The organism is Ferruginibacter profundus, assembly GCF_054783275.1.
Genome location: NZ_BAAGQW010000001.1, coordinates 804,599 through 862,269, shown reverse-complemented (window position 1 = coordinate 862,269; position 57,671 = coordinate 804,599). Strand labels below are relative to the sequence as shown.

The 57,671-nt window shown below is 39.9% G+C and carries 57 protein-coding genes (1 of these 57 cut by a window edge); 40 read left to right on the top strand and 17 right to left on the bottom strand.

The window, feature by feature from the left end; translation table 11 throughout:
- From ACYVM0_RS03480 to ACYVM0_RS03470, 3 genes are all read left to right on the top strand, one after another.
- Nucleotides 1-366 carry the 3' portion of a hypothetical protein gene (locus ACYVM0_RS03480; protein ID WP_460552522.1) on the top strand. It extends 27 nt beyond the left edge of the window, so the window shows 366 of its 393 coding nt (coding positions 28-393); the start codon falls outside the window, past its left edge; the stop codon is at nucleotides 364-366.
- Nucleotides 367-386: 20 nt separating this feature from the next.
- Nucleotides 387-887: a hypothetical protein gene (locus ACYVM0_RS03475; RefSeq protein WP_460552519.1), complete on the top strand. Its 501-nt coding sequence runs from the start codon at nucleotides 387-389 to the stop codon at nucleotides 885-887.
- A gap of 190 nt (nucleotides 888-1,077) precedes the next feature.
- Nucleotides 1,078-1,416 carry a hypothetical protein gene (locus ACYVM0_RS03470; protein WP_460552516.1) on the top strand — a complete coding sequence of 113 codons (339 nt, stop codon included), beginning with the start codon at nucleotides 1,078-1,080 and terminating at the stop codon, nucleotides 1,414-1,416.
- Nucleotides 1,417-1,508: 92 nt separating this feature from the next.
- On the opposite strand, the gene ACYVM0_RS03465 is transcribed toward ACYVM0_RS03470, so the two are convergent.
- Entirely contained in the window at nucleotides 1,509-2,864 is a 1,356-nt protein-coding gene (locus ACYVM0_RS03465) for an MATE family efflux transporter (RefSeq protein WP_460552513.1), read from the bottom strand.
- A 44-nt stretch (nucleotides 2,865-2,908) separates the two neighbouring features.
- Between ACYVM0_RS03465 and ACYVM0_RS03460 the strand changes: the two genes are divergently transcribed.
- The 11 genes from ACYVM0_RS03460 (at nucleotide 2,909) to ACYVM0_RS03410 (ending at nucleotide 11,620) form a co-directional block, all read left to right on the top strand.
- Nucleotides 2,909-3,739: a DUF3822 family protein gene (locus ACYVM0_RS03460; protein ID WP_460552510.1), complete on the top strand. Its 831-nt coding sequence runs from the start codon at nucleotides 2,909-2,911 to the stop codon at nucleotides 3,737-3,739.
- The gene (locus ACYVM0_RS03455; protein ID WP_460552507.1) at nucleotides 3,727-4,266 is read left to right on the top strand and encodes an RsmD family RNA methyltransferase; all 540 of its coding nucleotides are present in this window, start codon (nucleotides 3,727-3,729) and stop codon (nucleotides 4,264-4,266) included. Before ACYVM0_RS03460 ends, ACYVM0_RS03455 begins: the two co-directional genes overlap by 13 nt.
- Before the next feature lie 53 nt (nucleotides 4,267-4,319).
- On the top strand, nucleotides 4,320-5,372 hold the full coding sequence (gene lpxK, locus ACYVM0_RS03450) for a tetraacyldisaccharide 4'-kinase (protein WP_460552504.1): 1,053 nt from the start codon (nucleotides 4,320-4,322) through the stop codon (nucleotides 5,370-5,372).
- A 397-nt stretch (nucleotides 5,373-5,769) separates the two neighbouring features.
- On the top strand, nucleotides 5,770-6,333 hold the full coding sequence (locus ACYVM0_RS03445) for an RNA polymerase sigma factor (protein ID WP_460552501.1): 564 nt from the start codon (nucleotides 5,770-5,772) through the stop codon (nucleotides 6,331-6,333).
- Between the two features lie 83 nt (nucleotides 6,334-6,416).
- Nucleotides 6,417-6,752, top strand: a complete 336-nt coding sequence (locus ACYVM0_RS03440) for a hypothetical protein (protein ID WP_460552498.1) — start codon at nucleotides 6,417-6,419, stop codon at nucleotides 6,750-6,752.
- A gap of 11 nt (nucleotides 6,753-6,763) precedes the next feature.
- A complete protein-coding gene (locus ACYVM0_RS03435) occupies nucleotides 6,764-7,348 on the top strand; it encodes a Spy/CpxP family protein refolding chaperone (RefSeq protein ID WP_460552495.1) in 585 nt (194 codons plus the stop codon).
- Between the two features lie 55 nt (nucleotides 7,349-7,403).
- Nucleotides 7,404-8,165, top strand: a complete 762-nt coding sequence (locus ACYVM0_RS03430) for a YHYH protein (protein ID WP_460552492.1) — start codon at nucleotides 7,404-7,406, stop codon at nucleotides 8,163-8,165.
- Between the two features lie 22 nt (nucleotides 8,166-8,187).
- Nucleotides 8,188-8,727 carry a toxin-antitoxin system YwqK family antitoxin gene (locus ACYVM0_RS03425; protein WP_460552489.1) on the top strand — a complete coding sequence of 180 codons (540 nt, stop codon included), beginning with the start codon at nucleotides 8,188-8,190 and terminating at the stop codon, nucleotides 8,725-8,727.
- A complete protein-coding gene (locus ACYVM0_RS03420; protein WP_460552486.1) occupies nucleotides 8,702-9,346 on the top strand; it encodes an SCO family protein in 645 nt (214 codons plus the stop codon). The genes ACYVM0_RS03425 and ACYVM0_RS03420 overlap by 26 nt, the downstream gene beginning before the upstream one ends.
- Before the next feature lie 178 nt (nucleotides 9,347-9,524).
- Nucleotides 9,525-10,586, top strand: a complete 1,062-nt coding sequence (locus tag ACYVM0_RS03415) for a cytochrome-c peroxidase (RefSeq protein WP_460552483.1) — start codon at nucleotides 9,525-9,527, stop codon at nucleotides 10,584-10,586.
- Between the two features lie 359 nt (nucleotides 10,587-10,945).
- A complete protein-coding gene (locus ACYVM0_RS03410) occupies nucleotides 10,946-11,620 on the top strand; it encodes a suppressor of fused domain protein (protein ID WP_460552480.1) in 675 nt (224 codons plus the stop codon).
- 113 nt (nucleotides 11,621-11,733) lie between these two features.
- Here the strand turns inward: ACYVM0_RS03410 and ACYVM0_RS03405 are convergent, their stop codons facing one another.
- Nucleotides 11,734-13,059: a DEAD/DEAH box helicase gene (locus ACYVM0_RS03405; RefSeq protein ID WP_460552477.1), complete on the bottom strand. Its 1,326-nt coding sequence runs from the start codon at nucleotides 13,057-13,059 to the stop codon at nucleotides 11,734-11,736.
- A 94-nt stretch (nucleotides 13,060-13,153) separates the two neighbouring features.
- On the opposite strand from ACYVM0_RS03405, the gene ACYVM0_RS03400 reads away from it, so the two are divergent.
- A complete protein-coding gene (locus ACYVM0_RS03400; protein WP_460552474.1) occupies nucleotides 13,154-13,756 on the top strand; it encodes a Crp/Fnr family transcriptional regulator in 603 nt (200 codons plus the stop codon).
- Nucleotides 13,757-14,011: 255 nt separating this feature from the next.
- The gene (locus tag ACYVM0_RS03395; RefSeq protein WP_460552471.1) at nucleotides 14,012-14,767 is read left to right on the top strand and encodes an SDR family oxidoreductase; all 756 of its coding nucleotides are present in this window, start codon (nucleotides 14,012-14,014) and stop codon (nucleotides 14,765-14,767) included.
- Between the two features lie 222 nt (nucleotides 14,768-14,989).
- Here the strand turns inward: ACYVM0_RS03395 and ACYVM0_RS03390 are convergent, their stop codons facing one another.
- On the bottom strand, nucleotides 14,990-15,418 hold the full coding sequence (locus ACYVM0_RS03390) for a helix-turn-helix domain-containing protein (RefSeq protein WP_460552468.1): 429 nt from the start codon (nucleotides 15,416-15,418) through the stop codon (nucleotides 14,990-14,992).
- Nucleotides 15,419-15,857: 439 nt separating this feature from the next.
- On the opposite strand from ACYVM0_RS03390, the gene ACYVM0_RS03385 reads away from it, so the two are divergent.
- The 3 genes from ACYVM0_RS03385 (at nucleotide 15,858) to ACYVM0_RS03375 (ending at nucleotide 17,172) form a co-directional block, all read left to right on the top strand.
- Nucleotides 15,858-16,142: a hypothetical protein gene (locus ACYVM0_RS03385; RefSeq protein WP_460552465.1), complete on the top strand. Its 285-nt coding sequence runs from the start codon at nucleotides 15,858-15,860 to the stop codon at nucleotides 16,140-16,142.
- 378 nt (nucleotides 16,143-16,520) lie between these two features.
- On the top strand, nucleotides 16,521-17,021 hold the full coding sequence (locus tag ACYVM0_RS03380) for a hypothetical protein (protein ID WP_460552462.1): 501 nt from the start codon (nucleotides 16,521-16,523) through the stop codon (nucleotides 17,019-17,021).
- Nucleotides 17,014-17,172 (top strand): hypothetical protein, encoded by a 159-nt coding sequence (locus ACYVM0_RS03375; protein WP_460552459.1) that lies wholly within the window; start codon nucleotides 17,014-17,016, stop codon nucleotides 17,170-17,172. Before ACYVM0_RS03380 ends, ACYVM0_RS03375 begins: the two co-directional genes overlap by 8 nt.
- Nucleotides 17,173-17,727: 555 nt before the next feature.
- Here ACYVM0_RS03375 and ACYVM0_RS03370 read toward each other — a convergent pair.
- Nucleotides 17,728-18,219, bottom strand: coding sequence for a hypothetical protein (locus tag ACYVM0_RS03370; RefSeq protein WP_460552456.1), 492 nt, complete (start codon nucleotides 18,217-18,219; stop codon nucleotides 17,728-17,730).
- A 94-nt stretch (nucleotides 18,220-18,313) separates the two neighbouring features.
- Here ACYVM0_RS03370 and ACYVM0_RS03365 point away from each other — a divergent pair, with 94 nt between their 5' ends.
- The 3 genes from ACYVM0_RS03365 to ACYVM0_RS03355 all read left to right on the top strand — a co-directional run bounded on the left by ACYVM0_RS03365 (nucleotide 18,314) and on the right by ACYVM0_RS03355 (nucleotide 21,821).
- Nucleotides 18,314-19,174 carry a S1 family peptidase gene (locus ACYVM0_RS03365; protein ID WP_460552453.1) on the top strand — a complete coding sequence of 287 codons (861 nt, stop codon included), beginning with the start codon at nucleotides 18,314-18,316 and terminating at the stop codon, nucleotides 19,172-19,174.
- A gap of 1,474 nt (nucleotides 19,175-20,648) precedes the next feature.
- Nucleotides 20,649-20,879 (top strand): hypothetical protein, encoded by a 231-nt coding sequence (locus tag ACYVM0_RS03360; RefSeq protein WP_460552450.1) that lies wholly within the window; start codon nucleotides 20,649-20,651, stop codon nucleotides 20,877-20,879.
- 690 nt (nucleotides 20,880-21,569) lie between these two features.
- The gene (locus ACYVM0_RS03355; protein ID WP_460552447.1) at nucleotides 21,570-21,821 is read left to right on the top strand and encodes a hypothetical protein; all 252 of its coding nucleotides are present in this window, start codon (nucleotides 21,570-21,572) and stop codon (nucleotides 21,819-21,821) included.
- 22 nt (nucleotides 21,822-21,843) lie between these two features.
- On the opposite strand, the gene ACYVM0_RS03350 is transcribed toward ACYVM0_RS03355, so the two are convergent.
- On the bottom strand, nucleotides 21,844-23,121 hold the full coding sequence (locus ACYVM0_RS03350) for a hypothetical protein (RefSeq protein ID WP_460552444.1): 1,278 nt from the start codon (nucleotides 23,119-23,121) through the stop codon (nucleotides 21,844-21,846).
- Entirely contained in the window at nucleotides 23,122-25,752 is a 2,631-nt protein-coding gene (gyrA, locus tag ACYVM0_RS03345) for a DNA gyrase subunit A (protein ID WP_460552441.1), read from the bottom strand. It lies immediately after the preceding gene.
- Between the two features lie 293 nt (nucleotides 25,753-26,045).
- On the opposite strand from gyrA, the gene ACYVM0_RS03340 reads away from it, so the two are divergent.
- A complete protein-coding gene (locus ACYVM0_RS03340; RefSeq protein WP_460552438.1) occupies nucleotides 26,046-27,386 on the top strand; it encodes a saccharopine dehydrogenase family in 1,341 nt (446 codons plus the stop codon).
- Here the strand turns inward: ACYVM0_RS03340 and ACYVM0_RS03335 are convergent.
- The 3 genes from ACYVM0_RS03335 to ACYVM0_RS03325 form a co-directional block, all read right to left on the bottom strand.
- Nucleotides 27,376-28,074: an SIR2 family NAD-dependent protein deacylase gene (locus ACYVM0_RS03335; protein ID WP_460552435.1), complete on the bottom strand. Its 699-nt coding sequence runs from the start codon at nucleotides 28,072-28,074 to the stop codon at nucleotides 27,376-27,378. The two genes, ACYVM0_RS03340 and ACYVM0_RS03335, sit on opposite strands and share 11 nt — an antisense overlap.
- A gap of 121 nt (nucleotides 28,075-28,195) precedes the next feature.
- The gene (locus ACYVM0_RS03330; RefSeq protein ID WP_460552432.1) at nucleotides 28,196-29,707 is read right to left on the bottom strand and encodes a vWA domain-containing protein; all 1,512 of its coding nucleotides are present in this window, start codon (nucleotides 29,705-29,707) and stop codon (nucleotides 28,196-28,198) included.
- A 258-nt stretch (nucleotides 29,708-29,965) separates the two neighbouring features.
- On the bottom strand, nucleotides 29,966-30,373 hold the full coding sequence (locus tag ACYVM0_RS03325; protein WP_460552429.1) for an EVE domain-containing protein: 408 nt from the start codon (nucleotides 30,371-30,373) through the stop codon (nucleotides 29,966-29,968).
- Nucleotides 30,374-30,573: 200 nt separating this feature from the next.
- Here ACYVM0_RS03325 and porV point away from each other — a divergent pair, with 200 nt between their 5' ends.
- From porV to ACYVM0_RS03310, 3 genes are read left to right on the top strand one after another with little or no spacing between them, the layout of a single operon-like run.
- Entirely contained in the window at nucleotides 30,574-31,701 is a 1,128-nt protein-coding gene (gene porV / locus ACYVM0_RS03320) for a type IX secretion system outer membrane channel protein PorV (protein WP_460552426.1), read from the top strand.
- 21 nt (nucleotides 31,702-31,722) lie between these two features.
- Nucleotides 31,723-33,471 carry a DUF4331 domain-containing protein gene (locus ACYVM0_RS03315; protein ID WP_460552423.1) on the top strand — a complete coding sequence of 583 codons (1,749 nt, stop codon included), beginning with the start codon at nucleotides 31,723-31,725 and terminating at the stop codon, nucleotides 33,469-33,471.
- Nucleotides 33,472-33,507: 36 nt separating this feature from the next.
- Nucleotides 33,508-35,529, top strand: a complete 2,022-nt coding sequence (locus ACYVM0_RS03310; RefSeq protein ID WP_460552420.1) for a DUF4331 family protein — start codon at nucleotides 33,508-33,510, stop codon at nucleotides 35,527-35,529.
- 135 nt (nucleotides 35,530-35,664) lie between these two features.
- Here ACYVM0_RS03310 and ACYVM0_RS03305 read toward each other — a convergent pair whose 3' ends face one another.
- Nucleotides 35,665-36,144, bottom strand: coding sequence for a DUF6680 family protein (locus ACYVM0_RS03305; RefSeq protein ID WP_460552417.1), 480 nt, complete (start codon nucleotides 36,142-36,144; stop codon nucleotides 35,665-35,667).
- A 35-nt stretch (nucleotides 36,145-36,179) separates the two neighbouring features.
- Here ACYVM0_RS03305 and ACYVM0_RS03300 point away from each other — a divergent pair, with 35 nt between their 5' ends.
- From ACYVM0_RS03300 to ACYVM0_RS03265, 8 genes are all read left to right on the top strand, one after another.
- Nucleotides 36,180-37,301 (top strand): IS1595 family transposase, encoded by a 1,122-nt coding sequence (locus ACYVM0_RS03300; protein ID WP_460552414.1) that lies wholly within the window; start codon nucleotides 36,180-36,182, stop codon nucleotides 37,299-37,301.
- A gap of 204 nt (nucleotides 37,302-37,505) precedes the next feature.
- Nucleotides 37,506-38,105, top strand: coding sequence for an NYN domain-containing protein (locus ACYVM0_RS03295; RefSeq protein ID WP_460552411.1), 600 nt, complete (start codon nucleotides 37,506-37,508; stop codon nucleotides 38,103-38,105).
- Between the two features lie 41 nt (nucleotides 38,106-38,146).
- The gene (locus ACYVM0_RS03290) at nucleotides 38,147-38,272 is read left to right on the top strand and encodes a hypothetical protein (protein WP_430988499.1); all 126 of its coding nucleotides are present in this window, start codon (nucleotides 38,147-38,149) and stop codon (nucleotides 38,270-38,272) included.
- A gap of 44 nt (nucleotides 38,273-38,316) precedes the next feature.
- Nucleotides 38,317-38,898: a hypothetical protein gene (locus ACYVM0_RS03285; RefSeq protein WP_460552407.1), complete on the top strand. Its 582-nt coding sequence runs from the start codon at nucleotides 38,317-38,319 to the stop codon at nucleotides 38,896-38,898.
- Nucleotides 38,899-39,154: 256 nt separating this feature from the next.
- Nucleotides 39,155-40,405 (top strand): tetratricopeptide repeat protein, encoded by a 1,251-nt coding sequence (locus ACYVM0_RS03280; protein ID WP_460552404.1) that lies wholly within the window; start codon nucleotides 39,155-39,157, stop codon nucleotides 40,403-40,405.
- A 101-nt stretch (nucleotides 40,406-40,506) separates the two neighbouring features.
- The gene (locus ACYVM0_RS03275; RefSeq protein ID WP_460552401.1) at nucleotides 40,507-40,881 is read left to right on the top strand and encodes a hypothetical protein; all 375 of its coding nucleotides are present in this window, start codon (nucleotides 40,507-40,509) and stop codon (nucleotides 40,879-40,881) included.
- A gap of 117 nt (nucleotides 40,882-40,998) precedes the next feature.
- Nucleotides 40,999-43,215, top strand: a complete 2,217-nt coding sequence (locus ACYVM0_RS03270; protein WP_460552398.1) for a TonB-dependent receptor — start codon at nucleotides 40,999-41,001, stop codon at nucleotides 43,213-43,215.
- Nucleotides 43,216-43,389: 174 nt separating this feature from the next.
- Entirely contained in the window at nucleotides 43,390-44,061 is a 672-nt protein-coding gene (locus ACYVM0_RS03265) for a HupE/UreJ family protein (protein ID WP_460552395.1), read from the top strand.
- A gap of 30 nt (nucleotides 44,062-44,091) precedes the next feature.
- Here the strand turns inward: ACYVM0_RS03265 and ACYVM0_RS03260 are convergent, their stop codons facing one another.
- From ACYVM0_RS03260 to pdhA, 5 genes are all read right to left on the bottom strand, one after another.
- Nucleotides 44,092-44,814: a (Fe-S)-binding protein gene (locus ACYVM0_RS03260; protein WP_460552392.1), complete on the bottom strand. Its 723-nt coding sequence runs from the start codon at nucleotides 44,812-44,814 to the stop codon at nucleotides 44,092-44,094.
- 11 nt (nucleotides 44,815-44,825) lie between these two features.
- Nucleotides 44,826-45,266 carry a hypothetical protein gene (locus tag ACYVM0_RS03255; protein ID WP_460552389.1) on the bottom strand — a complete coding sequence of 147 codons (441 nt, stop codon included), beginning with the start codon at nucleotides 45,264-45,266 and terminating at the stop codon, nucleotides 44,826-44,828.
- A gap of 5 nt (nucleotides 45,267-45,271) precedes the next feature.
- On the bottom strand, nucleotides 45,272-45,763 hold the full coding sequence (ribH, locus tag ACYVM0_RS03250; RefSeq protein WP_460552386.1) for a 6,7-dimethyl-8-ribityllumazine synthase: 492 nt from the start codon (nucleotides 45,761-45,763) through the stop codon (nucleotides 45,272-45,274).
- Between the two features lie 85 nt (nucleotides 45,764-45,848).
- The gene (locus ACYVM0_RS03245) at nucleotides 45,849-46,589 is read right to left on the bottom strand and encodes a YfgM family protein (RefSeq protein WP_460552383.1); all 741 of its coding nucleotides are present in this window, start codon (nucleotides 46,587-46,589) and stop codon (nucleotides 45,849-45,851) included.
- A 77-nt stretch (nucleotides 46,590-46,666) separates the two neighbouring features.
- Complete coding sequence (pdhA, locus tag ACYVM0_RS03240) at nucleotides 46,667-47,659, bottom strand: pyruvate dehydrogenase (acetyl-transferring) E1 component subunit alpha (protein WP_460552381.1); 993 nt, start codon at nucleotides 47,657-47,659, stop codon at nucleotides 46,667-46,669.
- 289 nt (nucleotides 47,660-47,948) lie between these two features.
- Between pdhA and recF the strand changes: the two genes are divergently transcribed.
- Genes recF through ACYVM0_RS03225 form a run of 3 tightly spaced genes read left to right on the top strand, consistent with a single transcriptional unit; the run spans nucleotide 47,949 to nucleotide 49,896 of the window.
- On the top strand, nucleotides 47,949-49,031 hold the full coding sequence (recF, locus tag ACYVM0_RS03235; RefSeq protein WP_460552378.1) for a DNA replication/repair protein RecF: 1,083 nt from the start codon (nucleotides 47,949-47,951) through the stop codon (nucleotides 49,029-49,031).
- A gap of 47 nt (nucleotides 49,032-49,078) precedes the next feature.
- Nucleotides 49,079-49,612, top strand: a complete 534-nt coding sequence (locus tag ACYVM0_RS03230) for a hypothetical protein (RefSeq protein WP_460552375.1) — start codon at nucleotides 49,079-49,081, stop codon at nucleotides 49,610-49,612.
- Nucleotides 49,613-49,614: 2 nt separating this feature from the next.
- Nucleotides 49,615-49,896 carry a DciA family protein gene (locus ACYVM0_RS03225; protein ID WP_460552372.1) on the top strand — a complete coding sequence of 94 codons (282 nt, stop codon included), beginning with the start codon at nucleotides 49,615-49,617 and terminating at the stop codon, nucleotides 49,894-49,896.
- A 63-nt stretch (nucleotides 49,897-49,959) separates the two neighbouring features.
- On the opposite strand, the gene ACYVM0_RS03220 is transcribed toward ACYVM0_RS03225, so the two are convergent.
- The gene (locus tag ACYVM0_RS03220; RefSeq protein WP_460552368.1) at nucleotides 49,960-50,847 is read right to left on the bottom strand and encodes a TraB/GumN family protein; all 888 of its coding nucleotides are present in this window, start codon (nucleotides 50,845-50,847) and stop codon (nucleotides 49,960-49,962) included.
- 82 nt (nucleotides 50,848-50,929) lie between these two features.
- Between ACYVM0_RS03220 and ACYVM0_RS03215 the strand changes: the two genes are divergently transcribed.
- The 3 genes from ACYVM0_RS03215 to ACYVM0_RS03205 are packed head-to-tail and all read left to right on the top strand — an operon-like array spanning nucleotide 50,930 to nucleotide 56,825.
- On the top strand, nucleotides 50,930-52,930 hold the full coding sequence (locus tag ACYVM0_RS03215; RefSeq protein WP_460552365.1) for a DUF3857 domain-containing protein: 2,001 nt from the start codon (nucleotides 50,930-50,932) through the stop codon (nucleotides 52,928-52,930).
- Nucleotides 52,931-52,953: 23 nt separating this feature from the next.
- Complete coding sequence (locus tag ACYVM0_RS03210; RefSeq protein WP_460552362.1) at nucleotides 52,954-54,927, top strand: DUF3857 domain-containing protein; 1,974 nt, start codon at nucleotides 52,954-52,956, stop codon at nucleotides 54,925-54,927.
- 5 nt (nucleotides 54,928-54,932) lie between these two features.
- The gene (locus ACYVM0_RS03205; RefSeq protein ID WP_460552359.1) at nucleotides 54,933-56,825 is read left to right on the top strand and encodes a DUF3857 domain-containing protein; all 1,893 of its coding nucleotides are present in this window, start codon (nucleotides 54,933-54,935) and stop codon (nucleotides 56,823-56,825) included.
- A gap of 9 nt (nucleotides 56,826-56,834) precedes the next feature.
- On the opposite strand, the gene ACYVM0_RS03200 is transcribed toward ACYVM0_RS03205, so the two are convergent.
- Nucleotides 56,835-57,362, bottom strand: a complete 528-nt coding sequence (locus ACYVM0_RS03200) for a hypothetical protein (protein ID WP_460552356.1) — start codon at nucleotides 57,360-57,362, stop codon at nucleotides 56,835-56,837.
- Between the last annotated feature and the right edge of the window lie 309 nt (nucleotides 57,363-57,671).

The window sequence follows — 57,671 nt, the reverse complement described above, 5'->3', positions numbered from 1 at the left end:
GAAACTATTGTTGCCCTGCAGCAAAAACAGGCGCAGGAATTACACTTGCTTAAAGAACAGTTTCATACCACCTACGAAGGTTTGAAACCCATCAACCTTATCAAAAATACTTTTCATGATGTTACTTCTTCTCCCGAAGTAAAAAGCAGCATTGTGAATAATGCAATCGGCCTGGCAACAGGGTATTTATCAAAAAAATTATTGATCGGCGGAACGCATAACCCGATAAAAAAGATATTGGGCGCAATCGTTGAATTTAGTGTGGCCAGTTTTGTTGCCAAACGTGCAGATGACTTTAAACCGGCTGCAAAAGAAGAATCCGAAGAAAATAAACAGCCGAAAGAAAATGAACAACCGGTATTTTAATCACCAAAATAACTCCACAAATGAAAAAATTATTTATTGCACTTACACTGCTATGCTGCTTTTCAATTGTACGTAGCCAGAATCCTTTGCCTGTTGGCAAAGCACAATTCAACGTTGGCGTAGGCTTCTCTGGTTGGGGCGTACCTGTGTATGCAGGCATAGATGTTGGCGTACATAAAAACATTACCCTGGGCGGCGAACTTTCTGTTCGTTCTTACAGGGAAAACTGGAAGAATAACCACTACCGGCACAGTATTATCGGTATTGCTGCCAATGGTAACTACCATTTCAATACCGTACTGAATATTCCAAAGGAGTTTGATTTTTATGCAGGACTTAACCTGGGATTTTATTCCTGGTCTTCACCCGATGGTTACCCCGGCGATCACAGTTCAGGCATTGGCCTTGGTGCACAGATCGGGGGCAGGTATTACTTCAATAATAAAGTTGGCTTAAACCTGGAAATTGGCGGCGGAGATGTTTTCTCTGATGGCAAGATCGGTTTAACATTCAAATTATAAGATCAGCATTCGTACAATTTAAACTTTAAAAAAGATTCGTCATACCACGAATCTTTTTTGCATTATACCCATACCGTTCTGGTAGCATTCTGACAGAAATCATCAGCTTATATGTTCAGCGTTATTATAAACCAGCCGCAATAAAAATATTTTTGTTAAACCAGTAACAAATAATTTTTTCTCTGCAAAAATGAAACCTTTAATTCGCATAAAGATCATTCATACCCTCATCTGGATTTTTTTCAACATAGTGCTATTCTATATGGCTTATGCGGTAGTGGTAAACAAGATCAACAAATTGGTATGGATCGGTATTGCCCTGGTTATAGCAGAAGGAATGGTGTTGCTATGTTTTAAAAAAATGTGCCCGCTCACCGTCATTGCCCGTAAATATTCCGACTCTGCTAAAGATAATTTTGATATCTATCTGCCCAACTGGCTGGCAAAATACAATAAGCTCATCTACACCAGCTTTTTTATCCTCATTGTAATCGGCGTATTGTACAGAACTTTCCCCATTCCCCATTGACGATTCACTCACGCCTCACCACTCACGCCTCACCACTCACGTCTCACCACTCACGTCTCACCATTCACGTCTCACCACTCACGCCCCACGTCTCACTTCGTCTTCCACCTCCCGCTCTTCAAAAACACAAACGCCATTATAAATATCGTACTCCAGTACACCACTTCATTGCTCCATGCCATGGCTAAAGAAATAAAATGCACTTTCATAAAAATCCAGCTGTACACTAAATACACTGTAATTGCAACGATCTCTATCAGCAGGTTCACTTTGGTTTTGCCGGTACCGGTTACGCCATTCAGCCATATATTGGCCACACTCATAAACAACATGCCAAGGCTAACCGTTCTTGCTACAGGAATGCCCGCTGCAACAAATGCTTCTCCTTTGCTGAATAACCTGAAAAATACTTCCGGGAAAATATTCAGCAACAGCACCATCACCGAGCAAAAACCAATACTCAGCAACATCGTTTTATTAATGGCAAGAATAACTTTATCTTCTCTCTTTTGCCCCATTAAATTACTCACCACTACATTGCTGGTACTGGCAAAGGCCCATACAAAAACACCGGCCAGGCCAAACACATTCCGCATTACATTGCTGATGGCTTTATCCAATACATTGCCACGGGCTTCAATTAAAAAGAAAAATATCAGCCAGGTAGTAACGCTGATCACGTATTGCGCTACCAGGGGCGCCGAAACCTTAATGATGGCCTTGCTGATCACTTTATCGTAAGCAAGATCTTTCAGCAGGTGATACTTCTTTTTTAAGCCGGTTTTATACAACACCAGCAATACCACTAAAAAACCAACTCCTTCTGCAATTACCGATGCCAGCGCAGCACCATTAAATCCCATTTTAGGAAATCCGAAATGGCCATAAATAAAAATATAATCCAGCACTATATTCAGCAGGGCTTCAAAAATAAAACCGATCATTAAATAACGGCTGTTCAGTGAGGCCACTAAAAATGCATTGCCCATCTGGAACAGGTATAAAAATGGCAGGCCGAAGATACGGATGCGCAAAAAACTGATCTCCTGCTGGTAGGCATTTTCAGCTGCAACAGGTTGCAAAATAAAGGGCGCAATAAACCAGGTAAATAATATGCCGATCAACGAAAGTTGCAGGCAAATACGGATACCCTGCGATAAAATGGTTTTAAAAGCACCGGTATTGCCACTGCCTGCATGGCGGCTGAATACCGATTGCATGGCATTATTCAATCCATGGCCTGCAACAGCAAATATCAGGTAATAAACACCTGTAATACCGGCATTGCCCAATGCATTGGCATCATCCGATTTGCCCAGGAAAATGCTGTTGGTAAGCATATTTACCTGCGGAATCAGGATAGCCAGCGTAATCGGCATCGCAATAGACAATATTTGTTTATTGGTGACTTTTACTTTTAAATCATCGTTTGTTGCTATACTTTCCATAAAGTCAGCAAAATTATCTTATTTTGCCTGCCGAAAATCATACAGTGAATCCATCATTTAATATAACAAGCACAACTGTACCCGCCGGTAAACCGGTTTTATTAGTGCAGGCAGGTAAGCAAGGCATTTCCTTTGCTCAATTAGATAGCGACACCAATACTTTTATATCGGTGCAGGTATATCATTTTGCCAAACAAATAACCGATACCGCTATTGCAGAAACGGTCAACTACCTGCTAACAGACGAAGCATTACAACAGCAGCACTTTAAAAAAATATTTATTACCTGGTGCTTTGATGAAAACATCCTGGTGCCGTTTGAATATTTCGACCAGGCACATACCGGCGATATGCTGCAACTGGTATATGGCGATGCGGCACAGGCAGCAAACCAGCACGAGCTGGTAATGGCGCATAACCTGCACAGCGTGTACAGGATACCGGTGGTAATAAAAAACGTTTTTGCCCACTGGTTCCCCTTCAGTATTCAAAACCACCAGGCCTCCTTGCTCATCAACATCGAAAAAGCGCATAGCAATTTGCTGTATTGTAATTTCTATCCTAATTCACTTACTGTAATGCTGCGCAAAAACAACCAGCTGCAGGTAATACAGAACTTTGAATTCAATGCACCGGAAGATGTGGCGTATCACTTATTAAATGTTTGCCGCAGTTTTGAAACGGATGTACAAACCCCGGTACTGCTCAGTGGTATGATTGATGCCAATTCCAATCTCTACAACGAGCTGCACAAATACTTTTTAAACATTGAATGGGCTGCCTTGCCGGGTAATTTTAACTACGCTCAAGAGATCAGCCTGCAGCCTGCACATTATTTCAGTCACTTATTTGCCACAGCCTTATGCGTATTATAAGCGGAACACATGGTGGCAGAAGAATTACGCCGCCCAGCAATATGCCTTACACAAGGCCCACTACAGATATTGCCAAAGAAGGACTATTCAATGTGTTGCAAAATAATTTAGAAATAGAAACACTGAAAGTACTGGACCTTTTTGGCGGCACCGGTTGCATCAGTTACGAACTGAGCAGCAGGGGAGCGCCTGATATTACCATCGTGGAAAAAGATACGCAGATGTATGAATTCATAAAAAAAACTGCGGCCGAACTGGAATTGGAAAACTTTAAAGTCACAAAAGGGGAAGTGTTTAAATTTATTGACACCGCAACAGAACAATACGATTTTATTTTTGCAGGCCCGCCTTATGCTTTAGCCACCATTGATGACCTGCCCATAAAAATTTTTGAAAAAAAACTACTGAAACCCAAAGGCTGGTTTATACTGGAGCACACCCCAAGGAATGACTATAAAAAATTTGCTCACTATAAAACAGAAAGAAATTATGGCACTACCATTTTTTCGATCTTTATCAATGGATAACACCAATTATTTTACTAAGTAACCAATAAACAAATTAACGAGTTAACCACATAATGCTTAGAAGCTTCAGATATTTATTATTTCCCCTTTCACTTATCTACGGCGCTGTGGTATGGTTACGAAACTGGTTATTTGATAAGAATATTTTAAAAGCAGCGCAATTTAATTTCCCTATTATTTGTGTGGGCAACATTGCTGTTGGTGGTACCGGTAAAACACCCATGGTGGAATATTTAATACGATTGCTGCAAAACGATTTTAATACCGCCACATTAAGCCGTGGGTATAAAAGAAAAACCAAAGGCTTTGCTATTGCTGATAATACCACCACCGCTTTGGAAATAGGCGATGAGCCTATGCAATTTCATAACAAATTCCCCGAGGTAACCGTAGCCGTGGGAGAAGAAAGGCTGGTGGCCATACCACAAATATTGCACGACAAACCCGATACTAACGTCATCATTCTCGATGATGCATTTCAGCACCGGCCGGTAAAAGCCGGACTAAATATTGTACTCACCGCATACAATAATCTGTTTACAAGAGACCTGATGATGCCTTCCGGCGACCTGAGAGATGTAAAGGCCAGTATGAAAAGAGCTGATATTATTGTGGTCACCAAATGCAAAACAGGTTTATCGGCAGAAGAAAAAAAAGCTATTCTGAAAGAAATAAAACCTTTGCCAAAGCAAACAGTTTTTTTTACAGAGATAACATACGCCAAGCCTTACCATCTTTTTACTAAACAGGAAGCTGCTGTTGACAGAAACACCAATATCCTGCTCATCTGCGGTATTGCCAATCCAAGGCCACTGAAAGATTTTTTAGTGAACAACTTTAATAGTTATGATATGCTGCGTTATCCCGATCATCATATTTTTAACAGCGACGACCTGGCAGACATCAAAAAACACTTTACTAAAATTCAGCAGCAGGATAAAATCATTCTCACAACCGAAAAAGATGCCGTGCGCCTGGTAAAATTTGAAGAAGACCTGAAAGATTTTCCAGTATATGTTTTACCCATTCAACACAGCTTTATGTTTAACGAAGCCGCCGCATTTGATAACCAGGTGATTGAATTTATTGCTGCTTTTAAAAAATAAACGCACCGCCTTCGGCGAAGAAAACGGACCGCAGATTTTTATGATAATGATGATTTAATAAGATTTGCTCTTATCCGTGTTAATCATAACCATCATAATAATCAGCGTTTAAAATAAACAGACAAACCGCCGTTGGCGGAGAGAACGGACCGCAGATTTTTATGATAATGATGATTTAATATGATTTTTATCCGTGTTAATCATAACCATCATAATAATCTGCGTTCCAATACAAACACCGCAGGTGCCGGACAACATGTAATCTTATCCGTGTTAATCATAACCATCATAAAAATCTGCGTTCCAATACAAGCACCGCAGGTGCCCAAAAAAAATCTTAAGTTGCACCGAAGGTTTTACTAAATACACTCGTCTAACCAAAAACACCCAACCCTTTTTGACAGAGCAGGAACTGGTTTATGGGCTCCGCAACGGAGATGAAATAGCTTTCAAGGAACTGGTACTCCGTTTTCAGGACAGGGTATTCAATACTGCTTTGGGGTTACTGCAACACAGCTCCGATGCAGAAGATATTGCACAGGAAGTATTCATACAGGTCTATCGTTCTATTCACCAGTTCAAAGAAGAATCCCTGCTATCAACCTGGATCTACCGCATCACTACTACCAAATGCCTCGACTTTCTGCGGAGCAAAAAAAGAAAAAAACGTTTTGGGTTCATCAGCAGCCTCTTTGGGGCAGGCAACACCCCGTTACACGAACCGGAAGAATTTGATCACCCCGGTGTGCAATTGGATAAAAAAGAAGATGCAGCACTGCTTTTTAAATTAATCGATCAGCTACCGGAAAACCAACGCACCGCTTTTATCCTCAATAAAGTGGAAGAGCTGAGTTACCGGGAAATTGCGGCTATTTTAAATACTTCAGAACCTGCTGTGGATGCCTTATTGCAGAGGGCAAAACAGAACCTCAGAAAAAAAATTAATGAATTACCACCATAGCAGCGAAGGTTTTTACAAAAACAAGCATCTAATAGTAAGATGTAAATAATGAATGTGGATTGAGTAACAAATAATAAGCAGTAATGAATAATAAGGAAGAAAAAATATTAAACAGCCTGGACGGTTTACAAAAAGCAGCAGCGCCTGATTTTTTCTACACCCGTTTAATTGGCCGGATGTCCGCCAACAAATGGGGGATATACAAACAGGAACAGGAGCCCGGAAGAAAAACTTTTCTATTGCTTCGTCCTGCATTTATTACCAGCGCACTATTTGCAGTGCTCGTTATAAATGTGTTTTCAATAATGCAGTTTAACAAAGCGCCACAGCAAAAAACAACGGTACAATCTGACAAGCCAGCCACGCTGGAATCTTTTGCAGAAGCCTATAACCTTAACACGGCAGCTGTTTACGAATAAAATTTACCAGTATGAGTCGCTTTACAAATAACCGCCTGCTCTCTGTAACAACAGTATTATTACTTACTGCAAATATTGCCACGCTGGGGTATTTATGGTCGCATAAAAATAATGGCGGCAGTAATACGCAACCACCGCCACCCGCAGGCCAGGTATTTCAATTTGTTACCAAAGAATTACAATTAGACTCAACGCAACAAGTAAGCTATAAAAAATTAAGGGAAGAACACCAGGCGGGGCAAAGGCCCTTGCAGGACAGCCTGAGGAAAGCAAAAGACGAATTTTTTGAATTATTAAAACAGCCAATGCCCGATGAAACTGCAGTACAGCAGCAAAGCAGTAAAGTAGCCGCAGCAGAACAACAACTGGAATTATTTACATTTAAACATTTTCAAAAACTAAGGGCTATTTGTACAGCAGCACAACAACAAAAATTCGACAATATTATACAGGATGTATTGCGCCGCATGGCACCAGCAAAACGGCCGCAGGGGCCGCCACCACCGGGTATCCGAGGTGGCATGCCTCCGCCGCCAGGCGAAGGGCCCGGCCCTGGTGGAGAAGGAATGCCGCCACCACCGCCAGAAAATAAATAATACTGTACCATCAACGCCTTCATAAAATCACCTTTATAAAACAGAACTATTAATTATGAAAATGATACCCTTAAAACTCATGGCCATTGCTGTAATGGTTGCAGGCATCTCCTGTAAAAAATCAACTGATGATACGTCATCAGGCAGTGGCGGAACAGCAACCGTACCCGATGTTTATAAAAAAATATACGGTGCTACCAGCATTACTTCCGACGGAACATACATCTACATCAAAACCAGCGGCGCACCCGATCATAAAAGTGTGTACTATCCAACTGCTAATGCTTTGTACGAAGCCTTCAGCGGTACCACATTTGGTGGCAATACATTTTCAAAAAACCCTAACTCAATTGCCACACAAAATTATACTTTTAAAATTCCGCTTAACCCGCAGGTTAATTCAGCACACAGTGCAACACCACTGGGGCCAATTGGCGTATCGCTCAATGGCGTTGCATTCTTTAACCAGTATGCAGGCCCTAACCAGCCACTTACCAACGAAGTGGTGAGCTTTGATAAATACTGGGGCCATCCGTCACCCACCAGTGAATATCACTATCATGTAGAGCCTTTATACCTTACCACAGTTAAAGCCACCAAATCTGCTTTACTGGGTTTTCTATTGGATGGTTTTCCCGTATACGGACCCGAAGAAAATAATGCTACCGTAACCAATGCTATGTTGGATGCATATCACGGGCATACAGCAGTAACTGCCGATTATCCCAATGGCATTTATCACTATCACATTACAAACACTGATCCTTACATAAACGGAAGTGGATTTTATGGTACACCAGGCACGGTTTCTAAATAGCGGTATCTCTATATTGCTGCTCATGCTGTTTACCGGTTGTACGCAAACCGGTAAACATGCTGTTGAGGTAAAAGTTACCAATGCAGTGTCACCTGGTCTTAAAATGGTCAATGGGGTGTTGTATTTAAAAGACAGTCTGTATAATGGCACCGTCTTTTCGCTTTATCCCAACACAACAGATACCGCTGCCATTATGAACTTCAGCAATGGAAAAGAAGATGGGGTTTGGAAAAAAAACTATGCTGATAAAACACCTGAAGAAATAAGAACTTTTAAGGAGGGTAAAAAAGTGGGAGCGTACCTGGCATGGTGGCCCAACGGAAAAAAGAAATTGCAATACGAATTTAAAGACGGCGAATACAATGGCACCTGCTACGAATGGAATGAAAACGGGCAGCTGACCAAAGAAGCCAACTATAAAGCCGGTTACGAAGATGGCCTGCAAAAAATATTTTATAACAACGGAAAAATACATTCCAACTTTATGGTAGTCAACGGCAGGCGCTACGGACTACTGGGCACCAAAAACTGTATCAATGTATCGGATAGTATTTTTAATTAGTTGTATAATCCTTTTGGTGCAGTGCAGCAGCAAACAAAAAATGGCCTTGCTGCCCTATTACAATACACCCGATTTTACACCGCATTTTGTAAATGCCGATGCCGCTGCAACAGAAATCCCTCATACCATTGCCGATTTTTCCTGCACCGATCAATCCGGCAACATCATTACACAAAAAAATATTGAAGGCAAAATTCATGTCGCCAATTTTTTCTTTACGGCATGTGGCAGTATTTGCCCTAAAATGATGAGCAACCTTAAAACAACTTACGAGGGTTTTAAAACTGATACCGGCATTGTCTTCTTATCCTACTCAGTAACACCGTGGAGAGACTCGGTGGCAAAACTAAAAACATATGCAGCCGGCAATGATATCAGTTTAACCAACTGGCATTTACTTACCGGCAACAAAGCCGATATCTACAAGCTTGCCCGTACCTCTTATTTTGCCGAAGAAGATTTTGGTTTCAGTAAAGACAGTTCGCAATTCCTCCATACCGAGCACATACTCTTAATTGACCGCCATAAAAAAATCCGGGGCATTTACAACGGTACTTTAGAACTGGAAACCCGGCAACTGGCAAAAGATATTTTGGTTCTAAAAAAAGAAGAGCAGTAGTAGAGTGAAAATACATTTTCGCTCCATCACCCCATCAAAAATATTTCCCATGCACCGAAGGTTTCGCCTAAATCCGGCATCTAAATACCAATACCGGCAATGGTATGTAAAAAATACCGTTTAACTATAAGAATAAAATGAACCTGCTGTTTAAACATTTACCCAAAATCAAACCAATATGAAACCTGTATGCCTAAGCGCCTGCCTTGTTGTAACCATTGTACTTTTTCAATACTGCTCTAAAAAAGACAGTACCACTACCACCGGTACCGGCACTACCACACCGGCGCAGCCCACTTTACCTGCCACTACACTAAACTATGTCATCAGCTACCCGGCGCATATACAGGCCGCACTACTGGCTAACGACAATACACCTGCCGACAATGCCATCACCAATGATGGGGCTACCCTGGGGCGTGTACTATTTTACGATAAGCAACTAAGTAAAAACAATACCGTAAGCTGCGGCAGTTGCCACCAGCAAAAACTGGCTTTTGACGACTCTTCCAGCTTAAGCAAGGGCTTTGAAGGCGGTGCGACCGACCGCAACTCCATGTCGGTACTCAACCTGCGTTTTTACAAAAGTGGCAAAATGTTCTGGGATGAAAGAGCAGCCTCGGTTGAAAAACAAGCCCTGCAGCCGATTCAAAACCATACCGAGATGGGCTTAACCCTGGCCGAATTGGAAACCAAAGTCAAGGCTTTAAGCTATTACCCGGCCTTATTTCAAAAAGCATTTGGCAGCACAACGATCGATTCGGTATTAATTGCAAAAGCCATCGCACAATTTGAACGCAGCATTGTTACCTACCAGTCAAAATACGATCGTGTAAAACAAGGGCTGGAAACCTTTACACCCATTGAGGCACAGGGCGAACAGATCTTCTTAACCGTTGGTGCACCCAACACCTGCAATACCTGCCATACCGCACCCATGTTCTTAAACAGCCAGGCACCGCCTTTTGCTTTTCCGGCAACCGATATTGGTATCAACGGGCAAAACCGGTTCAAATCAGGATCATTACGCAATGTGGCTACCCGTACGGCATTATTTCATAAAGGAACAGTGGCCAATGTGCTGGCCATGCTTACCGCCGGCGCTCCGGGTACCGGCACTACACCCATACCGGCGCATAGCGTAGCGCCGCAGGATGTACAACCGCTGATGGCATTCTTAAATACGCTTACTGACAATACCATTATAACCGAAGACAGGTTTTCCAATCCGTTTAAATAACATGAACCAGGTTAGTTACCGGGCTGAGCTTGTAGAAGCCGTTGTCACTTCGGGAAGCAACATGTAGCCACAAAGCCCCGAAGACACAAAATAAAATACACAGCAAATTTTTCGCCGTCCTGCCGCCAGGCAGGTTCGTGCCTTAGTGCCTTCGTGGCAAACCTTTTAACAGCGAAGCTGATAAAGCAATTATTGTCAAGGCGAAAAGCCTGAACCAAAAAGGGGAGAGGGTGATACTAATACCCTATCGCATTCCTTCTTTTTAATCTAAATAATCCATTGCGGATGTATGCAACTATAATAACTTTCCTATATTTATTTCCTGTTACTTATTTAATAAATGAAACCGGTACAAAGCGATGAACTTTTTTAAGAAATTATTCGGCGGAAAAAAGAAAGCAGAAGCAGTTCCTGAAAATCAATTTTCCGAAGAAGCATACGAAAAGGATTATGAACTAAAACAACTGGGATTAGAGCAGGTACTGGGCAAAATGCACGACATGGTAGGCCATGCCGTAATTCCATTTGCTGTAGGCGGTGCTACTGATATGTATTATTTCCTTAACGGTATTGCAGGCACCGGCTTTGCCACCATGGAATTGCTGGACCCTGATGGCAACGGGCCTAAACCAAACCGCCTCGGAACCTACGAATTAGTGGCATTTACAAAAGAAACTTACAATAAAAATGAAGATGTACAAACTGCTTTCAACCAGGTTGAAAGACGTATTTGCAGCATATTCACCACAATCGGCAACTATTCTTTTGAGGCAGTTTTAAACCCCAACGAAACCTGTGAAGTTCCCGTTCCACCGGAAGAAGGCAAAAAGATCTGCCTGGTATTTGATCATTATAAACCCGGTAATGCCGAATTTGAAATAGGCGAAAGAAAACACCACTTGCTCCTATGCCTGGAGGTATTTAAAAGCGAAATGGAATTTGCAAGAGAAATGGGCAGTCCTGAACTTTTTAAATTATTAAAAGAAAAAGGATTTTACCCGTACAGCGACCTTGATCGTGAGCCGGTTGTATAATTACCTACTTAGTGCCTTCGTGCCTTCGTGCCTTCGTGCCTTCGTGCCTTTGTGGTAAGCCTTAATCAGCGAAGCTGAGTAAAAAAAATTGTAAAAAGGTAAAAGGCCACCACCTACTTCGCCACATCAATCTTTACCTTCTTATTCTTTATCTTTTCGTCTTTTATCAGCCGCAGCGTATCGCTCACTTTTATTTTTTTGATGGCCACAAAAGAAAAGAAATCCTTCACTTCAATCAGGCCGATATCCTCCTTTTTCAACTGCCCCTTGTGCGATAAAAAGCCTACAATATCGATCTTGTTCACCTTATCTTTTTTGCCGGCGGCAATAAACAGGGTGCTCCATTTGGGCTTTTCGGGCAATTCATAATCGCCGTTTAACGCCTGTGCAGTAGCATTTTGGGTAATATATTCAGGCAGCACTTCTTCCTCTGAATAAATAACATAAGTGGTACCGCTGGCTTCCATACGGGCAGTACGGCCATTGCGGTGCGTAAAGATATCTTCTGAGGTGGGCAGGTGGTAATGCACAATATTCCTGATGTTGGGAATGTCTAACCCACGGGAGGCTAAATCAGTGGTTACTAATATACTAGACGTGCCATTTCTAAATTTACATAAAGCAGCATCACGTTCCTGTTGTTCCATTCCGCCGTGGTAAAATACCGATACAATCCCCCTGTCGCTTAGGATATTGCTCGTTCTTTCCACCGAGGTACGGTGGTTACAAAAAATAATGGTAGAGCGGTTACCCAAAAAGCAGATCAGCTTAAACAAGGTATCAGCCTTGTCCTTATCTTCAGAAAACACCGTCTTTATCTCCAGGCCAATGGCATTTTCAATCACCAGGTCAAGATAATCCAGCTTTAAAGGTTCTCGTAAACCAATAAAATCCGGCACAACAACTGACTGTGTAGCAGAGGTTAATATACGTTTGTTGATATTTTTTAACGAGCTGATGATAAACTCCATTTCTTCCTGGAAACCCAGTTCAAGTGATTTATCAAACTCATCCAGTATTAATGTGGTAATCAGTTCGGTAGAAAAATTATTCCTGCGTAAATGATCGGCAATACGGCCCGGTGTGCCTATAATTACTGCCGGCGCCTGCACCAGGTTGGTTTCTTCAATCTCACGTTTATGGCCGCCATAGCAAAGCGTTACCTTATAGCCGGTCTGCATTTTACGAAACACATCATCAATCTGTATGGCCAGTTCACGGCTGGGCACAATGATCATGGCCTGAACGCCCTTGCTGTCTTTTTGTAACAACTGCACCAGTGGCAATAAAAACGCCAGGGTTTTACCCGAGCCCGTTATCGACAATAAAATCACATCCTCGTTTTCTTTTGCCGCCAGCGATGCCAGCTGCATTTCGTTAAGCTTGTCAATATTTAAATTGGCAAGCATTCTTTTAAGTTCTGTTGTATCTGTTTGCATTTGCGCAAATGTAGGTTTTGTATCTCAAACTGCATATATTCATTCGTGCGGCAGGCTTCTTAATATAGCCTGTTTTGTGCTACTTTAGCGTATTATGTCTGCAAATTTGCACCCGCTGCTACAACATATCCACAAAATTACGGCCAGCCGGCAAATAGGGGAAGAAGCTGTTTTGCCGTTTTTTAAAACCTGCCTCTTTAAGAAAAAAGACATTTTGCAGCAGGAGGAAAAACCTTGCCTGCACTACTTTTTTGTGGTAAAGGGTTGCCTCCGGCTCTATTTTACCGACGATAGCGGTACGGAACAAACGCTGCAGTTTGCCTTGGAAAACTGGTGGATGACAGACCTGGACGCTTTTCGTGCCGGGCGGCGATCGGTATACACTATACAGGCGCTTGAACCTGCCGAAGTACTGGTAATAGATGCTGAAAACTATGCCTTGCTGCTGCAGCAACAGCCGCTGATGGAAAAATATTTCCGCCTGGTATACGAGCGGGCCTATGCCGCATCACTGCTTCGTGTACAGATGATATCAAGAATGCCCAAAAACGAATTCTACCAATTATTTGAAGCAAAATATCCCGACTTTCTGCAGCGCATTCCGCAAAAAATACTGGCTTCATTTTTAGGGTTTACGCCGGAATACCTGAGCGAATTGCGTAAAAAAAGAATTGAAAAAAAATTATCATCACCTTAAAACTACAGCATCATATTCAAGAAATATGGGCAGGGCATAAGGTGCCGGCAGATGAGATGACAAGTTTCTTTACAACAAGAACCGTAAAAAAAGCCAGGCTGCTGTTAAACGAAACGGAGCCTTGCCGCAACCAGCGATACCTTTCCCGAAGCTGTACAGGCTATCAAAGCCGCATACATTTCTTAAACCAGCTTAAGTTTTACCGGTAGCACGCTTTTCATCTTTGCAATATCAAATCACTTAAAAACTAAAAAGATGAAAATAGTAGTAATCGGCGGTACCGGCCTTATTGGTAGCCAGTTAGTAGCACAATTACAACAAACCGGCAACCAGGTAATTGCTGCTTCACCCAATACCGGTGTAAATACACTTACAGGCGAGGGGTTAGCAGCAGTATTGCAGGGGGCAAATGTGGTGGTGGATGTATCCAACTCGCCATCTTTTGAAACCACGGCAGTAATGCACTTCTTTAAAACTTCTAACGAAAACCTGCTGGCGGCAGAAAAAACAGCAGGTGTACAGCATCATATTGCCTTATCGGTTGTAGGCACACAGAAATTACAGGCCAGCGGCTATTTCAGGGCCAAGCAGGTGCAGGAAGACCTCATTAAAGCCTCAGGCATTCCTTACACTATTGTACATGCCACCCAGTTTTTTGAATTTGCCGGCGGCATTCTGCAAATGAGTATGGTTGACGGAAAAGTGCTGTTGCCCGACGCCAATATACAGCCCATAGCCAGTAAAGATGTGGCGGCATTTATGGCGCAGACCGCACTGGCAAAACCTGCCAATACCATCCTTGAAATTGGCGGACCCGAAAAATTCAATATCACTGCCTGGATAAAACAATATGCACTGGCCACCCATAAAAATCTGGACATAGTTGCTGATGCCGGGGCTTTATATTCCGGTGCGCCGCTTGATACCGATACATTACTACCCGAATCTGCCGTGTACTTAAGCCAGATAAAATATGGCAACTGGATTCAAATAACAGAAAATCAACGGTAATAGCATCTTTTGTTGAATTATTTATGGAGATACAAAAAAGACCGGCGTGTTATAAATACGCCGGTCATTTTCAATTGCATTATGTTAAGTAATTAACCTTGATAATAAATTGATTATGAAATTTACCTGCTGTTTTTGTTGAAGTGTTAAACCTTGCCGGGCACGGTAAATATTGCTCCACAATACCGGCAGAAAGGACGTAAAAAACCTTAACAGACCCGGTTACACTTTGTCCACTAATTTCTCCAGCTTTGCCATCATGTCTTCCTTTTCCTTCAGCATACGCTCATACAGTGCAATCTTTTCTTCGTGCAGCTGAATAAGTTTTTCTAATGGATTAACATTGAAAGTAGCAGTATGGCCGGTATTTAAAAATGAACCTTCATTAAAGGTATTCGCAATAACATTTACAGCCTTTTCCTCATCAAAATTCTGGAAGGCTTCTACGGGTATTTTAAGCACAGCCGAAATCTGTTGCAGCAGGGCAGCGTCAATGCTTTGTTTTTGCTCCAGCAGCGATATCTTTTTCTGGTTCCAGTCCTGGCCAAGGTTGGCAGCAAGGGCTTCTTGTTTTATACCCATCATTTCACGAAAGCGCTTTACGTTATGGCCTTCATGTACTTTACTTTGGGTGTTTGCATCTGGTGTCATATAGGGCAAATGTAAATTTTTTAGTTATCTAAAATACAAATTTATCTGCAATAAATGCAGGTATTTGTGCAGCTGTAAACGGTTAATATTACCGGTTGTAAAGGCAACCCGGCCGGTGGCGTGTACGTCTTACAGGTAGGCCCTTAACTATCACAGATCCACAGCAGCCGGCCGCAGGCAAAAGCCGGTACCATCCTTCGCCATCCTTCGCTGCAGATTCCACCATCCTTCGCTTACCACTTATGCATCCTTCGCTTACAAGCGCACCCAACCATACCAGCCATCCCATACACCTATATTACCCATCCATTACCCCCTTATATATGCGGCAGCAAAAACACCCGCTTGCAACTGCCGGGCAGGGCGCAATGCAAACCCGGCTGCCGGGTGCAACGCTTTGGCAACCGGCTGCATCTTACCCTTATAAAGCCATATTTTTTTGAAAACAGACAGTTTACTTTTAAGGGGCATCCGCGGCAAACTAGGCGAGATAGTGGTAAAACATTACGGTAAAAAAGTGGTGGTTACCAAGGCGCCCGATATGAGCAATATACAACCCACAGCAGCCCAGCAACTGCAGCGCAGCCGTTTTGCCCGTGCAGTGGCCCATGCCAGGCATGTAAACAATACCCCCGAACTGCGGCAGGCCTATGTAGACAAAGCCAAAAAAAGCATGTCCGTTTACCAGTACGTACTTAAAGAATACCTCAAAAACAATAAGTAATTCTCAACACCGGTTGGTTTTGTTTGCCCAAAAATGCTGCTGCCTGGTATCTGTAGTAACACAGTATTTTTTTAAACTTTCACACGCTAAAGCCGATAATATTCCCGGCGTAATAAAATTAAAAACAGCGCAGCATTTTTTTTGCAGCGTTGTATCGGGGCAACGCAAATGGCAATAAGCATGTTATTGCGCTGTAAAGCCTGAGGCTGTATTTGCAGCTAAAAGCTTGTAAACCAGCTGAGGTTGATTATTTAAACTTACTATTCTTACCTATAATTAATATTATGTTAAATAGCCCCTACGGGTAAAACAAAATAAATTGCACCCTACGCCACCCTATAGCGAAGATTATGTTTTATGATTATGTATATTTGAAATATGAGAGAACGTATTTGGTATACCCTAACTGATGCAAAATATAATTCAGAATACACCTGCTTGTTAGCCTCATTTAATAGGTCTTTTCTTAAATGGTACAACGTATGTATATTAGTTTTTTCTACATCAGGGATGTTTGGATGGAAAATTTTTAATAATTACGCTGAAGTAATTTGTGGTATTGTCGCAGTATTATCATTGATTAAATTAATAGAACAATATATAATACCAAATGATGCCCTTATACAGAAAATGGATAAGGTAACAGCTTTTTATAGTTCTATGGTTTTAGAAATGGAAAGCATTTGGTTTAAATTATATACTGGAAAAATAACAGAGCATGAGGCATTTGAATTAACCCAAGAGCAACATAGAAAAGAATTAGAAATAAATGCAATAATAAACGAGATACATAAAAACGTTCATAAAAAAATTGCGTTAAAAGCACAAGGAATTTCAAACGATTTTTTTAATAAAATATATAATACTAGTTATGCCTGAAGAAAAAAATCCACCAAGCAGACCGCAAACACCAAATCCGCCATCAATTCCAGAAAAAGGCAATGGGTACTTTGAAAAAGGCAATACATTGCCGGTGTATCAAACACCGCCACCGCCTCCACCGCCTCCACCGCCCGCAAATAAAGATTAAAATTATTTAGGCATTGGTGGTGGTGTTTGGTATTTAGGCAAGCCTACGGCTCGCTTATTGCAATTAACGCAAGTGTTATTATCATGCCTACCCCAAACATGATATCCAAAAAAACATTTGATTTTTACAAGTAAAAATTTCACCGTAATTTTATTACGATGAAAGGAGAATTAAGACTATTTCATCAAATGAATAATGAGGCACTTACGATGCCTCTTTTTTATTTAAAAACAAATAGGTTCGCCTTTGGCAAACCCTGTCCTTATGTTACTTGTTCTTTGCGCTTGAGGCGCAACACTCCGTGGGCTTCGCAATTCATTTTGTTTTACTTGCCCTCCATTCCCGTTTTTTATTTTTGTAAACAAAAATAAAAAACGGGAAACACAGCCCCGAGCTAAGTAACATAATATACAGCTATAGAGCTTGCGTGTTAGTACCGTAATCGGCGGTTTGAATTCAGAAAATAAAATGCGCTCACGCCACATCAGAGCGAAGATTGTGTTAGAGATAGATGAATATTTTGTAGAAATAAATGAGAGCATAATACTGCCGCCATTAAATAGTCTTACTTCGTAAAATAGGTTCATTTTTGTCTCTTTCAATAGCACTATCTCTTATTGGTGAATTTATAGTTTTTAAGTGAGTACACATTAATTCGACTCCTCTTACAAGTTCATCTATAAAAAAATCTACGTTTATTATTACTTTAATACTCCCATCAGGGTTTAAAACTTTTGCATGAGGTTTAATAAATGTCTTGTCATAGCTTAAAGCATATTTTTCATTTGAAGTATACCCATGAATTATATTATTACGACATCTATTATAAAGGTCAAGCCTTTTATAATTTGACATATAATTGGTTATAAACTTCTCCCATCTTTCGTTATTTGCGTTGATATTATAACACAGCGCCCCTAAAGTATCTATGCAGCATACACATAAGATAAATGCAGAAATCTTTCTGCTTCTATTATGCTCAATATCGCTTATTGCATAATTTATCCCTTGTATAATTTCTTCTATTTGCTTATCCTCAACTGTCATATTGCTAATATACAACCCCTATGCTGTAAATTCAAAATTGCATATATTATGTTTTGTTGGTAGGTGTTTGTATATTCGGTAAAAACTATACTGTATGAGATACTATCTATTAATCTGTTTTTTTATTTTTTCAAATGTTTCTTTTGCTCAAAATGATTTTAGCCAGGATTGGCTAAAATGTATTGTAGAATTACAAAAACCAGATTCCGCAGGAACTTTAAAAACTCATGGGACTGGATTTTGTATATATAACTATAGTGGCGGAGGTTTTACCTATTTAGTCACCTGCGCACATGTATTGAGAAATCCATTTATTTATGTCAGAATACCAGCCTCTGATTCAGCAACTGTTAAATTGGGTAAAACCAAAACAGATTTATCAGTCAAAGGACGAAAATGGGTATATGATGGATTTTCTTTCACGACTAAACTTGACCTAATTAAAAACAAAAATTTTGTGGTAGATGACTCTTTAGATATAGGAGTAATCAAGTTGTCATTTTATGATATGTTAATTACGCTAAATAAGGATACGACAAAATTAATTAGTTTTACTAGTATAGGTAACTCTAGAATAAGGAAAAAGGCAGATGTTGAGGTTGGTACTAATATTTATTTTGTAGGTTTCCCGCTTGGTATTGGAAGTGCATCTGGATATTATGGCGCAAAATTATTTTCAGATGTTAAAATAAATCCATTAGTCAGAAGTGGTATTGTCGCATGGAAGTCAGAAGAGATTAATACATTTTTAGTTGACGGGGTGTCCTACAGCGGAAATTCAGGAAGCCCCATTTTTACACAAGGTGATTTATTTGGTAAATACCAACCCTCTTTAATAGGTATTGTTTTAGGTCATTTAAGTGACCCAACAGTTACCGGAGTTGATATAAATCAGGGTTTAGTAAGATGTTTATGGATTGATGATATTTTAAAATTAAAGGACAATCTAAAATAGTTATTTTATTATAATGCCATAACATATTTGCTCCCCCACCTTTCCAACGCTACAACCAACGCAAGCCGCCAACGCACATGGGAAAAGTTTTCTGGAAAAACTTAACTTTTCCCCCTTCCCACAGGTTAACCTACGTTAACATAATATTGGAGTTATAAAAATTAATTTAATTCTATTATAACTGCCGCTATCGCTTTTTGTGCCAGCCACCTCAGAGCGAGGATTATGAACGAGATTATGTATCTTGAATGATGGGAGATTTTTATCTTAGCGACTTATTTATCTACTTGGGAAAATGCGTTTTGTTATTTTTTGCAATTATTATAATTGCAAATATTATTATTAAGAAAATAAAGAAATCAAGGAAACAGTGAGCTTCGCTCCTTTTAGTTACTAAAAACTATGTTTTTAGACTATGTTTACTTTACGCAAGGATAATACACATTTGTGGTACATTTTGTGCATATTTTTGAACCAAATCCAATAAAATCAGGTCTTTACTAAAAAATAGCTAAATTTTGCTTTGCAATTCCATCGGTATTGCGTTGTAAATTTGTACGTACAAATATTTTTGAAATAAACTTTTTATTCCGAATAATTATTGTAAACAAAATGAATACTAACAAGACCATAATAAACGTAAATACAAAGGTTATTGATTTCATCAAAAAGGAAATTGCCGACAAAAAAGAAAGGCATATAAAAATGATGCAAACAGTAAACCCACAGGTTATACAGACGCTTAAATCTATGAAAAAGATTGGCGGCTAAAAATGCCGTAAGATATGCATTTGCCCCTATCAGTGATGATGGGGCATTTTTATTTGTAACTGATGATGGCTGCTACTATACTATATAATTATCAAACAAGCATCAGAAATTCAATGACCATGAATTGCTTTTTAATGATGGAGAGGCTTTTGAGCTTTCAATAGACAGGCAGTGCGACGTTCCAATATAGAGTCAAAAGGAGATACATCTACATTTTTTTACGTTTGTGATACCACAGACGGAGACGGTAGTTTAAGAGCAAGAAAGTTTAATATGTGGTATCTGGCAATTAAAAAAGGGTTGCCTCTTTTAGAAAAATACAACTTCATATTACCAGGATTTGATAGAGAGAAATTTGATGTATCGCTGTTAATATTCAGCAATCATCCTAAGAAGGAAGAGTATATCGAGGAATTTTACAATAAGCTAAATAATGATTTTGGTAAAGTATAGCGATAAATCTCCAGCCGGTTTTTAATACGCTTAATTTAGCTGGAGCTTTATATGGGTTAGCTATGTTAGCTGTACCTGTTACAATTGGTGTGCTTATAATTAAAGCAAGAAGAAAGTATAAAAGAAAATAAGTCACCTGGCTCCCGTTACCCGCCTGCGGCCCGGTATGTATGAGTTTGATCAATACGTTTATGATGCCCGTCATAATTAGTTATTGCAGTAACAACTACTTTACAGCAAAGCTGCCTGTATGAAAAAGTACTTCTTTGCTATAAGGGATAATAAAATAGATTACCTGGATAACGGCACAAGTATCCCTGTAATGGAATATATGAACTACCACAACCCGGCGGGTAAGGAAATTCTTAAATACAAAATAATCAATGGCGAAGTGTCTGACATTATCTGTGAGGCAGATTATGTATCCACCGCAATCGGGGCGATTGAAAAATTTCTTCTTTTACAGCATGTTTGCAGGTAAGCCTTGCCGCCTGGTTTTCTGTAATGGAAAGATCATTGTAAAAAATAGCCCTGCTGCATTTTATTGTTGTATAAAACAATGTTATCTGAATTATCTTTTTTTATATTTTATTCTACACTCATTCTACAGGTTTTCATATCTAAAAACTATATATTTGATTTTGTCAGTGGGTATCCGCAGACAACAGTCTGAGATAAGGCTCGTGGGGTTGGCTTTTAGCCAGCCCTTTTTTATGCCGGCCATGTGCCGCTGTTTACATTAGTTATTTAATAGTTAACCGTTTTTAGCAGGTTGTTTAATATGCTAACTTGCTGTTCTGCTATCCCTATTTTTATAGGGGGATAGTTTTTTCTCATATTAGTTTAGCGGGCAACCCGGGAAAGGTTGCCCTTTTTTTATGTACCTGAGTGTGAATTATGTAAATAATTTGTGTTTTAATACAACATCTCCAATAAACATACCGGTATTTTTATACCGGTTTTTTCATGAGAAATTTGGAATAAACTAAGCTACCGGGGGCCGGATCTTCATCCCTTCCCCCTCTTATTTTTTACTTTTCACTTGGGTTTACTTTTTATATGGTGATGGGTAATTTATTTGTTAAAACCCTCATATTCAATAAAGAAACTTCTCCTTTTTTTAAATTTTATCCTTATTTTTAACAAACCCCTAAAGTTCAAGCCTTAAACCATGGAATTTTACAATTTTGCAGACGCAAATTACCTGTTGGCGTATTATACCGATAAGCTTATTGGTAAACCTATTTCTCATAAAACAGAAGCAGTGATCACTCACCTGGAAATTGACGATTGGGCAAATGGCAATTACCGGCTGATGGCAAAGTGCAGTTTAAAAACAGAACGTGATGTGTGTGAGGTTGCCAAATACCACGATATAGTGTATCCTTCCCATGTATTAAAAGAACGGCCACGGGTATTGTAAATAATTTAAGCACAGGTATTTTTTATTTGCCGGCACGCTTTTGTAAAGCGGCATACTTCTTCATTTCCTTTGGCATCCCCAGTATTTTGTAATTAGTTAGCAGCAGGGCCAGCGCCTCTTTATACATTTTTTTATCTTTTACGGCAGGCTGCTGGTTCACCAGCTCTTGCAAATAAATATTGGATTGCTTTAAGTTATTGGCTGCAGCAGTTTTTTTGCCCGCCTTTTCATTATCCACGGCCTGGTTAATATAAAACTTACCCAGCAAAAGTTTTGCTTCGGCAACGGTGTCGGCAGTTTTGTAAAACCTTACCAGTTCACTATACAAAGTATCCTTCAGCCTTTTTGCAGTTACAATTCCCCAGTTATGATCCCTGGCATCAATAAAAGGCGGGTTCTTTTCAGGGCTTGTATATAAGTAATTGTACAGGTCTTTAATTAAAAGCAGGCGGTTCACGGGCTTACCGTAATGGGCATTCGTACTAAACAGCTTATAGTATTGCACTATCATGGCTACAATATCATTTTTATCGCGGTAGTAATCAATAAGATTGAGCATATAATAATCTGACGACGGGTATAGCAACTCCATTGTACCATAATATTTATGCATTCCTTCATCATCTTTTTTTAAGCGTAAATGATACAGGAACCATTTATACACCGGCTCACCATCACCGTAAGGATAGCCGGAAATATGCTGGTCGGCCATTTTTTTGGCAAAATACATAGCGTCATCTTCCTTGCCGGCAGCTATGGCGGCCTTGGCCGAGTACAACAGGTTACGCACATCCGGGCTTTCTACCCAAATATGTGCGGCAATAAATTGCATTACAGCAGCGGCTTTTTTAAACCGGGTTAAAGCTGCGGCATAGCTGGCCTTATCATTACGTTCGGCGCCGGCATTAAAATAGGCCACAGCTTCGTCGTTGTAGCCATTGTATAGTTCAAAAGCCAGTTTGTAATTGTCAGCACTCAACTCCTTTTCGGTGTAGGGTTTATTTAATTGCATGGCTTTCTGCAAAGCCTGCAAAGCATCCATGCGGCCGTCGGCCACCAGGTCTTTCAAAAAAAGATCGCTGGTAATGGCATTGTATACCTGCGCTTTCAGCAACCAGGCTTCGGCACTGCTGCTGTTCTGCTGCAGAAAACTATCTACCGATTCCTTTGCTGCCACCAGGCTGTTCTGCTTAAAAAGCTGCCGGGCATAGGCGGGCTCCTGGGCTTTCAGCCAGGGTATTAAAAACAAAAAGCCAATACTTACAAGTATTGACTTTTTATATCCGGTAAATTTGTTCATTTACTGATTATCAGTTGATTCTGTTGTATTATCTTCTGGCGTTTCGGGTATATCTGCAGCGGTATCAGGTGCTATTCCTTCTGCAGCCACATCAGTAATTTCGCCTTCAATCGCTCCTTCTGTTTCTTCTTCCTTTTCGTCCAGTTGGGTAATAGCTGCAATGGCATCATCTTCATCCACCCTTATCAGTTTTACCCCCTGTGTTGCCCTGCCCTGTTCGCTTACGCTGGCCACGCTCATGCGTATGGTAACGCCGCTTACACAGGTGATCATCAGGTCTTCTTTTTCAGTCACGTCCAGCAATCCCACCAGTCCGCCGGTCTTTGGTGTTACATTAATCGTCTTCACCCCTTTACCCCCACGGTTGGTGATCCTGTAATTGGCTTCGCCGGTTTCTGCATCGTCTAACGGCGTACGTTTGCCATAGCCTTTTTCGCTTACCACCAAAATGGTTTTGCTCTTATCCTCACGGTTTACACAAACCAGCCCAACCACTTCGTCGTTTTCATCATCTACTTCAATGCCCGCTACACCAATACCGCCGCGGCCTGTGCTGCGTACTTTCTCTTCGGGGAAACGAATGGCACGGCCGCTTTTTACAGCCATCATTATTTCGCAATTACCATCGGTTAACCTTGCTGCCAGTAACTGGTCGCCTTCTAAAATATTTATAGCGTTAATACCGCTCTGGCGTGGACGACTGAAGTCTTCCAGGTCGGTCTTTTTGATGATACCCTTTTTGGTACACAAAACTATATAGTGGCTCTTCAGGTATTCTTCGTCTTTAAAATCCTTAACATCAATAATGGCTCTTACCTTATCATCCGGCGGAATCTGTACCAGGTTTTGTATTGCCCTTCCCTTGCTGGTTTTATCGCCTTCAGGAATCTGGTATACCGGCAACCAGAAGCATTTTCCTTTTTCGGTAAAGAATAATAAAGTGTGGTGCGTACTGGCTACAAAAAGATGTTCAATATAATCTTCCTGCCTGGTACTGCTGCCTTTGGCGCCACGGCCGCCGCGGCGCTGCTGACGGTATTCGGTAGCCGAAGTTCTTTTGATATACCCCAGGTGAGAAATGGTAACCACCACATCTTCTTCTTCAATAAGATCCAGCATGCTGATCTCATCATCCAGGTAAGTGATCTCGGTACGGCGTTCGTCGCCATATTTTTCTTTTATCTCTGCCAGCTCATCTTTAATGATCTGGAAGCGTAAACTTTCGGTTGCTAAAATCTCTTTCAACCTTTCAATCAGCTTCATAATTTCAGCATGCTCTTCACGTATCTTATCAATCTCCATACCGGTAAGGCGTTGTAAACGCAGTTCCAGTACGGCTTTGGCCTGAATTTCACTCATACCAAAATTACCCATCAGTCCTTCCTGTGCAATATTGGGGGTAGATGATTCCCTGATGAGTTTGATCACTGCATCCAGGTTATCCAAAGCAATGATATAGCCTTCTAAAATATGTGCTCTTTCTTCAGCCTTACGTAGTTCGTATCTCGTTCTGCGGATAACCACTTCATGCCTGAACTCGATGAATTCTCTTATCAGGTCTTTAAGGTTGAGGATCTTTGGCCTTCCTTTTACAATGGCTACGTTGTTGATACCGTAAGACGTCTGCAGGTCGGTTTGTTTGTACAGCTGGTTGATGACCACCTGTGCCACCACATCTTTTTTCAGTTCCACTACTACCCTTGTACCTTCCTTATTACTCTCGTTATTAACATCGCTGATGCCTTCAATTAATTTTTCGTTGATCAGTTCGCCTATCTTGGAGGTAAGCTGATCCCTGTTTACCTGGTAAGGTGTTTCGTAAATAACGATCTTTTCCCTTCCGTTTTTACCGGTTTCAACATTTACCCTTCCTCTCAGTACCACCCTGCCGCGGCCGGTGTGTAAAGCAGCTTTTACACCTTCAAAACCATAAATGATACCACCGGTTGGAAAATCGGGGCCTTTTACGTGTTTGGTAAGGTCGTCAATAGAAATTTCTTTATCATCAATATAGGCCACACAGGCATCAATTACCTCACTTAAATTATGGGGCATCATGTTGGTAGCCATACCTACGGCAATACCGCTGGCACCGTTTACCAGTAATTGCGGAATTCTTGTAGGCAGTACGGTGGGTTCTTTCAGCGAATCATCAAAGTTCAGCTGAAAATCCACGGTTTCTTTTTCAATATCATCCAGCATGGCTTCGGCCAGCTTTTGCATACGCACCTCGGTATAACGCATAGCAGCCGGCGGATCTCCATCCTGGCTACCAAAGTTTCCCTGCCCGTCAACCAGTGTGTAGCGCATATTCCATTCCTGCGCCATACGCACCATGGTATCATAAATAGAAGCATCACCGTGTGGGTGATACTTACCCATTACCTCACCCACAATACGGGCCGATTTTTTATAAGGCTTGTTGCTGTAGTTACCCAGTTCGCTCATACCATATAAAACACGGCGGTGAACGGGTTTAAATCCATCTCTTACATCCGGCAGGGCCCGGCCAACAATTACACTCATGCTGTAATCGATGTAAGAAGTCTTCATTTGTTCCTCAATATTTACCGGTATAATTTTGCCCCGGTTGTTGAGGTTTCCGTCTTTTAATTCTTCGTTATTTTCCATATAATTTTTGTCCTGTTTCTTAGTTGGCGAAAGTAACGATTTTCAGGCGTTTTTCCGCCTAAAAAACGGGGTTTTACCGGCTTAGTTTTACACATTTATTTACGGGCTGTGGACAAGATTAAGGATAGTACTTTATTAACCCGAATTGTGTAATTTTGTAAACGTTCAGGCTTAAAATCCCGTTGTGGTTTTACAAATAAAAAAATGGCGAGGTGGCAAACACTTTATTTAAAAAGAATGCGTTTATTATTGACCCTGCACTAGCTGATGCTATGCTTAAATAAATTTTACCCTTGAAAACTCTACTACTCTTTGGTGCCGGCAAATCAGCCACTGTTTTAATCGACTATTTATTACAACAGGCACCATCCGGCAACTGGAAAATTATTATTGCAGATGCAGATAAAAACCAGGTGCTGGCCAAAACCAATAATTCGCCTTTGGCAGAAGCCGTGCAGATTGATATAACCAAAGGGGAGCAAAGAGCCGAACTGGTACAAAGAGCCGATATTGTAATTTCCATGATGCCGCCTGCCCTGCATTTTTTAGTGGCGCAGGATTGTGTGACCTACAGCAAAAATCTACTGACAGCCTCTTACGTAGACGATCAGATCCGGAATCTGCAATCCGAAATCGATAATAAGGGTATCCTTTTTCTTTGCGAAATGGGATTAGACCCCGGCATTGACCACATGAGTGCCATGAAGATGATTGATGCCATAAAATCAAAAGGCGGGGCGATAAGTTCTTTTAAAAGCCATTGCGGTGGTTTAATTGCACCGGTGAGTGATAACAATCCCTGGCATTATAAGATCAGCTGGAACCCACGTAATATTATTTTAGCCGGAAGCGCAGGAGCCGTGTATAAAGAGAACGGGGAAATAATTGAAGAAGAATATCAAACAGTTTTTGAAAATTGCGAACTGGTAGCCTTTCCGGAATTAGGTACACTGGCCTGGTACCCTAACAGGGATTCGTTAAGCTACATGCCTACCTATACATTAGAAAATGCGGAAACTTTTATAAGAACCACCTTACGTTATCCTGCATTTTGCCGTGGCTGGGATTATATTGTAAACCTTGGTTTAACAGATACTGAAGACTATGATAATATTATGGATTGCGAAACCTTTGCAGATTGGCTGGAGAGGAAATTGTATTTAGTGGAAGACAGCGAAATGACACTGGAGGAGTATGTGGACCTGTATGTGCATGAAGATTACCACCAGGAAATTTTAAGCCAGTTTAATTTTTTAGGGCTTAACTCTAACAACAAATTACCCAAAGCGGCACAATGCTCTGCCGATATTTTACAGTTTGTGGCCGAAAGCAAACTGGCCATGCAGCCGCAGGATAAAGATATGATTGTGATGTTGCACGAGATAGAGTATCAAATGCAAGCTACAAAGTATAAAGTACAGAGTTGGTTGCGTGTAGAGGGCACAGATAGTTTACGAACAGCGATGGCTAAAACAGTAGGCCTGCCATTGGGTATTGCCGCAAAACTGATATTAAACGGTACCATAACGCTTACCGGTTTACAAATACCCACTGCAAAAGAAATTTATGAGCCGGTGTTGAAGGAACTGGAACTGATGGATATTAAATTTACTGAGACTGTGACTAATTTGTAGTGAGCAATAATTTCCTCAACTCCTCCACCCCTTCTGTGGCAGGCTTTTCAATTAAATGAAGATTTGGATAATTACTGACCGAAGGTATTTTTTTATCGACGATAAACTTGGGTAAAAACGGCGGTGCATAATGCAATAAAGATGCAGCCGGGTAAACCTGTAACGATGTACCCACCACTACAAAATAATCGCAGTTGTGTAATAATGCAGCGGCTTCTTCCATCATGGGTACGGCTTCTTCAAACCACACAATATTGGGGCGAAGCTGAAAACCGTCCGGTGCCAGGTCGCCCACATTGATATCATTTCTTATTTCATAAATGGTACTTACATCTGCCACGCTACGCATTTGAAAAATTTGCCCGTGCAGGTGCAATACGTTGGTACTGCCGCCACGTTCGTGCAGGTCATCAATATTTTGTGTGATGATAGTAACGTTAAAATCTTTTTCTAATTCGGCTAATCCTTTGTGTGCGGCATTAGGCTGTGCTGCTGCCACATCCCTTCTTCTTTCGTTATAAAAATTTAATACCAGTTGCGGATCTTTTTTAAATGCCCGGGGTGTGGCTACATCTTCCACATTATAGCCCATCCATAAGCCATCACTATCACGAAAAGTTTTTAAACCACTTTCGGCGCTGATGCCTGCGCCGGAAAGTACTACGATATGTTTTTTGGATGTTGCCACAGACGAAATAAATTTTCACAAATTTAATTTGTCTGACTCATTATCGTTGGTTTTTGGCTACTTTAATTTTTTATCTGTGCAATAAAATTGTTTTGAAAATAATGGCAGGCAATCGTTGGGTTTATTTTTTTGCTACAGGCAATGCTGCTGCTGTTTCCGCAAGATTAATGAATTCGGCGCGGTAACCATTTACATCTTTTCCTTTTGCATTTGTTGCCAATGCAATCACGTCTTCGTAACTGGTATTTTGTTTATAGGCAGAATTGCGCAATAACATTCCAAATGAAGCCACGGCAGCAGAAAAACGAAAATTATCTGAAGATTTTTCCAAGCTTATATTTTCATCCAATACAGGTTGAACAATTAATTTACTTTCATTGCCGTCTGGTTTTTTATACCGCAGTTTGATAGTAAGCATTTCGTTGGTAAAATCATTGTTGGTTACGGGAGTGGTTTGGTATTTCAGTGCATCTGCCTTGCCGGTAAATTCATCATTCACTCCTACAGGAATTATTTCATACAATGCCGTTACGGTATGGCCGGCCCCCAATTCACCGGCATCTTTTTTATCATCATTAAAGTCTTCTTTTTGCAGCATCCTGTTTTCGTAACCGATCAGGCGATAGGATTGTACTTTTGCCGGATTAAATTCTACCTGTATCTTAACATCTTTTGCAATGGTAAATAAAGTGCTGCCAAATTCTTTTACCAAAACTTTTTTGGCTTCAGCCAGGTTATCAATATAAGCATGATTACCATTTCCCTTATCTGCCAGTTGCTGCATTTTATTATCCTGGTAATTGCCGGTACCAAATCCCAGCACGGTTAAAAAGATATTGCTCTTTCTTTCTTCTTCAATTAAATTCACCAGCTCATCATCGCTGCTGGTGCCTACATTAAAATCTCCATCGGTAGCTAATATCACCCTGTTATTGCCATTTGCAGAAAAATTTTCCTTTGCAATTTTATAAGCCAGCTTGATGCCTGCTGCACCAGCTGTAGCACCACCAGCCTGCAAGTTATCGATCGCTTCTTTAATTTTTGTTTTGTTGTAGCCTGAAGTGGAAGGCAATACCAAACCTGCAGCACCTGCATAAACAACAATCGCTACTTTATCGTTTTCCCTTAACTGATCTGTTAATAATTTCATTGACGATTGTACTAAGGGCAATTTATCGGGTTGATCCATAGAGCCGGAAACATCCACTAAAAAAACAAGATTGGCAGGGGGTAATTTTTCAGTAGCTATTTCTTTTCCCTTTAAACCAATATGTACTAACCGGTGTTTTTCATTCCATGGGCAGGCTGCTATTTCTGTATGTACTGCAAAGGGATCATCATTTTGCGGGGGCGTATAATCATAATCAAAATAGTTGATCATTTCTTCCAGTCGTACAGCGCCTTTGGGAGGCAAGGTACCATTTTGAATAAAGCGCCGCACATTACTGTAAGCAGCTTCATCTACATCAATTGAAAATGTGGAAAGCGGATTTTGACTGGCAGCTAAAAAATTATTCTCTACAATATTGCCGTATTGTTCGGTGTTGAATTGTTCTTCATCATTTACTTTACCAATTTCAGAAACTCCTGCTGAATCAGCTATAGAATTAATTGTTCTGCTTAATTTTTCCATCTCAGGTGATCCGGATCTCTGATAAGCCTGGTGACATGAGGCCAGTACAAGCAATAGGATTACACCCTTGTAAAAAGGTCTTACATTAATAAACATAAAAATTGATTTTTTGAATTAAGAATAGAATACAGGATGCATCCATTTCATAATGCTGAAATCAATTAATAAGTAACCCAACTAAAATGTTAAAACGAAAAAGCGCCACAGATTACACAGATTTGCAGCGTCCATATTCCCCCTTCAGGGGGTTAGGGGGCATTACTCGCCGGCCAGCTTCATTACGATCGCCCACTCTTCGGGCTTAACTGTTTGCACACTCAACCTGCCTAATCTTACAAGGTCCATAGTAGCAAGTAGTTTTTCTTTTTTTATAATGTCGAGCGGAACAGGTTTCTTTAATTTTTTTACCGGTTTCAGATCCACGGCCACCCATCTGTCATCATCAGTTGTCGGGTCCTGGTAAGCTTCCCTGATCACTTTAGCGATGCCTACAATTTCCACCCCTTCATTGCTATGATAGTATAATACTTCATCTCCTTTTTTCATGGCCCTTAAATTAATACGGGCTGCATAATTGCGTACACCACTCCAGAAAGTTTGTTTGTCTGTTACAAACTGGTCCCAGCTGTAAACGGAAGGTTCTGATTTTACTAACCAATAGGCCATGAGAAAGAATTAATAATTAAGTAATGAATAGTGAATAATAAAAACAAAATTATAGATAATAATGATAGTGTTTTCATTCCTGTATAATTATTTAAACAGGTGGTTTGTAAAAAAGTTAAAACCATTTAACAACATTCCCCGTAAGTAACCCATGAAACAACCTGTTTCACTTTCCGAAAAAAATAAAAACACTACGACACATGATTTCAAAATTCACTAAAATCATTCTTCCGGTTTTACTGCTGCTGATGTTTGGAGAAGCATCCCTTGCACAATCCGGGAAAGAAAATCCCATTACCACCGCGGTACCTTTTTTAAGACTGGCAGCTGATGCCCGTACCGGCGGCATGGGTGATGTTGGGGTGGCAACAAGCCCCGATGTTAATTCGATGTTTTACAATGGCAGTAAAACTGTATTCAATGATGCCAAATACGGTGTAGGCCTCAATTACACCCCCTGGCTGAGTGAGCTGGATGTAAAAAACCTGTACCAGATCTCCTTATCCGGTTTTTATAAACTGAATGAGAAAGAAGCGATCAGTTTTGGCTTTCGCAATTTCAGTTTAGGCACATTTACTTTAACCGATAATATCGGCCAGGAAGTGAGTACCTACAAACCACAGGACCTTGCCCTGGAAGCAGGTTATTCAAGAAAACTATCGGATAAATTAGGTGTAGGCCTTTCTTTAAGGTACATCAACAGCAAACTGGCCAACAGTTCTGTAAACAGTAATTATAAATCGGGCAGTGCCGTGGCAGCCGATCTTTCTGCTTTTTACATGAATAAGAAAGGCTGGAATTTTGGTGCAGCATTAACTAACCTGGGCAGTAAAATAAATTATGGCGGCACAGACAGTTATATACCTGCTAACCTTGCACTGGGTGCGGCGTACAATAAAAAAATTGATGACGATAATAAAATTTCTTTTGCGCTAGACCTGAATAAATTGATGGTCCCCACTCCTCCCGATCCTTCTGATCCTGCTAAAGTAATGGCCTATGAAAATAAAGGCGTAGTGGGCAGCTGGTTCAGTTCATTTGGCGATGCACCGGGTGGCTTTAGCGAAGAGATCAAAGAATTTCAACTGGGCCTTGGTACTGAATATACTTACCACGATCAATTTAGTGTACGTGCAGGATATTTTACCGAGAATAAATTAAAAGGCAACAGGAATTATTTTACAGTAGGCGCCGGCGTAATGTACAAAGTAGCAGGATTAAATTTTTCTTACCTGGTACCAACAGGCAATAATACCAACAATAATGCTTTAAAAAATACCATACGCCTTTCGCTGCTATTTGATTTTAACGCTCCTTCAACTAAATAATTACAACTAAAATTTACAAAGATGAAAAGAACATTTTTTAAAACAAAGCAATTGGTGCTGATGCTGGCTTTGCTTACGGGCAGTATAGTAACCAATGCATCAAGCCACAGGGAAGCGCCGTTGATCAGTAACGACCCCTTGTGTGATAATACCGACGTATATGCATTCCGCAGCCCGGATGATCCGAATACAGTTACTATCATTGCCAACTATATTCCGTTTCAGTTACCCGAAGGCGGACCAAATTATTATACATTCGGAACTAATATCCGTTACGAAATTCATATCAAAAACAAAACCACCACCACGGCCGATGATATAGTATATCGTTTCACTTTTTCACAAACCAACCAGGACCCTACCACATTCTTCAACATTCGTTTGGGGGCACAAAATATCAAGACCACCTACATCTGCGAAAAGAGTGTGAATGGTGGTGCATTTACAACGGTGGTTACCAATGGCGTGGTACCTCCTGCTAATATCGGCCCACGTTCAATACAAAGTACACCGGTTGGTTTAGGCGTTGCTAATTATGATGCACTGATCACCGGTGCCATTGCAACAGCTACCAGCGGTGAAAAAGTTTTTTGCGGCCCAGTTGATGATCCTTTTTTTGTAGACCTGGCCGGTGCATTTGATGCCGGTAATTTCCGTCCGCAAGGCAACCCTACCAATGCACCTAAAGATGGTTTATCAAGATATAATGTACACAGTATCGCTTTAAAAATACCCATCAATTTATTGCAGAAAGATGGTAAAGCAGTATCACAGGCCACCAGCATTTTAGATGGTGATTTTGTAATTGGTGTATGGGCAAGTGCCAGCAGGCAGCAAATTAAAACGATCAACCCGGGTACCGGTACGGTAGCTTATTCAGGTAACTGGATACAGGTTTCCCGTTTAGGTATGCCATTAACCAACGAAGCCGTTATTCCTGTTGGCATGAAAGATAAATGGAATGCTACTAATCCTGCAAACGACCTGCAATTTGCTTCCTACTTTATGAATCCTGAGTTGGCGTTATACATGGACGATTCTCAATTTGGTGGTGCCGTTCCATCACTGAATGCATTAAGAATTCAGAATCACGCTTTAGGTGCCTATGATTTCAGGAATGGCAAAGCAGGATTATATTCTTTAAAAGGATCTGCTGCAGTAAAAGGCACTGCATTGGATGAAGCAGTTTTTGGTTCAATCTTATTACCGGATAATAAAAGCCCGAGAGCAGTGGATATTTTACCGATATTTTATACCGGTGTTCCTAACCTTGCGCCTTATCAACTGGCAACAGGTAAAACCGGCGGGCCACTTTCTGCAGGTAAACCTTTTATCAATAACTTTTTACCCACATTGGGAGATATGCTTCGTCTAAACATGGCCGTTCCTCCTACTCCGCGTAATGATGCAAAATTCAGCAGCCTGGGTATTGTAAATGCAGCGGTGTTAGGTTTAACTGATCCTGCCTACAATGGCAGCACAGCCATTCAGTTCATTCCCAATATGGATGGTTTTCCTAATGGCAGAAGACTGGAAGATGATGTAACTACTATTGAACTGCAGGCCGTAAGCGGTGTGGCATTGGCAGCAATTGGTTTATGGTATGATGATTATAAATTAGATGGCAGCAGCCCGGTAACCACCAACCTGGTGAATGTATTGAGTTTTTCTGCAGGCCCCACTAAAAATGATACCACTTTTAAACCAGCTTTTCCTTATGTGCAGGCACCGTGGAGAGGATATGATTACACTATTCAACCAAGATTCTAACTTATAACCATTACATCATTATAAATAATTAACAGTATGAAACAATATTTTAAAATACTTACGGCCCTGCTTATCTGCACCACGGCATTCGTAATGCCGGCGGCTGCATCCAGCCACAGGGAAGCGCCATTGATCAGTAATGATCCATTGGCCGATAATACCGACCTGTATGCTTTCCGCAGCCCTGCCGATAGCAGCAAGATCATTTTAATTGCCAACTATATTCCTTTCGAACATCCGGCAGGTGGCCCCAACTGGTTTTCTTTCGGAGAAAATATCCGTTACGAAATTCATGTTGACAATAACACAGCAACAACCGGTGATGATATCATCTATCGTTTTACGTTCACCCAGGTAAATGAAGACGGTTCTACATTCTTCAACATCCGCCTGGGTAAACAAAATATAAAAACCACTTACACCTGCGAAAGAAGCATCAACGGTGGTACAACATTTACTGCTATTGTTACCAATGGCGTGGTGCCTCCGCCAAACATTGGCCCACGATCTATTGAAGGCGGTGTTGGTTTAGGTGCAACAGATTACAATACATTGATGACAGCTGCTATTGCAACCGCTACCAGTGGCGAAAAAGTTTTCTGCGGCCCTGTTGATGATCCCTTCTTTGTTGATTTAGGAGGTGCGTTTGATGCAGGTGGTTTCAGAACTGCCGGTGCAAGAGATGGCCTGGCTAAATTCAATTGTCATTCCATTGCTATTGAAGTGCCCATTTCTACCTTACAAAAAACAGGTAAAACAACGGCGCAGGCTACCAGCATTTTAGATCCTGAATTTGTAATTGGTGTGTATGCTAATGCAAGCCGCCCTGCCATTACCACTTTAAGTACTACCGGCGATAAACCCGCTACTTCAGGTGCATGGACACAGGTATCAAGATTAGGTATGCCTTTGACCAACGAAGCCGTTATTCCTATTGGTATGAAAGATAAATGGAATTCCGTTGCACCTTCTGCCGACGGACAATTTGTTCCTTATTTTAAAAATCCTGAACTGGCCTTATACATGGATGATTCACAATTTGGCGGTGCTGTACCGGGCCTTGCTAAATTAAGGGTACAAAGCAAATCTTTAGGTGCTTTTGATTTTAGAAATGGTAAACCAGGTTTATATCCTCTTAAAGGTTCTCCCGCTGTTGCAGGTACTGCATTGGATGATGCTATATTCGGTAATATTTTATTACCTGATAATGCAAGCCCAAGGGCGGTTGATATTTTACCGATATTTTATACTGGCGTTCCTAACCTGCGCCCTTATCAATTGGCTACCGGTAAAAATGGTAATCCATTAGCTGCAGGCAAACCATTTATCAATAACTTTTTACCCACATTAGGTGATTATTTAAGATTGAATATGGCGGTGCCTGTTACTCCAAGAAACAGTGCTGATTTCAGTTCTTTGGGTATTGTACAGGCTGCGGTATTAGGTTTAACTGATGCCAGGTTTAATGGAAATCTTAACCTGCAGTTTATTCCAAACATGGATGGTTTTCCTAACGGCAGAAGACTGGAAGACGATGTAACCACGATCGAATTACAAGCTGTAGGTGGCGTTGCACTTGCTGCCATTGGTTTGTGGTACGATGATTATGTAGTAGGCGGAAGTCCTGTTACTACACAATTGGTAAATACCATCAGCTTTAACGCCGGGGTTACCAAAAACGATACTACATTTAAAGCAGTATTTCCTTTTGTGCAAACACCATGGAGAGGCTTTGTGGGTGCATCTTACACAGGGCCAAAAAGCAATGTATTTAATTTAGGCATTGCTGCTGAGCCAATTGCGCTTTCAGCTTTCCCTAGTCCGTTTAAAACCGCCACCACGTTCCATTATAAAGTGAGCCAGGATGCAAGCAGTGTAATGATCGACATTACAGATGCAGCAGGAAGAAAGATTGCCACTATCAATGAAGGCAGCCGTACCAAAGGCGATTATTATGTGCAATGGAGCAAAACCAATTTAGCTGCAGGTGCCTATTATGCCAGGATGTATGTGGATGGTTTAAAATCAACTACTGTAGGTATTATAAAAACAAATTAATCCAGCATTCAGAGAAGTCAGGTTTCAAAAAGGCTATAACAGACATTAAGGTACAGGAATTTGAAGATAACCATGAGGTAGAAGTACCTTGTGGTTTTTTATTTTCTAAAAATCCACCTGCCTGTATTTACAACTCTAATCTTTGGTGGATGGTGGAGGCTCGGAAGTCGCTCCCTCTTGCGAAAATCTTGAAATTGTCGATGCGTATATGTGGCTTATTGCAATTGGGTTATAAGCGTCTCTTATATCGGCTTCTGTTAAATCATTATAACCGCTTGATTGACCCATTTCATAAATAAGTTCGGTTAATACTGCTTTATGCTCACCTGTATTAAATCTTATTTCTTCTGTGTAGTACATATATTTTCTTAATAGCGCCTTTACTTTTTTATTATTATGGAAAACAATATCAATCATATTAAGAGCCTTAATCCAATCTATTTCAACTGCGCCTACACTTCTATAGGCCATTATAAGTTGCATTATACCTCTTTTATCTCTTTGCAATTCCATTTTCCTTTGATAGCGAAAAGCCATTATTGCACCAATTACAGCACCAATACAAGCAGCAGCTAACGGAATAATTATTTTTTCAAAAAAATCACTTGTTGTCATAAAAGTTGTTTTGAATATACTAAAATACTAAATATATGTTTAAGAATCTTAGAGAATTAATTACTTCAATGCCTGACGAAACTACTTGTAGGAACTACTTAATTAAAGAGCGTTGGGATGGTGTTATAATATGCCCTTATTGCTCTTGTGAAAGGGTAACTGTAATTGAAGGTGGTAAACGTTTTAAATGTAACCATAAAGACTGTAGAAAGAACTTTAGTGTACAGGTAGGTACTATTATGGAAGCCTCTAAAATACCCTTGTGCAAATGGCTTACAGCTATCTATTTAGTTACTGCACATAAGAGGGGAATAAGTTCTTATCAATTGGGAAGAGATTTAGGTATTAGTCAAAAAAGCAGTTGGTTTATGTTACACCGTATTAGGGAGATGTTACGAATGAAAGAAGATATTGTATTAGGTGAGCATAGCCCTGTAGAAGCAGACGAAACTTTTATAGGTGGTAAGTATGCTAATATGCACAACTCTAAAAGAAAGAAGTTCCTTGAAACTGGCGGCAACTTCGTAAATAAAACAACTGTATTGGGAATGATTGAAAGAACGGGAAATTTAGTTGCAAAGGTTATGGTTAATAGTGCTGTGGCAATACCTCAAACAATAGCAGAAACAGTTAAGAAAGATGCAACTTTAATTACTGATAGTTCTAACCTTTACAACCGTATTGCACATAGCTACAACTACCATGCAGTTAATCACTCTATGCAGGAATATGTAAGAGATAATGTACACACCAATACAATTGAAGGAGCATTTAGCCATTTAAAAAGAATGGTTATTGGCACTTACTTCCAAATAAGCGCAAAGCATACACAACGTTACTGTGATGAATTTGCATATCGTTTTAATAGCCGTAAAATTAAAGATGCTGATAGGTTTGCATTATCCCTAAAACAAATTGAAGGTAGGCTTACATACAAGGCTCTTATAGCCGCTATTTCTCCAAAGCAGATAGTATTAACCAAAAAGCCCGAAAACAGATACAAAGGAGTTATACAGCTTTCAGGTGATGAAATAATAGGACAATACAAAAGTGTGGAAGCAGCAGCAAAAGCAACTGGCTTTAATAAAACCAATATAGCTAAAGTATGTAAAGGTATTCGCAAAAGTGCAGGTGGTTTTGACTGGATTTATGCGTAAATTCATACCCCTCTTAATTACTACTTTTTTGTCGAATAAAATCTACAACTTCAACCACTTATCAAAAAATATTTGGTGGTATCATTTTTGATATTATTTTTACAGTAAATTATTCCAATGCCAGTAGGCTGGCTAATTACTTACCGCTGGGTGTCTGTGTAGAACGGACGGTCGGCGGTTACTTTTTTTAACCCCTTTAACATTATGGCAACCAGTAAAGTAGCAATCTTAATTGATGGCGGGTTTTTCTTGCAACGTTTTAAAACATTAAACCAAAAAAATCCACGGGTTGGTGATATGCCAGCATTTATTCAGGATATTATGAAGAAAGTCGCAGCAACTAACCCAGGTGCTCTGCCCGATATGTTACTAAGAAGTTACTATTACGATTGTAGACCAAATGGAGATACTAAGGTAGACCCTAATGGAAATTCTGTGGATTTTTCACAACATGGACAATTTAAGGCTGCAAATGCTTTTCATAATGATTTAAGAACCTTCCCACAATTAGCATTAAGACTTGGTGAGTTATCTTTTGATGGATGGAAAGTTGACCCTTCTAATAAAACTAATTTTATTCCAGACTTTAAACAGAAATCAGTTGATATTAAAATAGGGTTAGATATTGCATGGATGTCAAGTAAAAGAACTATTGATAAATTAGTATTAGTAGCAGGCGATAGTGATTTTGTTGCGCCTATGAAATTTGCACGAAGAGAAGGGATATTAGTTTATTTATACCCTATGGCTCAACCTCAAATAAAATTAATATTAAAAGAGCATGCTGATTTTATCCTCCCTTAATTTATAATAATTCCAAAACATCCTATTACCAAAATTTAGTAATGGCTAAAGCTACAAAACCAAAAAAGAAGGCAGTTCCCAATATTACTGTTAAGACCAACTTAACAGCAGACCAGTTACTAAAACTGGCTTTAAATACTCCGATTAAGAAAGCTAAAAAGAAGTAGTTGTTTTGACTAAACTTTATTAGTTTAGTAGGATGGCAAAACTAATGCAAACTACAGATGGAAACGGGAATATAACCAAAAGACCCGCAGCACAAGATATAAAGCCAAAAGCATTTCAATTTCCGGCTACACACATGATACTATTTGTAGAGCCTACAGATAGATATATTTTGTGGATTATAAGCCATTACCCATACTTTTTCAATGTCTTCTTTACGGATGATTTAAGACAAAGTTCACCTAATGCTTTTAATAAGGGTGCGATTGCTGAAAAATATACTTTATGGATTAAATCTTTAAGAGATAGAGGCATGATAAAATACGGGGATGAAAAGCCACCAATAACTTATAGACTAACTTTAAAAGGGAAGTTATTTAGATTAACTACTCATCCGCAATGGATATTAATACAAGTATCAGCACCTATAATTGTAGCGATTACTTTATGGTGGCTCACTAACCACAAACCCACTGTAGCACCTGAAACCCCAACAAAAGAAAAGCAGGAAACCATCCCCAACGCCGATTCCGGTCTAAAACATTCTGCTCAAACTGTGCCTTTGAAAGTGAAGGATTCTTCTTTAGTTGATAGCGGTAAGACCAAAACATTTAAGGCTAATCACTAAAAGTAGGTTAGGCTTCAACTTATATACCGTATAAACGTTCTACTGTCTTATCCTGTACCTTTATGTTAGTTGAGACCTTTCAAAAACCTGACTTCTCTTTTTATAAAATTTATAACAAAAGGAGAACCATGGTTCTCCTTTTGTCGTACATAAATAAAAACAACATAAAATGAAATGAGCCATAAGCAGAAGCGTTTCAAACTGGATGACTTTTGCCGGCGAATTCCATGTCACCAAAACAAATAAAAATAAAGACATGAAAAAGACTTTAACCCTCCTGCCATTTTTTGCTGCTGCTTTTTGCCTGTTTACGCTTACTACAACTATAAGCAGTTGTAATAACAGCGAAGCAAAATTAAAAGCGTATATCAGCGATCAGAATCCCATGGATATTCCCAATCTTTTAGAACGAAAAGGTGAACTGGCTACCGCAGCCGAATGGGAAAAGACCAAACAAAAAGTAGACGAATTAAAAGCGAAACTGGCGACCAAACCTGAAGATGTAAAAACACGTTTGCAGTTAGCCACCATTTTTATTACCGAACAAAGAATTACAGGTGAACATCATTTTTATTATCCTGCCATTGAAAAAATATTAAATGGAGTACTTAGTATTGATCCTGAAAATTTTGAAGCCAATGTTTACAAAGCGTCTTTAAGAATGAGCCAGCACCAGTTTGCAGATGCTAAAAAAATTGCGGAAGAAGCTAAAAACATTAATCCGAATAATGCCTATGTGTATGGCATTTTAGTGGATGCGAATGTTGAGTTGGGCAATTACGAAGAGGCGGTTGCAATGTCGGATAAAATGCAGGCTTTAAAACCATCACTGGAATCTTATTCAAGAGCAAGTTATTTACGTGAGATATACGGCGATTATCCCGGCGCCATTGCCGCAATGAAATTAGCCGTGCAGGCAGGTTTGCCGGGCAGCGAAGCACAAAGCTGGAGCAGGAATGTACTGGGCGACCTGTATTTAAACACCGGTAAGCTGCAAGAAGCAAAAAGTGCTTTTGAAGAAAACTTATACCTGCGCCCCAGCTATGCACCAAGTATGGCCGGCCTTGCAAAAGTGGAAACCAAAATGAAAAATTATACCAGGGCTTTAGCTTTACTGGATTCTGCCAATGCCATCATGCCACAATCATCTTTTGATGAACAAAAAGCTGATGTGTACTTAGCCATGGGTAATACACAAAAAGCAATGGATAGTTACAATGCGGTTCAAAAATTACTGCTCACTGATGCTAACTCCGGCCATCACTCCGTTTCTTTAGAATTAGCCAGGGCTTTTGAAAAGACCAATCAATGGGATAGTGCAAAAAAATATGCCATGATGGAATTCAACATCCGCCCTAAAAATATTGATGTGAATAATGAACTGGCCTGGATTGCCTACAGCCAAAACGATTTTGTAAAAGCAAAGGAATATATAAAGACTGCATTAAGTACCAACAGCAAAAATCCGGAGTTATTGCAGAGGGCAGCTGCAATCAATGCAAAATAATTACAAGTGTCATCACGGTTCAAATCCGTGATGACGCCTATTATAATTAATACTGTTTTTACATTTTAGTTTACATTTCAAATAAGGCAGATTGATTTTAAATGAAAAAATTATGCTTACATATTCTCTTGTTGAGCTATACTATGATGGTATTGAAACCGGTGCTGCCTTATGTAAGTGATTTTGTAAGCCATACTTTCTTTTATGCCCATCATATGGCCACCATGCATTATGAAAACGGAAAGTACCATGTGCATTATGAAACAGCCAGGGCATCAAAAGACGATAGTTCAGATAAACCGGCTTCCTCCTCTTTTTTAAAAAAAGATACTACTGTTAACGAACATATCGTAACGGTAGTTAAGCAACAACAGTCTTTTATGATTGCTTTAAAGGATATTGACTACCCATTAGCGGCTACAGCTTCTCTTGTAAGCTGCATAGTACAAAATAATTATCCTCCTCCCCGCTTATAGATAGATTATTTCACTGCATTCACATAACCCTTCCTGCAAAGCTGATGGTATGTGCCATGCATTTTTTTCATCTATCTAAAATTGTTTATGAAACGATCAAAACACTATTGTTGTTTTTTGATATTAATTTTCATATTCTTTACTGTAATAGCTGCGCCTGCTCAAACGGTGCTTAAGGGCAAAGTGGTGGATGCACAAAGCAGGCAACCGCTGGAAGCTGCTTCTGTAAGTGTTGCCAGTAATGACAACGATAAAGCATTGACAGACGAATATGGAAATTTTATATTGCAAATAAAAAACCAACCTGCAAATATTGCAGTATCGCATATTGGTTACAAAACTTATACGGCTGCCACAATAAACAACAATCTTTTAATAATTGAATTGCAGCCCGATGCTATTCAATTGGAAGATGTAAAATTGCAGGCCACGGGTTCTTCCAAATTCAGTTCGCTGGCAAAAATTGACCTGGCATTAAGCCCGGTAAAAAATACACAGGAATTACTACGCCTTGTGCCGGGTTTATTTATTGCACAGCATGCCGGTGGCGGCAAAGCAGAACAAATATTTTTACGTGGCTTCGATTGTGATCATGGTACAGATGTACAGGTGAGCGTAGATGGTATGCCGGTGAATATGGTGAGCCATGCACACGGGCAAGGCTATGCCGATGCTCATTTTATCATTCCTGAGACCATCAATAATATTGATTTTGGTGCAGGACCTTATTACACACAACACGGCAATTTAAATACTGCAGGTTATGTAGCTTTTTCTACTTTTAAAAATATACCAAAGAGTTTGGTACAAATAGAAGGTGGAAATTTTAACAGCTTTCGCACTTTGGCGATGATCGATCTGCTGAAAAAAAATAAAGATAAACAGAGTGCGTATATCGCCGGTGAATTTAATTATACCGATGGCCCAACACAAAACAAACAAAATTTCAATCGCATTAATGTATTCACCAAATACAATGCTGCAATAACAGCAAATACCAATCTTAGTTTTTCTGCATCAGCATTTAAAAGTAACTGGGATGCCAGCGGCCAGGTTCCGGAGAGAGCGATTGAAAGCGGCTTGATTGACCGCTTCGGCAGCATCGACCCCAGTGAAGGTGGCAATACAGAAAGATATAATGCTAGTCTTACTGTAACTCATCAATTCAAAAGTGGTGCAACAGTAAACAACCAGGTATTTTTAAATCGTTATAAATTTAATCTCTATTCCAATTTTTCTTTCTTTTTAAATGATCCTGTTAATGGAGATGAGATCAACCAGGCAGAAGCCCGGAATATTTTTGGTTACTCTTCTACACTACAACAAAAATATTTTTTTGGTAAATGGACGTTGACTTCTACAGATGGTATCGGTGTAAGACATGATGGCACTGATGAAAGTAAATTAGCCCATGTGGTAAAACGACAGTTCTTAAATTATATTAAACTTGGTGATATTAGAGAAACAAACGCATATGCATTCACACAACAACAAGCTACTGTTGGTAATTGGGTAATTGATGCCGGCCTTCGTTTTGATTATTTTCATTTTAATTATTACGACAGGTTGAATGTTACACAAATGCCATCGCAGGCAAAATCTATTGTAAGCCCTAAATTAAATGTACAGTATACTATCAGCAAAGCGGTGCAGGTATATGTAAAGGCCGGTAAAGGTTTTCACAGTAATGATACAAGAGTGGTGGTTGGCAATGATGGTAAACAAATTCTACCTGCTGCTTACGGCAGCGATTTTGGTGTGATATTGAAACCCGCCAAAGATCTCCTGTTAAATATTGCTGCATGGAATTTATACCTCGACCAGGAGTTTGTGTATGTAGGAGATGATGGCAATGTGGAACCAAGTGGCAGAACGAAAAGACAAGGCATTGATATTATAGCACGTTATCAGTTCACTAAATATTTATTTGCCAATGCAAATATTAATTTTACCAAACCAACGGCAAGAGATGAAGCCAGGGGACAGGATTATATTCCGCTGGCCCCCACCGCAACCAGTACCGGAGGTTTGTTTTATAAAAAGCAAACCGGTTTTAATGGCGGCATAAAATACCGCTATATAAAAAGCAGGCCTGCCAATGAAGATAATTCTGTTGTAGCCAAAGGATATTTTTTACTGGATGCCTCCATCAACTATACCCGGCCAAAATACGAAATTGGTATATCAGCAGAAAACCTGTTGAACGTAAAATGGAATGAAGCACAATTTGCAACTGAAAGCAGGTTGCAAAATGAACCCGGCGCTATAACAGAATTGAATTTTACACCAGGTACGCCTTTGTTTGCAAAGATAAAACTGGTAGTGTTCTTTTAATTTTTGGGTGGGTCACCTCTTAAAGGTGGCTCACCCAAAAATTAAAATCGTTTTATGTAGTAGTGAGTTTTTTCAGAAAAAAGTGGCAGTGATAAAACGACGTTACGTTCTTAAATATATTTTACAAACCAATACCCGGTACAATTCGTAAATTAAAATCAACCTTTACACAACATGAACAACAGTTTTAAATATCATTGCCGGGTGCTGAGCTTTATGCTTCTCTTCTTTTTAGTATGCAATGCAGCAATGGCGCATGATGTGGAAGGATTATCCCAATTAAGTAAAACAGAAGTTGCAGGCATTTACCTGCAATTAGGGTTTACACATATTTTGCCTTTGGGGTTAGATCATATTTTATTTGTGTTGAGTTTATTTTTGCTCAACCCCAAATTAAAACCTATTCTCTGGCAGGCCACTGCATTTACAGTAGCGCATACCATTACACTCGGGCTTGCGATGTATAAAATAATTAAACCGCCGACAAATATTGTTGAGCCTGTTATTGCATTATCCATCATGTATGTGGCTTTGGAAAATATTTTTTCTCCACGTTTAAAAGCCAGCCGAATTGGTATTGTATTTTTGTTTGGGTTGATACACGGTATGGGCTTTGCCAGCGCCTTAACACAATTAGGCCTTCCGCAGCATGCGTATTTCAGTTCTTTAATTATGTTTAACCTGGGAGTTGAATTAGGACAGATCACTGTTATCTTAACCGCTTACTTTTTATTGGGCAGAGCCTTTGGTGATAAACCGTATTACAGAAAACGAATCGTAATTCCTTTATCCATAATTATTGCAGCTATTGCTGCCTTCTGGACGGTGGAACGGATTTTCTTTTAGGGGTCTGACATGTTGAAGCCGTCCTGCCCCCTATTCCCAGCCACTTGCCAATACGTCGGCAATATGCATGGTCTTCAAATGCAGGCCTTTGCCTTTGATGTAGCCATCAAGGTGCATCAAACAACTGAGGTCGGTGGAGATGATCACTTCAGCGCCGGTATCATTGGCGTTTCTAACTTTCTGATCGGCCATGCCAATAGAGATGGCTTCAAATTTAACTGCAAAGCTGCCGCCAAAACCGCAACAGGTTTCCACATCATTCATCTCTGTCAGTTCCAAACCCTTTACATGCGATAATAACCTGCGTGGCGCATCTTTTATTTTACATTCTCTTAATGCGGCACAGCTATCATGATAGGTAGCTTTCATATGCAGTTCTGCTCCGTAGTTTTCAATATGCAACACGTCAGTTAAAAATTCAGTGAATTCGTAAATGCGTTTACTCATATCCTTTACCTGGTTGTGTTGCGAAGAATTTTCAAACAGTTTGGCATAGTAGTTCCTTACAAAACCCACACAACTGGCACTTGGTGCCACAATATAATCTGCGCCTTCAAAATCTTTTAAAAATTTACTGCAAACAGTTCTTGCCTCATCCCAAAAACCGGCATTAAAAGCCGGCTGGCCACAACAGGTTTGATTGGTATTGTACACTACTTCGCAGGTAGCTTTCTCCAACACCTTTACCATATTAAAAGCGGTTTGCGGATACAGCTGATCCACAAAACACGGTATAAATAATTGAACTTTCATTTCGATCTGTATTATTTGTCGGCTTTCCGGAGTTTTTCAAATGCAGCCGGCGTTACCATATCTCCCGAAATAACATCCTGCACTTTTATTTCCCTTGTCTTTTTATTTATTGTAAAATTATAGTAGGTCTCAAACCTGTCGGCACCATTGTAGCCTGCAGTAACCGTGTATTCGTTATCGGTAGTGTCGATGATATAAGCGATGGTATGTTTGTGATTGGTGAGCGAATCGATATACCTGCTGCTTTCTTTTACAAAAGGCAGTGCATTTAAAGTATCGATAATGTCGTTCTCCCTTGCAATCGGCACTACAATAGATTGCTGCACATTACCTGTGTTATTATTTGTTAATGAATCGGGTACAGCAACACTGCTTTTATCATTATTATTGCAAGATGTACCCGCCGCAATAAGGATAACTGAAAATAAAAAGCTGAGGTACCTGTTAGTCATACAATTTATTTAAAAGAGTTTTTCAGTGCCATCATCTTTAAAGCAGTTACTGCAGCTTCTTCGCCTTTATGGCCGTGTTTGCCGCCTGTTCTTTCATCAATCTGTTGCTGGTTATCTACTGTAAGTACTCCGAAAATGGTAGGTACCGGTAATAATAAGTTCAATTGCACCACGCCATCTGTTACAGCTTTGCATACATAGTCAAAATGCGGCGTATCGCCTCGCAGCACACAACCCAAAGCAATAAACACATGCGGTTTATCATCTTTATATTTATGTGCTTCCCAGTAACTTTTTATGGCAAAGGGAATTTCAAATGCACCGGGCACAATGATCGTTCTGTGGTGGGCTTTATTCTCATCCAGAATTTTTATACAGCCTTCTTCCAGTTTATCAATGGTTTCTGCATTCCATTCGGTACGTACAATTACAACACAGGCATCCTTTGGTAGCTGGATGCCTGTTGTATTATATAAGTTTGAAGAGTGTATGGACATGATGTGAGTTGTAAGTCGTGAATCGTCAATTGTGAACGGTCAATCTTAACCAGAGCATTTTCAAATTAACTAATAAACCTGTCAACTATTTAACCACTCCTAATTTTGCAAGGTATTTATCAGCGTCAAAATCAATCCTGTTATTCCTGAAAAATGCAGGGGTTATTTCGTCTTTGATCTGCTGAAAATATCCAATCGCTTCTTTGGTTTTACCGGTAGCATCACAAAATAATGCGGCTCTTGATAAAGCTAAGAACATGGTTGATTCATCTTTAGAAGAGGCAACTTCTACTGCTTTGGCATAATAATTCAGTGCATCATCATTTTTCTTAAGTTCCGCATACGCATCACCGATCATTCTGTAAGCCGCACTTTGTATTTGTTCTGCACTATTGCCGTCAAACTCCTTCAGGTATTTAATAGCTTTATCATAATCGCCTAAGTGCAGGTAACAGGCACCGGTAATGTATTGGGCACGGTTGCCTGCAGGAGTACCACCATAATTTTTAATAATGGTCAGCATGCCGGTTAGTTTTTCGTTATCCACTACGCCGCCATTTAAAACCAATCCTACTGAATCTTTTGTATAGCTGCCAACCTGCGCCATTTTACCAAACAGTTTTTCTGCCGGAAAAATAAGTTCGCTTGCTTTTAACTCGTTAGGTTCTTTTACAAGTTTGCCATAAGCATACCAGCCACCACCTAATAATATAATTGCACTGCCCACGTAAATGATCGGCTTGCTGAATTTGGCCCAAAAACCTTTGGCCCTTTCCAACGCTTCATTTACTTCCACCGTTTCTACTACTTTTGCTTTCTCTGCCATTGTTGTCTTTTATAATTTAGAATAAGTAATCGTTTTTACCTTATGTACTTTTATATCCTTTGTACTTTTTGGTTGAATTAGTCAACAATAAAAGGATAATCCTCCTGCACATATACATCTTTCAGCAATTCGTCATCAGATGGCCATGGGCTTTCCTCCGCAAATTGCACGCTTTCTTCCACTTCTTTTTTCACTCTTTCGTTGATCACTTCAATATCTGCATCTGCAACACTGTATTGTGTTTTTAATACATTCAGTACATGATCAATAGGATCTTTTTCTTTGTACTCTTCCACCTCATCCTTACTGCGGTATTTCTGAGGGTCACTCATACTATGCCCTTTGTAACGGTAGGTTTTAATTTCCAGGAAAGTTGGCCCGCCTTTTTCCCTTGCCCTGTTAGCGGCCCTCAATACAGCATTGTGTACAGCCTCAGGGCTCATACCGTCTACTGAATCGGCCGGCATATCATAGGCATCGGCCAGTTTATAAATATCTAATGTTTTACTTGTTCTTGCTACAGAAGTACCCATTGCGTAATGGTTATTTTCGCAGATGAATACCACCGGCAGATCCCATAACATAGCCATGTTAAAGGTTTCATGCAGCATACCCTGGCGTGCAGCTCCATCGCCAAAAAAGCAAAGGGCTACATTATTGGTGCCTTTGTACCTTTCGGCAAAAGCCAGGCCGGCGCCTGTTCCGATCTGGGCACCCACAATACCATGACCACCAAAAAAGCCCACATCCACACCAAAAAGGTGCATACTGCCGCCTTTTCCTTTACTGCAGCCTGTGGCTTTTCCATACAATTCGGCCATACTGGCTTTAGGAGTAACTCCTTTTGCAATGGCTAATGCGTGGCAGCGGTAAGCGGTAATAAATTTATCATCGGGATTAGTAGCAGTCATACAGCCGGCAGCTACTGCTTCCTGGCCGATGTACAGGTGACAAAAGCCCCTGATTTTCTGCATTCCATACAATTGACCGGTTTTTTCCTCGAACCTGCGCAAAAGCAGCATCAGTTCGTACCAGTATAAATAAGTTTCTTTAGAAAACTTTGTTGCCAAGGTGTTTAAATTTTAGGCGGCAAAGATAGGGGTTTTAGGTTTTCGGTTTATTGTTTGTTAGTTGAATTTTTAGCTGAGAGGCACTATATCCACAATTTATGAGACGATGTGAATATTCCCTCAAATTTCGCTGATGGAGCAGGGTGTTTTCAAGTTACAATGGACGGCAGATCACTGACCACCAGTGTTTACTGGTAATTGCCGATTGACAGTGGTCTGTCGTTTTCGTTCTATTTTCTGCGTCACCTGCGAAATCTGCGGGCATTTTTGTTGTTATCTTGCACCCTCAATGCTCCAGGTAAAAAAAATAACCATCACCCAATATAAAAATTACAGTTTCGATGCTTTCGATTTTACCGAAAGGGTAATTGGTATTTGCGGACTGAACGGCAAGGGCAAGACCAATTTACTGGATGCGGTATATTATTGTTGCTTCACCAAAAGTTATTTCAGTAAAACCGATGGCTTAAATATACAGTTTGATAAAGATGGCTTTAGATTAGAGGGCCAGTTTGAAAACCAGGCAGAGGCATTGAAATTAGTGTGTATTCACCGGGGCGTGGGTAAAAAAGAATTATTGCTGAATGATGCGCCTTACGAAAAGATGAGCCAGCATATCGGCAGGTTTCCTGCGGTAATGGTGGCACCGGATGATATTGAACTGATAACAGGTGGCAGCGAAGAAAGAAGGCGATTTGTAGATACGGTCATCAGCCAGATGGATGCGGAATATTTATTGCAATTGATCCTGTACAATAAGGTACTGCAGCAACGCAACAGTTTATTAAAGCGTTTTGCAGAGCAGGGTAAAACCGATTGGCCGCTGCTGGAAGTGCTGGATGAACAACTGGTACACCCGGGCAAATTTATTTACACCAAACGTAAAAATTTTACTGCGGCATTAATACCATTGGTTCAACAATTCTACAACCAGATAGCTGATAATAACGAAACTGTTACCCTGCAATACGACAGCCAGTTAAATACCGGTAATTTTGAATCGGTACTGAATGATAACCGGCAAAAGGATTTTATGCTGCAACGTACAAATGGTGGTATTCATAAAGACGATATCAGTATACAATTAAACGGGCAGTCATTTAAAAACACCGCATCGCAGGGGCAACGCAAAAGTTTATTGTTTGCGCTAAAACTGGCCGAATTTGAATTGCTGAAAATGAATAAGGGCTTTGCGCCATTGCTTTTTTTAGATGATGTATTTGAGAAACTGGACGATAACCGCATGCAGCATTTATTGCATTGGGTGTGTAAAGAAAATACCGGGCAGGTTTTTATTACCGATACACATAAAGAAAGGCTGGAAGATGCATTTAAATCACTGGCCGTTAAATACCAGGTTATTGAATTGTAAGGAGCAGACCAATAATATGTTTACTTTTACACTACTAAAAAAACACCATGAAAATTTATTCCCTCCGCTGCAGCCTGTTTTTATTACTGGGTGCAATATATTCCGCTACTGCTGTTGCACAAAAGCCGGTTGCTAAAAAAACGGTTGTGGTTGCAACAGCTGCAAAACCTTATGCTAATGGCGTGCAATTAAATGTAAAAGGATTTACCGTAAAAGAAGCGTTCCTGGTTTTTGATGATGAGACCAAAGTGCCTGCAGACAATAAAGTAGACATTAACCAACGGGTTACTTTAAGGATTGTATTAGCCAGGGGCTTTAAAGAAATTGAAGGAAAAGTTTTTCCGGGTGGTAAAGAAAAAATTGTATTAAGCAATGGCGAAACCATACTCGATTCTGAAGACCTTTTTACTGCGTATGAATCTACAGGAGTTAGCCCGGAAGATGCCAAATATATTTCTTTAAAGGCGGTGATCACTGAATTAAAAGACAAAAAGAATTACGTAAAAGTATCTTTTCGTGTATGGGACAAAAAAACGGTTGCCAACGAAATCACCGGATCTTATAAACTGTATATAAAATAATTATGGGAGAAATTTCTTTACAGGACGCCATTCAGCAGTTTTTACAGAAGAGCCGTTTAAAAAGCGGCATCCAGGCGGTGCGTATTGAAGAAATATGGGAACAGGTAATGGGTAAAACAATTGCCAAATACACCGATAAGATCCAGATCATCAATCATACCTTATACATTACTTCTACTGTTGCGCCATTAAAGAATGAATTGCTGTACCAGAAAGAAAAAATTATAGAACGGGTTAATGAAGCACTGGGAGAAAAAGTGGTGAGGGATGTGGTGGTGAAATAGCGGGATATTTAGTTTGTAGTACTTAATTGAAACCACATAACTAATTACCTAAGAACTAAAAAACTAATTCTCAACCGGCCGCAGCGTATACCCTTCCTTGCGCAATAAGTTTATCAATCCCATTTCCCCTACCAGGTGGCCTGCACCCACGGCAATAAATACACTCTCTTTTTTCATGATGGTATTCAGTTGCGTCACCCAGTTTTTATTTCTTTTATCCAGTAAAATGTCCTGGTTATCGTTTATCCCGAATTCGTTATCGTTGAAAAGTTCCTCCATTTTATGTAGCTGCTGGCTTTTGTACACTTTAACCATCATATCAAAGTACTTTCTGTAGGTTTGCAGGCTATCAATACTTTTTAATAGTTCTTTTGCTTGTTCGGTATAGGGAATACTGTCAAAAACAGCTGACTGAAATGCCATAGTTTCCAATCCCTGTATTTCTTTTTTATTATCCTTTGCCATTTTCATCAGCTCTTCTTCTACCCCACTCATAGTTTTACAAGGCAACATTTTAGGGTAAAGCATCGCTTCTAAAAAAAAGGGTTTCATACTTTGAAACATGGTTATAGGCATGTGTAGCGAATCATTGAAAAACCGGTCTACCCTTTTATACTCTTCTTCCGTAAATAGTTTTTTTAAGGTAGTATCGTTTCGCATATTCATTAATAACAAGCCCCCCATCATTGTTGCCGGGTCATCCATATCCAGTTCCATATACACTTCGTTTACTGATTGTACAGCTGTTTTCAATTGCGGCCCAAAAGGAATATCATCTTTACATATCAGGTGAAAAGTGCCGAACAAATAACTGGGCTTGCTGAGTTGTTTTCCGCTTATTTCCCACAGCAGCGTATTATCACTATTGTTTGTCTTTAATTTATTATTGTTGTTTTGCGCATTACACGAACCCAGCAAAAACACTGCAATAAACAGCTTTAAAATTTTCATCTGCTTTTATTTAAAATAAAATTACAATAAGATAGCATCAGTTTGTTTAAAAATAATTATTTTACAGGATATAACTACCATTATGAAATCAGCATTGTTACTTTTTACCCTCGTTGTATCCTCTCTTGTCACCCTGGCCCAAAAAGAAATTCCGGGTTTTGGAAAAATAGATAAAGCTGAGCTCGCCATGAAAGATTGCGAATTTGATAAAGCCGCCGAAGCCGTGGTGCTGTTTGATGTGGCAGAAGTATATTGCGATCTGAACACTACCAACCCTTACAATCCTTTACGCACCCAGCTGGACAGGCATGTAAGGATAAAGATACTGAACCAGAAAGGTAGTGATGCTGCCAATATCCATATCCGTTATTTAAATGGTGCCGGCCTGGAAGACATCAAAGGCATCAGTGCACAAACCATAAATACCGATGCCGGTGGCAACCCGGTATTTATTAAAGTTGAAAAGGATGCCATCTACCGCAAAAAAATAAACAAGAGGTATTCTGAAGTGATCTTTACTTTTCCCGAAGTTAAGCCGGGCAGTATCATTGAATATAAGTACAAAGATGATGCTACTGATTTTTACGCTTTAAAAAACTGGTATTTTCAAAAATCCATACCGGTAGTATATAGTGAATACTCCCTCAACTTTCCGCAGGAACTGATTGTATCTGCAACGCCAACAGGCTTACTGGATGTTAGCATGACTGAAAGTTCGAAAGGTTTACACAATATTAAAACCTTTACCATGAACAATGTACCGGCATTAAGAGACGAGCCATACATCAGTTGTGATGAAGATTACCTGCAACAGGTAACACCAAGAATGATTGCACTGGATTTTCCCGGGGTACCACGCCGCAGCCTTATCCGGTCATGGCCCGGCATAATAAAGGAATTGCAGGAAGATGAAGATTTTGGTTTGCAGCTTAAAAAGAATATTCCCCGTACCGCCGACCTGGATGCATTGCTGGCCCAGGTAAAAGATCCGTATACAAAAATGGTGACCATACACAATTATGTAAGAAAAAATATGCAGTGGAATGATACTTATGGCATCTGGGCACTGGATGGTGTAAAAGCTGCATGGAAAGATAAAAAGGGAACTGCAGGTGAGATCAACCTGATCCTGATCAACCTTTTAAAAGATGCTGATTTAAATGCCCAGCCTGTTTTGGTGAGTACAAAAGATAATGGCAGGGTTAATACCTCGGTGGCAGGAAACGATCAGTTTAATAAAGTAATGGCCTATGTAACCATCAATAACAATGTATATGTGCTTGATGCTACCGATAAATATACCCCTGCTAACCTTATCCCCTATGATGTAGCCAATACCTATGGTTTGGTAATAGGTAAATCCGGTGATGGCAGCACAGGAGATTTTCTGAACCAGGTGCTGGGGCAGGAAAATAATGCCTCGCCATGGGGATGGAAAATGTTATGGAACGAAAAACAACTTTTTAATAACACCACTTTTTTAAATGCGGTGATAGACGACAAAGGCAATATGAAAGGCGAGGCTGAGATCATTTCAAAAGATTACAGCCGCTACATACGCCTGGGCAAATTAAAAGAAGGAAAAGATAAATATACCGAAGCATGGCTTAACCAGAACAAACAGGATATTAAAATAGACAGCCTTGAATTTGAAAATGAAAATACAGACTCTCTGCCATTGAAGCAAACTTTGAAATTTGAAAAGAAGATCAGTTCTTCCGGAGATTATAATTATTTTTCCGTCAATCTTTTTTCGGGCCTCGATAAAAATCCATTTATTGCAGATGAACGTTTTTCGGATATCTTTTTTGGTGCCAATCAAAAATATGTGATCACCGGAAATTTTTTCATTCCTCAAAATTACCAGTTTGAACCCCTGCCCCAAAACATTAAAATGATAATGCCCGATACCAGCATTGTTTTTTCCAGGTCATCAAGTATTTCTGACGGCATGCTGTATGTGCAGATAACACTCGAATTCAGAAAACCTTATTACTTAAACCAGGATTACGGGTATTTCCAGGAGTTTTATAAAAAACTTTTCGATTTTTTAAATGAACAATTTGTATTCAAGAAAAAATAGTTTATCCCTTAGTAATTGTATTTATGAAAAAACATTTTATCCTGGTAGCAGTACTTTTTTTTGTTGTTGCGGCAACGGCACAAAAAAATCTTCCGGGTGTTGGCAAAATTGATAAGGCCGACCTGCAGATGAAAGACTGCGACTTTGATAAAGGTGCCGAAGCCCTTACGCTTATTGACTGGGGCAATTTGTATTACGACCGCGGCATTACTGATATCTCTTTTATGAATACCATTTATGAAAGAAGAACCCGTATAAAAATATTAAAGGAAAGCGGCCTTACCTACGCCAATGCATCTATCCCCTATTATGATAACAATAATGAAGAAAGGATCATTAAAATAGATGCATATACCTATAACCTGGACGAAAGCGGAAATATCAAGGTAACCGAAGTCAGTAAAAGTTCTATCTACTCTAAACGCATCAATAAATTTGCCAGCAAAATGATCATTGCCTTTCCTGAGGTTAAAGTAGGCAGTGTGATTGAATTTAAATACAAAATGGAAAGAAGGACAGACCAGAATCTGAAGGACTGGTTTTTCCAGGATAAAATTCCGGTACGATACAGCGAATACCAGATCAATATTCCCCAGTTGTATCATTTTTCGGTACAGCCAACAGTTGTGGATAGTATTGAAGTAAAAGAAGATGTTAAGGATGACCTGATCAGTACCAGCGAAGGTGTGTTGAATACCCAGGTGCTGAAGAAGAACTTTATCATGCGTAACCTTATCGGTATCCGGAGCGAACCTTTTATGGGTTCGGTAAGGGATTACCAGCAGCGCCTGGAATTTCAATTATCAGAAGTTGAATACAGCAGTACCAATATTGTTAAACTGCGTACCAGCTGGAGCGATGTAATTAAAAGCCTGATGAAAGACAGTGATTTTGGCAAACAACTTGAATGGGAAGCAGATGCAGCCACCGTTGTTATTAATGAAGCCAGGCAACTACCCGATACCGAAAGTAAAATGAAAGCTGTTTATAACTATGTAAGAAAAAATATCAGCTGGGATGGCGATGAAACCATCTATTCCTATAATGGTGTAAGTAATACGTTTGCAAAAAAAACGGGCTCCAGCGGCGATATTAATTTATTACTGGTTTGCCTTTTAAACAAAGCCGGCGTTAAAGCAAGCCCTGTTTTACTAAGCACCAGGGAAAACGGGTTGGTGAATAAATTCTATCCCTTCGTTAACCAGTTTAATACTGTAATGGCATATGTAAAACTGAACGACAAATATTTTATACTGGACGGTACCGACAAAGTATCCGGCTATAAACTGATACCGGAAAGTATTGTGAATACACAGGGTTTTATTGCAGATGGTGAAGATGGAAAATGGATCGAACTGATTGACCAGAAAAATAAATATAAAGTGATGGCTGCCATTCATGGCGAAATTGATGAAGCCGGTATCATGAAAGGCGATGGCCTGGTAAACTGTAACGGCTATGCAAGAAAGCAACGCTGCGAAGCCTGGCTGAAAAATAAAGAGCAGTTTAAAGAGGAATATTTTACCAAACCCTATACTGCTTTAAAAATTGATGACCTTACTGTAAATAACGCCGATGCAGATTCATTACCGCTGGAACAAAAAGTAAAATTCACCTCAGTGCTCAATAGTTCGGGTAATTACAAATATTTTACTGTCAATCTTTTTTCCGACCTGGATAAAAATCCTTTTCTTGCCGACGAACGCATGGCGGATATAGATTTTGGATTTCAGCAGGATTATACTGTATTTGGTAACTACTCCATACCGCAGGATTATGTCTTTGATGGACTGCCCGAAAATATTTCCATGATAATGCCCGACACCAGTATTATCTTTACCAGGTCGATGCAGGCAGATGATAATTTGCTGAATGTAAGAATATCGGTAGAGTTTAAACGCAGTTTTTATACGGCAGCCAATTACCCGGAGTTTAAAGAATTTTATAAAAAACTGTTTGCAAAATTGAATGAGCAGATCGTAATTAAAAAGAAATAGTCCCCATGAAGTATATTTTATTTTCTCTTGTGTTTTTTTGTACTGCAGTAGCAGCGCAACCACCTTCGTATAATGTAGCCGACATACCCGAGGCATTAAAAAAAGATGCCCATACCGTTAAACGGTTCGAAAATATTTTATTTGAGATCAATAATGTTGATAAAGCACACTATAGGGTACAGCAGGTAACCACAGTATTGGATGCATCGGCAAAAGACGAATTGGTGTTCAACCAGTTTACAGATAAATTCCGTTCCCTGGAAGATGTGGAAATAAAAGTGTATGACGAATCGGGCAAACTCACCAATAAATATAAAAAGAAAGACCTCAGCAGCCAGAGCACCGGATCGGGATTAGTGCCCGAAGGCAAAGTAAATTATTACGAAGTACCGGTAAATCAATATCCCGTAACAGTGGAATTTGATTATACCATTGTGTACCATGGCTTGTATAGCTATCCCAGCTTTCACATACAGGGGCCGGAAGAATCTATTGAGCGTTCATCCTTTACAGTGAGAGTGCCCAAAGAAATGGATATCAGGTTTAAGCCAATGAATGCAGTATTGGCGCCACAGATTGATGAAACAGACAAGGATACTAAAACCTATAACTGGAATATCAGTGCATTACCTGCAAAAAAATATGAAGCCGGCAGCGGTTACATAGAAAACAGCTATCCATGGATATTGATTGCGCCTAATAAATTTGAACTGGATGGCTACCCCGGCGAAATGAATAGCTGGCAGAACATGGGCATCTGGTATAATACATTGGTAAAATCCGATAATATACTGGATGCAAAATATGCTGATGAAATAAAAAAACTCACCGAAAAAGCCAGTACAGACAAAGAGAAAGTAAAACTCATTTACGAATACCTGCAAAAAAATTGCCGGTATGTAAGTATACAGTTGGGTATCGGTGGTTTTAAGCCTTTCTCTGCCGATTTTGTACATAAAAATAAGTACGGCGATTGTAAAGCATTAAGCAATTACATGCAGGCCTGCCTTAATGCAGTAAATATCAAGAGTTATTCGGCCTGGATAAAAGGCAGTACCAATCCCAATACTATTGACCCTGATTTTCCTTACGATCCTTTTAACCACCAGATACTTTGTGCGCCATTAAATGGCGATACGGTTTGGCTGGAATGTACCAGCAATACCGCAGAGTTTGGGGTATTGGGCAATTTTACGGAGAACAGGTCTGCACTCTTGTTAACCGAAACCGGCGGGCACCTTATTAACACCCCTAAAAGTAAAGCCGCTAATAACCTGTACACCAGCAATACAGTTATTGATTTGAAAGATGATGGTTCCGGTATTGCCAAAGTGGAACTGCAAACCACGGGTGAGTTTAAGGATGATATGAAGAATTATATTTTTGACCAGAAAAAAGATGACCAGAAAAGATACCTGGTAAATTATATTGAATTTTTACAGCCCGATGATTTTGATGTTACCTATAATAAAGATGATAAACAGGCACCTGTTCAACTACAGTTGGCAATGGAAAAAGTACCTGATTTTAGTGCGGGCAACAAACAATTTTTAAATCCCCGTATCTACAAAATATGGCGCTACGCTTTACCCAAAGCCGAAAACCGTACGCAGGATTATTATTTTCCACATCCCTTTATAAAAACAGATACCACCATTTATATGTTACCCGAAGGCTTTGGTGTGGAAACATTACCCAAACCCAAAGTGCTGAGTTTTGAATATGGTAATTTTAAAACTACATACCAGTTTGATGAAACCAAAAAACGTATCATCACTACGGCAAGACTGGAACTGGATGAATATAAAATTCCTGCGGCCAAATTTTTAGCTGCCAAAAAATTCTTTAATGATGTATTGGCGGAGTATGCGGAAAAGGTGGTGATAAAGAAATTGTAAAAAACAGTATTAAAACTCCCCTTTAGCAACTGCATAATCATATATATTGTCAGTTTCATTTTCAAGCAAGAAGCCTTTTTTTAATAAGAAAAGGATCAGATCTTTCTTTTTCTGTTGGCAGTTTATTGAATCTTGTGTTGGGTTATTTGAAATAAGAAATATATCTATTCTTAAATTGTCATCACCTTCAGTATACTTATCAATATTTATTCTTTGAAGATCCGGGAAGTCTTTTTTAATCTCATCTAATACTATAACCGGAGTTAATTTTCCTTTCATCAAAATTTCATGTTCATGTCCATATGCTTGCCAATCCCCATCAGGAATACCGTTTTTAAATGTATATGATGACATAGTTTTCTCTATTCCCCTGATAGTATCTTTCACATAAGCTACTCCGCTAAATGGCCACGCTGCACCTTCTGAAAAATACAAGAAATTCCTGGTGGTTAAATTTTTTAAATTATGTTTTTCCTTACACGAAGCAATAAAAACAGCAATGCTAACCATTAGTAATCCTTTCTTAACTATTTTCATTGTATTGTGATATTAGTTCCACTACTGGCGCAAGTGTTCTTCCGAAGGAAGGCCACTTGTGCCTATTGATCTTAGCGGTTTGCAACCGCAGCATAAACCTACGTAAAATAAAAGGCATGTCATTTCAAAAGCAGCCCAACCTCTGTTAAATATTACAAGTGTTCAATTTTTAACGGCCCATGTTCCACTACTGGCGCAAGTGTTCTTCCGAAGGAAGGCCACTTGTGCCTATTGATCTTAGCGGTTTGCAACCGCAGCATAAACCTACGTAAAATAAAAGGCATGTCATTTCAAAAGCAGCCCAACCTC

Excerpts from the sequence above, each read along its gene's own strand:
- ACYVM0_RS03440 (WP_460552498.1), top strand. The coding sequence starts at position 6,417 with ATGAATAATAAGGAAGAAAAAATATTAAACAGCCTGGACGGTTTACAA.
- ACYVM0_RS03420 (WP_460552486.1), top strand. The coding sequence starts at position 8,702 with ATGTATCGGATAGTATTTTTAATTAGTTGTATAATCCTTTTGGTGCAG.
- porV (WP_460552426.1), top strand. The coding sequence starts at position 30,574 with ATGATTTCAAAATTCACTAAAATCATTCTTCCGGTTTTACTGCTGCTG.
- ACYVM0_RS03395 (WP_460552471.1), top strand. The coding sequence starts at position 14,012 with ATGAAAATAGTAGTAATCGGCGGTACCGGCCTTATTGGTAGCCAGTTA.
- ACYVM0_RS03365 (WP_460552453.1), top strand. The coding sequence starts at position 18,314 with ATGAGATACTATCTATTAATCTGTTTTTTTATTTTTTCAAATGTTTCT.
- ACYVM0_RS03430 (WP_460552492.1), top strand. The coding sequence starts at position 7,404 with ATGAAAATGATACCCTTAAAACTCATGGCCATTGCTGTAATGGTTGCA.
- ACYVM0_RS03375 (WP_460552459.1), top strand. The coding sequence starts at position 17,014 with ATGCCTGAAGAAAAAAATCCACCAAGCAGACCGCAAACACCAAATCCG.
- ACYVM0_RS03465 (WP_460552513.1), bottom strand. The coding sequence starts at position 2,864 with ATGGAAAGTATAGCAACAAACGATGATTTAAAAGTAAAAGTCACCAAT.
- ACYVM0_RS03475 (WP_460552519.1), top strand. The coding sequence starts at position 387 with ATGAAAAAATTATTTATTGCACTTACACTGCTATGCTGCTTTTCAATT.
- lpxK (WP_460552504.1), top strand. The coding sequence starts at position 4,320 with ATGCTTAGAAGCTTCAGATATTTATTATTTCCCCTTTCACTTATCTAC.
- ACYVM0_RS03275 (WP_460552401.1), top strand. The coding sequence starts at position 40,507 with ATGAAAAAATTATGCTTACATATTCTCTTGTTGAGCTATACTATGATG.
- ACYVM0_RS03315 (WP_460552423.1), top strand. The coding sequence starts at position 31,723 with ATGAAAAGAACATTTTTTAAAACAAAGCAATTGGTGCTGATGCTGGCT.
- ACYVM0_RS03205 (WP_460552359.1), top strand. The coding sequence starts at position 54,933 with ATGAAGTATATTTTATTTTCTCTTGTGTTTTTTTGTACTGCAGTAGCA.
- ACYVM0_RS03265 (WP_460552395.1), top strand. The coding sequence starts at position 43,390 with ATGAACAACAGTTTTAAATATCATTGCCGGGTGCTGAGCTTTATGCTT.
- ACYVM0_RS03410 (WP_460552480.1), top strand. The coding sequence starts at position 10,946 with ATGAACTTTTTTAAGAAATTATTCGGCGGAAAAAAGAAAGCAGAAGCA.
- ACYVM0_RS03280 (WP_460552404.1), top strand. The coding sequence starts at position 39,155 with ATGAAAAAGACTTTAACCCTCCTGCCATTTTTTGCTGCTGCTTTTTGC.
- ACYVM0_RS03230 (WP_460552375.1), top strand. The coding sequence starts at position 49,079 with ATGAAAATTTATTCCCTCCGCTGCAGCCTGTTTTTATTACTGGGTGCA.
- ACYVM0_RS03285 (WP_460552407.1), top strand. The coding sequence starts at position 38,317 with ATGCAAACTACAGATGGAAACGGGAATATAACCAAAAGACCCGCAGCA.
- ACYVM0_RS03310 (WP_460552420.1), top strand. The coding sequence starts at position 33,508 with ATGAAACAATATTTTAAAATACTTACGGCCCTGCTTATCTGCACCACG.
- ACYVM0_RS03360 (WP_460552450.1), top strand. The coding sequence starts at position 20,649 with ATGAAAAAGTACTTCTTTGCTATAAGGGATAATAAAATAGATTACCTG.
- ACYVM0_RS03260 (WP_460552392.1), bottom strand. The coding sequence starts at position 44,814 with ATGAAAGTTCAATTATTTATACCGTGTTTTGTGGATCAGCTGTATCCG.
- gyrA (WP_460552441.1), bottom strand. The coding sequence starts at position 25,752 with ATGGAAAATAACGAAGAATTAAAAGACGGAAACCTCAACAACCGGGGC.
- ACYVM0_RS03455 (WP_460552507.1), top strand. The coding sequence starts at position 3,727 with ATGCGTATTATAAGCGGAACACATGGTGGCAGAAGAATTACGCCGCCC.
- ACYVM0_RS03435 (WP_460552495.1), top strand. The coding sequence starts at position 6,764 with ATGAGTCGCTTTACAAATAACCGCCTGCTCTCTGTAACAACAGTATTA.
- ACYVM0_RS03225 (WP_460552372.1), top strand. The coding sequence starts at position 49,615 with ATGGGAGAAATTTCTTTACAGGACGCCATTCAGCAGTTTTTACAGAAG.
- ACYVM0_RS03210 (WP_460552362.1), top strand. The coding sequence starts at position 52,954 with ATGAAAAAACATTTTATCCTGGTAGCAGTACTTTTTTTTGTTGTTGCG.
- ACYVM0_RS03330 (WP_460552432.1), bottom strand. The coding sequence starts at position 29,707 with ATGGAAAAATTAAGCAGAACAATTAATTCTATAGCTGATTCAGCAGGA.
- ACYVM0_RS03215 (WP_460552365.1), top strand. The coding sequence starts at position 50,930 with ATGAAATCAGCATTGTTACTTTTTACCCTCGTTGTATCCTCTCTTGTC.
- ACYVM0_RS03405 (WP_460552477.1), bottom strand. The coding sequence starts at position 13,059 with ATGCAAACAGATACAACAGAACTTAAAAGAATGCTTGCCAATTTAAAT.
- ACYVM0_RS03415 (WP_460552483.1), top strand. The coding sequence starts at position 9,525 with ATGAAACCTGTATGCCTAAGCGCCTGCCTTGTTGTAACCATTGTACTT.
- ACYVM0_RS03470 (WP_460552516.1), top strand. The coding sequence starts at position 1,078 with ATGAAACCTTTAATTCGCATAAAGATCATTCATACCCTCATCTGGATT.
- ACYVM0_RS03380 (WP_460552462.1), top strand. The coding sequence starts at position 16,521 with ATGAGAGAACGTATTTGGTATACCCTAACTGATGCAAAATATAATTCA.
- ribH (WP_460552386.1), bottom strand. The coding sequence starts at position 45,763 with ATGTCCATACACTCTTCAAACTTATATAATACAACAGGCATCCAGCTA.
- ACYVM0_RS03425 (WP_460552489.1), top strand. The coding sequence starts at position 8,188 with ATGCTGTTTACCGGTTGTACGCAAACCGGTAAACATGCTGTTGAGGTA.
- ACYVM0_RS03300 (WP_460552414.1), top strand. The coding sequence starts at position 36,180 with ATGTTTAAGAATCTTAGAGAATTAATTACTTCAATGCCTGACGAAACT.
- ACYVM0_RS03325 (WP_460552429.1), bottom strand. The coding sequence starts at position 30,373 with ATGGCCTATTGGTTAGTAAAATCAGAACCTTCCGTTTACAGCTGGGAC.
- ACYVM0_RS03220 (WP_460552368.1), bottom strand. The coding sequence starts at position 50,847 with ATGAAAATTTTAAAGCTGTTTATTGCAGTGTTTTTGCTGGGTTCGTGT.
- ACYVM0_RS03305 (WP_460552417.1), bottom strand. The coding sequence starts at position 36,144 with ATGACAACAAGTGATTTTTTTGAAAAAATAATTATTCCGTTAGCTGCT.
- ACYVM0_RS03200 (WP_460552356.1), bottom strand. The coding sequence starts at position 57,362 with ATGAAAATAGTTAAGAAAGGATTACTAATGGTTAGCATTGCTGTTTTT.
- ACYVM0_RS03355 (WP_460552447.1), top strand. The coding sequence starts at position 21,570 with ATGGAATTTTACAATTTTGCAGACGCAAATTACCTGTTGGCGTATTAT.
- recF (WP_460552378.1), top strand. The coding sequence starts at position 47,949 with ATGCTCCAGGTAAAAAAAATAACCATCACCCAATATAAAAATTACAGT.
- ACYVM0_RS03350 (WP_460552444.1), bottom strand. The coding sequence starts at position 23,121 with ATGAACAAATTTACCGGATATAAAAAGTCAATACTTGTAAGTATTGGC.
- ACYVM0_RS03245 (WP_460552383.1), bottom strand. The coding sequence starts at position 46,589 with ATGGCAGAGAAAGCAAAAGTAGTAGAAACGGTGGAAGTAAATGAAGCG.
- ACYVM0_RS03390 (WP_460552468.1), bottom strand. The coding sequence starts at position 15,418 with ATGACACCAGATGCAAACACCCAAAGTAAAGTACATGAAGGCCATAAC.
- ACYVM0_RS03400 (WP_460552474.1), top strand. The coding sequence starts at position 13,154 with ATGTCTGCAAATTTGCACCCGCTGCTACAACATATCCACAAAATTACG.
- ACYVM0_RS03295 (WP_460552411.1), top strand. The coding sequence starts at position 37,506 with ATGGCAACCAGTAAAGTAGCAATCTTAATTGATGGCGGGTTTTTCTTG.
- ACYVM0_RS03370 (WP_460552456.1), bottom strand. The coding sequence starts at position 18,219 with ATGACAGTTGAGGATAAGCAAATAGAAGAAATTATACAAGGGATAAAT.
- ACYVM0_RS03255 (WP_460552389.1), bottom strand. The coding sequence starts at position 45,266 with ATGACTAACAGGTACCTCAGCTTTTTATTTTCAGTTATCCTTATTGCG.
- ACYVM0_RS03290 (WP_430988499.1), top strand. The coding sequence starts at position 38,147 with ATGGCTAAAGCTACAAAACCAAAAAAGAAGGCAGTTCCCAATATTACT.